General features: G+C 63.0%; 50 protein-coding genes and 1 tRNA gene (2 of these 51 only partly in view). 30 read left to right on the top strand and 21 right to left on the bottom strand.

Annotated elements, in window-relative coordinates:
• The 4 genes from denD to A9K65_RS09950 all read right to left on the bottom strand — a co-directional run.
• On the bottom strand, window positions 1–140 hold the 5' end (the start) of the coding sequence (denD, locus tag A9K65_RS09965; protein ID WP_064995627.1) for a D-erythronate dehydrogenase. Its footprint begins 838 nt before the window's first position; only the first 140 of its 978 coding nucleotides appear in the window; the start codon lies at window positions 138–140; the stop codon falls past the left edge of the window.
• Window positions 141–156: 16 nt separating this feature from the next.
• Window positions 157–369 carry a hypothetical protein gene (locus A9K65_RS09960; RefSeq protein ID WP_084016299.1) on the bottom strand — a complete coding sequence of 71 codons (213 nt, stop codon included), beginning with the start codon at window positions 367–369 and terminating at the stop codon, window positions 157–159.
• An 89-nt stretch (window positions 370–458) separates the two neighbouring features.
• Window positions 459–1,427, bottom strand: coding sequence for a cation diffusion facilitator family transporter (locus A9K65_RS09955; RefSeq protein ID WP_024502717.1), 969 nt, complete (start codon window positions 1,425–1,427; stop codon window positions 459–461).
• Window positions 1,428–1,437: 10 nt separating this feature from the next.
• A complete protein-coding gene (locus A9K65_RS09950; protein ID WP_064995668.1) occupies window positions 1,438–2,124 on the bottom strand; it encodes a GNAT family protein in 687 nt (228 codons plus the stop codon).
• A gap of 83 nt (window positions 2,125–2,207) precedes the next feature.
• On the opposite strand from A9K65_RS09950, the gene A9K65_RS09945 reads away from it, so the two are divergent.
• Together A9K65_RS09945 and A9K65_RS09940 are read left to right on the top strand one after the other, a co-directional pair.
• Window positions 2,208–3,392 carry a pyridoxal phosphate-dependent aminotransferase gene (locus tag A9K65_RS09945; RefSeq protein WP_027161410.1) on the top strand — a complete coding sequence of 395 codons (1,185 nt, stop codon included), beginning with the start codon at window positions 2,208–2,210 and terminating at the stop codon, window positions 3,390–3,392.
• Window positions 3,393–3,544: 152 nt separating this feature from the next.
• Window positions 3,545–3,919, top strand: coding sequence for a YciI family protein (locus A9K65_RS09940; protein WP_013529744.1), 375 nt, complete (start codon window positions 3,545–3,547; stop codon window positions 3,917–3,919).
• Here A9K65_RS09940 and A9K65_RS09935 read toward each other — a convergent pair whose 3' ends face one another.
• The 3 genes from A9K65_RS09935 to A9K65_RS09925 all read right to left on the bottom strand — a co-directional run bounded on the left by A9K65_RS09935 (window position 3,920) and on the right by A9K65_RS09925 (window position 6,706).
• Window positions 3,920–4,675, bottom strand: a complete 756-nt coding sequence (locus A9K65_RS09935; RefSeq protein WP_064995626.1) for an SDR family oxidoreductase — start codon at window positions 4,673–4,675, stop codon at window positions 3,920–3,922. It lies immediately after the preceding gene.
• A gap of 257 nt (window positions 4,676–4,932) precedes the next feature.
• Complete coding sequence (locus A9K65_RS09930) at window positions 4,933–5,670, bottom strand: tellurite resistance TerB family protein (protein ID WP_013529742.1); 738 nt, start codon at window positions 5,668–5,670, stop codon at window positions 4,933–4,935.
• Window positions 5,671–5,785: 115 nt separating this feature from the next.
• Entirely contained in the window at window positions 5,786–6,706 is a 921-nt protein-coding gene (locus A9K65_RS09925) for a rhodanese-related sulfurtransferase (protein ID WP_013529741.1), read from the bottom strand.
• 311 nt (window positions 6,707–7,017) lie between these two features.
• On the opposite strand from A9K65_RS09925, the gene A9K65_RS09920 reads away from it, so the two are divergent.
• Window positions 7,018–7,656, top strand: coding sequence for a 2-dehydro-3-deoxy-phosphogluconate aldolase (locus tag A9K65_RS09920; protein ID WP_063173036.1), 639 nt, complete (start codon window positions 7,018–7,020; stop codon window positions 7,654–7,656).
• 87 nt (window positions 7,657–7,743) lie between these two features.
• Here the strand turns inward: A9K65_RS09920 and A9K65_RS09915 are convergent, their stop codons facing one another.
• The 3 genes from A9K65_RS09915 to A9K65_RS09905 form a co-directional block, all read right to left on the bottom strand.
• On the bottom strand, window positions 7,744–7,935 hold the full coding sequence (locus A9K65_RS09915; RefSeq protein WP_013529739.1) for a hypothetical protein: 192 nt from the start codon (window positions 7,933–7,935) through the stop codon (window positions 7,744–7,746).
• 176 nt (window positions 7,936–8,111) lie between these two features.
• Complete coding sequence (locus tag A9K65_RS09910) at window positions 8,112–9,938, bottom strand: DUF882 domain-containing protein (RefSeq protein ID WP_024502725.1); 1,827 nt, start codon at window positions 9,936–9,938, stop codon at window positions 8,112–8,114.
• 409 nt (window positions 9,939–10,347) lie between these two features.
• On the bottom strand, window positions 10,348–11,883 hold the full coding sequence (locus tag A9K65_RS09905) for a sigma-54 dependent transcriptional regulator (RefSeq protein ID WP_013529737.1): 1,536 nt from the start codon (window positions 11,881–11,883) through the stop codon (window positions 10,348–10,350).
• A 175-nt stretch (window positions 11,884–12,058) separates the two neighbouring features.
• On the opposite strand from A9K65_RS09905, the gene A9K65_RS09900 reads away from it, so the two are divergent.
• The 12 genes from A9K65_RS09900 to A9K65_RS09845 all read left to right on the top strand — a co-directional run bounded on the left by A9K65_RS09900 (window position 12,059) and on the right by A9K65_RS09845 (window position 26,469).
• Window positions 12,059–13,891 (top strand): M3 family oligoendopeptidase, encoded by a 1,833-nt coding sequence (locus tag A9K65_RS09900; RefSeq protein WP_064995625.1) that lies wholly within the window; start codon window positions 12,059–12,061, stop codon window positions 13,889–13,891.
• A gap of 361 nt (window positions 13,892–14,252) precedes the next feature.
• The gene (locus A9K65_RS09895; RefSeq protein ID WP_064995624.1) at window positions 14,253–15,008 is read left to right on the top strand and encodes an NADH dehydrogenase; all 756 of its coding nucleotides are present in this window, start codon (window positions 14,253–14,255) and stop codon (window positions 15,006–15,008) included.
• Between the two features lie 182 nt (window positions 15,009–15,190).
• Entirely contained in the window at window positions 15,191–16,336 is a 1,146-nt protein-coding gene (locus A9K65_RS09890) for an aminodeoxychorismate synthase component I (RefSeq protein WP_064995623.1), read from the top strand.
• The gene (locus A9K65_RS09885; RefSeq protein ID WP_013529733.1) at window positions 16,285–16,947 is read left to right on the top strand and encodes an aminotransferase class IV family protein; all 663 of its coding nucleotides are present in this window, start codon (window positions 16,285–16,287) and stop codon (window positions 16,945–16,947) included. The genes A9K65_RS09890 and A9K65_RS09885 overlap by 52 nt, the downstream gene beginning before the upstream one ends.
• A gap of 3 nt (window positions 16,948–16,950) precedes the next feature.
• Window positions 16,951–17,904 carry a DUF3445 domain-containing protein gene (locus tag A9K65_RS09880; RefSeq protein WP_064995622.1) on the top strand — a complete coding sequence of 318 codons (954 nt, stop codon included), beginning with the start codon at window positions 16,951–16,953 and terminating at the stop codon, window positions 17,902–17,904.
• A 130-nt stretch (window positions 17,905–18,034) separates the two neighbouring features.
• On the top strand, window positions 18,035–19,480 hold the full coding sequence (locus A9K65_RS09875; protein ID WP_013529731.1) for a homospermidine synthase: 1,446 nt from the start codon (window positions 18,035–18,037) through the stop codon (window positions 19,478–19,480).
• Window positions 19,481–19,664: 184 nt separating this feature from the next.
• On the top strand, window positions 19,665–20,042 hold the full coding sequence (locus A9K65_RS09870; protein WP_013529730.1) for a hypothetical protein: 378 nt from the start codon (window positions 19,665–19,667) through the stop codon (window positions 20,040–20,042).
• A 185-nt stretch (window positions 20,043–20,227) separates the two neighbouring features.
• Window positions 20,228–22,258 (top strand): bifunctional UDP-sugar hydrolase/5'-nucleotidase, encoded by a 2,031-nt coding sequence (locus A9K65_RS09865; protein WP_064995621.1) that lies wholly within the window; start codon window positions 20,228–20,230, stop codon window positions 22,256–22,258.
• A gap of 234 nt (window positions 22,259–22,492) precedes the next feature.
• Complete coding sequence (gene hemH / locus A9K65_RS09860; RefSeq protein ID WP_013529728.1) at window positions 22,493–23,557, top strand: ferrochelatase; 1,065 nt, start codon at window positions 22,493–22,495, stop codon at window positions 23,555–23,557.
• Between the two features lie 155 nt (window positions 23,558–23,712).
• Complete coding sequence (locus A9K65_RS09855; protein WP_064995620.1) at window positions 23,713–24,924, top strand: FAD-binding oxidoreductase; 1,212 nt, start codon at window positions 23,713–23,715, stop codon at window positions 24,922–24,924.
• A 118-nt stretch (window positions 24,925–25,042) separates the two neighbouring features.
• Complete coding sequence (locus A9K65_RS09850) at window positions 25,043–25,993, top strand: SPFH domain-containing protein (RefSeq protein WP_013529726.1); 951 nt, start codon at window positions 25,043–25,045, stop codon at window positions 25,991–25,993.
• An 11-nt stretch (window positions 25,994–26,004) separates the two neighbouring features.
• Window positions 26,005–26,469, top strand: a complete 465-nt coding sequence (locus A9K65_RS09845; RefSeq protein ID WP_013529725.1) for an NfeD family protein — start codon at window positions 26,005–26,007, stop codon at window positions 26,467–26,469.
• A 166-nt stretch (window positions 26,470–26,635) separates the two neighbouring features.
• On the opposite strand, the gene A9K65_RS09840 is transcribed toward A9K65_RS09845, so the two are convergent.
• Window positions 26,636–27,637 carry a KpsF/GutQ family sugar-phosphate isomerase gene (locus tag A9K65_RS09840; protein WP_064995619.1) on the bottom strand — a complete coding sequence of 334 codons (1,002 nt, stop codon included), beginning with the start codon at window positions 27,635–27,637 and terminating at the stop codon, window positions 26,636–26,638.
• A gap of 237 nt (window positions 27,638–27,874) precedes the next feature.
• Here A9K65_RS09840 and A9K65_RS09835 point away from each other — a divergent pair, with 237 nt between their 5' ends.
• Window positions 27,875–29,665, top strand: a complete 1,791-nt coding sequence (locus A9K65_RS09835) for an outer membrane beta-barrel protein (RefSeq protein WP_064995618.1) — start codon at window positions 27,875–27,877, stop codon at window positions 29,663–29,665.
• Between the two features lie 40 nt (window positions 29,666–29,705).
• Here A9K65_RS09835 and galU read toward each other — a convergent pair whose 3' ends face one another.
• Entirely contained in the window at window positions 29,706–30,611 is a 906-nt protein-coding gene (gene galU, locus A9K65_RS09830) for a UTP--glucose-1-phosphate uridylyltransferase GalU (protein WP_013529722.1), read from the bottom strand.
• 209 nt (window positions 30,612–30,820) lie between these two features.
• Between galU and A9K65_RS09825 the strand changes: the two genes are divergently transcribed.
• Complete coding sequence (locus A9K65_RS09825; protein WP_013529721.1) at window positions 30,821–32,041, top strand: lytic murein transglycosylase; 1,221 nt, start codon at window positions 30,821–30,823, stop codon at window positions 32,039–32,041.
• A 98-nt stretch (window positions 32,042–32,139) separates the two neighbouring features.
• The gene (locus tag A9K65_RS09820; protein WP_064995617.1) at window positions 32,140–33,354 is read left to right on the top strand and encodes a DUF459 domain-containing protein; all 1,215 of its coding nucleotides are present in this window, start codon (window positions 32,140–32,142) and stop codon (window positions 33,352–33,354) included.
• 27 nt (window positions 33,355–33,381) lie between these two features.
• Here the strand turns inward: A9K65_RS09820 and A9K65_RS09815 are convergent, their stop codons facing one another.
• Together A9K65_RS09815 and gltB are read right to left on the bottom strand one after the other, a co-directional pair.
• Window positions 33,382–34,836 (bottom strand): glutamate synthase subunit beta, encoded by a 1,455-nt coding sequence (locus A9K65_RS09815; protein WP_013529719.1) that lies wholly within the window; start codon window positions 34,834–34,836, stop codon window positions 33,382–33,384.
• A 141-nt stretch (window positions 34,837–34,977) separates the two neighbouring features.
• Window positions 34,978–39,714, bottom strand: coding sequence for a glutamate synthase large subunit (gene gltB / locus A9K65_RS09810; RefSeq protein ID WP_064995667.1), 4,737 nt, complete (start codon window positions 39,712–39,714; stop codon window positions 34,978–34,980).
• A 491-nt stretch (window positions 39,715–40,205) separates the two neighbouring features.
• Between gltB and A9K65_RS09805 the strand changes: the two genes are divergently transcribed.
• Window positions 40,206–41,255 carry a low specificity L-threonine aldolase gene (locus A9K65_RS09805; RefSeq protein ID WP_064995616.1) on the top strand — a complete coding sequence of 350 codons (1,050 nt, stop codon included), beginning with the start codon at window positions 40,206–40,208 and terminating at the stop codon, window positions 41,253–41,255.
• 71 nt (window positions 41,256–41,326) lie between these two features.
• On the opposite strand, the gene A9K65_RS09800 is transcribed toward A9K65_RS09805, so the two are convergent.
• Window positions 41,327–41,794: an Hsp20 family protein gene (locus tag A9K65_RS09800; protein WP_013529716.1), complete on the bottom strand. Its 468-nt coding sequence runs from the start codon at window positions 41,792–41,794 to the stop codon at window positions 41,327–41,329.
• A gap of 481 nt (window positions 41,795–42,275) precedes the next feature.
• Between A9K65_RS09800 and A9K65_RS09795 the strand changes: the two genes are divergently transcribed.
• A complete protein-coding gene (locus tag A9K65_RS09795; RefSeq protein ID WP_064995666.1) occupies window positions 42,276–43,253 on the top strand; it encodes an alpha/beta hydrolase in 978 nt (325 codons plus the stop codon).
• Between the two features lie 17 nt (window positions 43,254–43,270).
• On the opposite strand, the gene hisN is transcribed toward A9K65_RS09795, so the two are convergent.
• Both hisN and A9K65_RS09785 read right to left on the bottom strand, forming a co-directional pair.
• The gene (hisN, locus tag A9K65_RS09790; RefSeq protein WP_024502739.1) at window positions 43,271–44,044 is read right to left on the bottom strand and encodes a histidinol-phosphatase; all 774 of its coding nucleotides are present in this window, start codon (window positions 44,042–44,044) and stop codon (window positions 43,271–43,273) included.
• A gap of 301 nt (window positions 44,045–44,345) precedes the next feature.
• Complete coding sequence (locus tag A9K65_RS09785) at window positions 44,346–45,287, bottom strand: N-formylglutamate amidohydrolase (RefSeq protein ID WP_013529713.1); 942 nt, start codon at window positions 45,285–45,287, stop codon at window positions 44,346–44,348.
• 163 nt (window positions 45,288–45,450) lie between these two features.
• Here A9K65_RS09785 and A9K65_RS09780 point away from each other — a divergent pair, with 163 nt between their 5' ends.
• Both A9K65_RS09780 and A9K65_RS09775 read left to right on the top strand, forming a co-directional pair.
• Complete coding sequence (locus A9K65_RS09780; protein WP_006199474.1) at window positions 45,451–45,813, top strand: response regulator; 363 nt, start codon at window positions 45,451–45,453, stop codon at window positions 45,811–45,813.
• 116 nt (window positions 45,814–45,929) lie between these two features.
• Window positions 45,930–46,004, top strand: a tRNA-Val gene (locus A9K65_RS09775).
• A gap of 274 nt (window positions 46,005–46,278) precedes the next feature.
• Here A9K65_RS09775 and A9K65_RS09770 read toward each other — a convergent pair.
• Entirely contained in the window at window positions 46,279–46,485 is a 207-nt protein-coding gene (locus A9K65_RS09770) for a hypothetical protein (protein ID WP_013529712.1), read from the bottom strand.
• A 403-nt stretch (window positions 46,486–46,888) separates the two neighbouring features.
• Between A9K65_RS09770 and A9K65_RS09765 the strand changes: the two genes are divergently transcribed.
• A complete protein-coding gene (locus tag A9K65_RS09765) occupies window positions 46,889–47,656 on the top strand; it encodes a Stf0 family sulfotransferase (RefSeq protein WP_064995615.1) in 768 nt (255 codons plus the stop codon).
• Between the two features lie 470 nt (window positions 47,657–48,126).
• Here A9K65_RS09765 and A9K65_RS09755 read toward each other — a convergent pair whose 3' ends face one another.
• On the bottom strand, window positions 48,127–48,522 hold the full coding sequence (locus tag A9K65_RS09755) for a hypothetical protein (RefSeq protein ID WP_064995613.1): 396 nt from the start codon (window positions 48,520–48,522) through the stop codon (window positions 48,127–48,129).
• A 14-nt stretch (window positions 48,523–48,536) separates the two neighbouring features.
• Entirely contained in the window at window positions 48,537–48,896 is a 360-nt protein-coding gene (locus A9K65_RS09750; RefSeq protein WP_024502741.1) for a lysozyme inhibitor LprI family protein, read from the bottom strand.
• A 175-nt stretch (window positions 48,897–49,071) separates the two neighbouring features.
• On the opposite strand from A9K65_RS09750, the gene A9K65_RS35120 reads away from it, so the two are divergent.
• Window positions 49,072–49,362 carry a hypothetical protein gene (locus A9K65_RS35120; protein WP_127219021.1) on the top strand — a complete coding sequence of 97 codons (291 nt, stop codon included), beginning with the start codon at window positions 49,072–49,074 and terminating at the stop codon, window positions 49,360–49,362.
• A 228-nt stretch (window positions 49,363–49,590) separates the two neighbouring features.
• Window positions 49,591–51,759, top strand: coding sequence for an alginate lyase family protein (locus tag A9K65_RS09740; RefSeq protein ID WP_245322016.1), 2,169 nt, complete (start codon window positions 49,591–49,593; stop codon window positions 51,757–51,759).
• A gap of 55 nt (window positions 51,760–51,814) precedes the next feature.
• Here the strand turns inward: A9K65_RS09740 and A9K65_RS09735 are convergent, their stop codons facing one another.
• Window positions 51,815–52,969, bottom strand: coding sequence for a dihydrodipicolinate synthase family protein (locus A9K65_RS09735; RefSeq protein ID WP_064995611.1), 1,155 nt, complete (start codon window positions 52,967–52,969; stop codon window positions 51,815–51,817).
• A gap of 238 nt (window positions 52,970–53,207) precedes the next feature.
• On the opposite strand from A9K65_RS09735, the gene A9K65_RS09730 reads away from it, so the two are divergent.
• The 5 genes in view from A9K65_RS09730 to A9K65_RS09710 are tightly spaced (at most 9 nt apart) and all read left to right on the top strand, a layout consistent with a single transcriptional unit that may run on beyond the window.
• Window positions 53,208–54,266, top strand: coding sequence for a LacI family DNA-binding transcriptional regulator (locus A9K65_RS09730; protein WP_013529706.1), 1,059 nt, complete (start codon window positions 53,208–53,210; stop codon window positions 54,264–54,266).
• On the top strand, window positions 54,263–54,442 hold the full coding sequence (locus A9K65_RS09725) for a hypothetical protein (RefSeq protein WP_064995610.1): 180 nt from the start codon (window positions 54,263–54,265) through the stop codon (window positions 54,440–54,442). The genes A9K65_RS09730 and A9K65_RS09725 overlap by 4 nt, the downstream gene beginning before the upstream one ends.
• Window positions 54,439–56,040: an acyl CoA:acetate/3-ketoacid CoA transferase gene (locus A9K65_RS09720; RefSeq protein ID WP_064995609.1), complete on the top strand. Its 1,602-nt coding sequence runs from the start codon at window positions 54,439–54,441 to the stop codon at window positions 56,038–56,040. Before A9K65_RS09725 ends, A9K65_RS09720 begins: the two co-directional genes overlap by 4 nt.
• Window positions 56,033–56,809 (top strand): enoyl-CoA hydratase/isomerase family protein, encoded by a 777-nt coding sequence (locus tag A9K65_RS09715; RefSeq protein ID WP_064995665.1) that lies wholly within the window; start codon window positions 56,033–56,035, stop codon window positions 56,807–56,809. Before A9K65_RS09720 ends, A9K65_RS09715 begins: the two co-directional genes overlap by 8 nt.
• 9 nt (window positions 56,810–56,818) lie before the next feature.
• On the top strand, window positions 56,819–57,469 hold the 5' portion of the coding sequence (locus A9K65_RS09710) for an aldehyde dehydrogenase family protein (protein ID WP_064995608.1). 861 nt of this gene lie beyond the right edge of the window; only the first 651 of its 1,512 coding nucleotides appear in the window; the start codon lies at window positions 56,819–56,821; its stop codon lies off the right edge, out of view.

The raw sequence follows: 57,469 nt of genomic DNA, 5'->3' as shown, positions 1-57,469 counted from the left end.
AGGCTCGGCGCCTGTGGCGGCACGATATCGTGGAGATCGAGCGCGGTGATCTTGCCCCCGCGCAGCGTACCGTCCTTGGCCAGCCGGGCGATGAGCTTGCGGCCGACCATACCCGCGGCGCCAGTGATCAGAATGCGCATGTCGAAGATCCCTTGCCTATTTACCCTGGTTTTTGCGCTGGTTGCGGGCGCGCAGCCAGAACACCGAGAAGAACGCCAGCACGAAGACGATGCCAAAGGCGCCGGCCAGCACGGTGGAAAGGCTGCCGAGTGCCAGCATTGCCGTCGGCAGATAGTAGGCGCCTATACCGAACAGCAGCATGATCCACGCGGCGGCGATGACCGCGTTCCTGGTGTCGCGGTCCATCATGCCGCGTCCGGAGGATGGGCGTTCGTCAAGCTGGTTTTCAAGGTTTTGCAACTCCTGAGGCAGGACGATCGACATCGATCGATCCGGTCCTAGTGATGGTGGTCGTGGTATGCAGCCGCTTCATGCTCGTGCCCGTGGTCGTGCTCGTCGCCATCGTCGGCGCATTGGCCGAATTCCGGTTCCACGGTGGCATGGCTGATGCCGTGCTCGCTGGCAAGCCGCTTCTTGACGGCACTCACCGCCTGATGCGCATCGACGCCCTCGTCGAGACAGGCATGCAGCGTCGCCATGTTGCTGGTCCCGTCGAGCGACCAGACATGCATGTGGTGCACTTCGCGCACGCCCTGGATGGTCGCCTCGATATCGCTGGCGATCAGATCTCGGTCGAGGCTTGGCGGCACGCCCTCGAGCAGGACATGGGCGGCTTCTCGCATCAGCGACCACGCCGTGTAGAGGATCAGCAGCGAAACCAGGACCGACAGGATCGGGTCGATCGGCGTCCAGCCGGTCGCCAGGATGACCAGCGCCGCCGCGATGGCCGCCGCCGAGCCGAGCAGGTCGCCAAGCACATGCAGAATGGCGCCGCGCATGTTCAGGCTCTCGCGGTCGCCGCCATGTAGCACGAAGAACGAGCCGAGGTTCACCAGCAGGCCGAGGATCGCCACCACCAGCATCGGCCCGCCAAGCACCGGCGCCGGCGCCTGCAGGCGTCCCCAGGCCTCATAGACGATCCACAGCGCGATGACGAAGATGGCGATGCCGTTGGTATAGGCCACCAGTGTCTTGACCCGGCCGAAGCCGTAGGTGAGGCGAACGGTCGCCGGCCGGCCGCCAAGATGAAACGCATACCAGGCAAGGCCGAGCGCGATCGAATCGGCGAGCATGTGGCCGGCATCGGCCAGCAGCGCCAGCGAGCCCGTGAGGATGCCGCCAAGCGCCTCGGCGACCATGAAGCCGCCGGTCAGGCAGGCTGCGATCAGAACGCGTTTCTTGTCGGTCGAGCCGTGCACATGACCAGGGCCGTGACCGTGCCCGGTGTGATCGTGGGTATGTGCCAATAGTGAACTCCTAAGCGCCGAATTCCGCGCGAAAATCCTCGAGCCGTCGCTTCTGCCGGCCGTCGCCATCGAAATTGGCCGGATCGAGCCACGCCTCATAGGCACTGCGCAGCGCCGGCCATTCCTTGTCGATGATCGAATACCACGCAGTGTCGCGGTTTTCACCCTTGACGATGAGATGCTGGCGGAAAATGCCTTCGAACTTGAAGCCGAACCGCTCGGCGGCCCGCTTCGATGGCTCGTTGCGGTTGTTGCACTTCCATTCGTAGCGGCGATAGCCGAGCCCGTCGAAGATGTATTTCATGAACAGGAACTGCGCTTCGGTTGCTCCCGGCTTGCGCGAGATGAGCGGTCCCCAATAGATGTTGCCGATCTCGATGACGCCGAAGGCCGGATCGATGCGCATCAGCGTCTGGCGTCCGGCGACCTTGCCGCTGGCCTTGTCGATGACGGTGAAGAACAGCGGATCCTCGCTGGCCTCGACTTTGTCCAGCCATGGCTGGAAGGCGGCGCGGGTCTCCGGCGGATAATCGGGCAACCAGGCGAAGCGGTCGTCGATATCGGACACGGAGGAGGCTTCATAGAGGCCGTCGCCGTGTTTTGCAGCGCTCAGCGGTTCAAGCCGGACGTATCGACCGTCGATGGTCTTGCGTTCAGGCCGCGGACGCGGTTGCCAATCCTTCAGATTTTCCGACACCGAATGCTCCAATCCGTTTGACTTTTGCGTGCTGAGGCTCACAAAAACGCGACCCAACAGCAAGAACCACACGGACGGGAAAAATGCTCCACACGATTTCGGCCTTCGACCGCCTTGGCGAGGAAAACGCCTTTGCCGTGCTTGCGAGGGCCACAGCACTTGCCCAACAAGGCCGCGACATCGTCAATCTCGGCATCGGCCAGCCCGACTTCAAGACGCCGCAGCACATCGTCGAGGCGGCGATCAAGGCGCTGCGCGACGGCCATCACGGCTACACGCCGGCCAATGGCCTGCTGGCGACGCGCGAGGCGGTGGTGCGCCGCACGCTGACCACCACCGGTGTCGAGATATCGCCCGAAACGGTGATGATCCTGCCCGGCGGCAAGCCGACCATGTTCGCCGCGATCCTGATGTTCGGCGAGCCCGGCGCCGAGATCCTCTACCCGGACCCCGGCTTCCCCATCTACCGCTCGATGATCGAGTTCACGGGTGCGGCACCCATTCCCGTGCCGATGCGCGAAGAAAACGGCTTTGCCTTCTCGGCCGAGGAGACGCTGGCGCTGATCACCTCGAAGACCAGGCTGCTGATCCTCAACTCGCCCGCCAATCCGACCGGCGGCGTCACGCCTCGCGCCGAGATCGAGAAACTGGTCAAGGGGCTGGAGGCGCATCCGCAGGTCGCCATCCTCTCCGACGAGATCTACGACGTCATGACCTATGATGGCGAGACGCATTGCTCGCTGCTCGGCTTTCCCGAAATCCGCGACCGGCTGATCGTGCTCAATGGCTGGTCGAAGACCTGGGCGATGACCGGCTGGCGCATGGGCTGGTCGATCTGGCCGAATGGCGACAAGGGCGCCCATCTCTACGACAAGGTGCGCAAGCTGGCGGTCAATTGCTGGTCCTGCGTCAACGCGCCGAGCCAGTTTGCCGGCATCGCGGCCATCGACGGCCCGCAGGACGACGTCGACAAGATGATGCGCGCCTTCGACCGCCGCCGGAAGATCGTCGTCGAGGGACTGAATGCCCTGCCCAATATTTCCTGCATCACGCCCAAGGGCGCGTTCTACGCCTTCCCCAACGTCTCGAAGACCGGCTGGAAGGCCAAGAAGCTCGCCTCGGCACTGCTCGACGAGGCCGGCGTGGCGCTGATCGGCGGCCCCGATTTCGGCATTCTCGGCGAAGGCTATATCAGGCTCTCCTACGCCAATTCCGAGGAGAACATCTTGCGCGCGCTGGAGCGGATCGGAGCATTCCTGGCGAAGTAGGTTTGAAAGCGGGCCGGTGGCCTCTTTCCGGATGGTTGCGGCTGGCGACCATGATGGTGTCATGATCTGTCCGGACACGCACGGCCAAGGCTGGGCGGGCGTGTCGGGAACCGCTACGCTCCCTGGATCAGGATCGAAGCAGGTGACATAAAATGTTCTACGCAATCCTTGCCTATCACGTGGAAGATGCGATCAAGGCGCTGACGCCGCAGGAAGATGCAGCACTTATGGCCGACCTGCTGAAGATCAACACCCGGCTTCATGAGGAAGGCACGCTGGGGCCGTCCGCGCGTCTGGGCGCAACACAGGATGCCATCACCCTGCGCGGCCCGGGCGACGGTGTGATCATCGACGGTCCTTTCGCCGAAACCAAGGAACAGTTGCTCGGGCTCTATGTCGTCGACTGCGCCACGCGAGACGAGGCCATCGCGATCGCCCGCGACCTTCGCCGCGTCAATCCCACCGCCGTTTACGAGATCAGGCCCATTCTGCTGTTCAAGCCCGGCGTGCCGCTGGCCGGGAAATAACTACCCACGCCCGACAAACGGCATCTTGGTCGCCATCACGGTCATGAACAGCACGTTGGCGTCGAGCGGCAGGCTGGCCATGTGGACGACGGCGTTGGCGACATGCTGAACATCCATCACCGCTTCGGCTGCGATCGAGCCATTGGCCTGCGGCACACCGACCGTCATCGGCTGTGCCATATCGGTCAGCGCATTGCCGATGTCGATCTGGCCGCAGGCGATGTCATAGGGCCGGCCGTCGAGCGCCAGCGTCTTGGTCAGTCCGGTGATGGCATGCTTGGTCGCCGTGTAGGGCACCGAGCCTGGGCGCGGCGCATAGGCCGACACCGAACCGTTGTTGATGATGCGGCCACCCATCGGCTTCTGCTTGCGCATGGCGCCAAAGGCGGCACGGGCGCACAGGAACGAACCGGTGAGGTTGACGCCGACGATATCGTTCCACACTTCGACCGGTATCTCGTCGATCGGCGTCGATTTGTAGCCCATGCCGGCATTGTTGAAGAGCAGGTCGACACGGCCGAAGGCCGCCGCCACGGTCTCGAACAGATCGTCGACCTCGCCTGCCTTGCTGATATCGCAGGCAACCGCCAGGGCCTTGGCGCCGGTGGACCCGGCCTCAGCCACGGCTGCATCCAGCACGGATTTGCGGCGTCCGCAGAACACCGTGTTCCAGCCGGCCTTGAGCAGCGCCGTGGCAACGCTCTTGCCGATGCCCGTGCCGGCCCCGGTGACGATGGCGGTTCTTTGCTCGGTCATGGGCTATTGTCCTCCGGCAGCGCTGCGCTTGCTCGACTGATTTTGGGGGGTTGGCTCGAAAAGGAAGGCATCGCAAATGACGGCGGCGATGGCAAGCGCGTCCATCCGGCGGACCGACAAAAAGGGCGGCCATTGGCGACCGCCCCTGATCTGAACCGGGCTTGGGAGGAGGAAAAGCCGATCCGACTGGATAGAATGATGCGCTTGCTGGGTTAATGAGCGGTTAACCCGGAAAGTGCGCCTTGTGCCGTTTTGGCCTACCAGCGCGGATTGGGTGACGTCCCGGCCTTGGCCGGTACCTTGGCCGCCGAAACCGTCGCCTCGACATGGTCGACCAGCGCGTCCGGCAGGCCGAGCCGGCCGGCGAGCAGATCGAGATAACCGCGCTCGGCGCGTGTGTCGGGATCGATGGTCAGGCGCGACGCCGTGTAGAGTTCGAGCTTCTGCGCATCGGTCTTGGCGCCGGCCACCAGCGTGTCGAGGTCGAGCGGGCTTGCCAGCTCCGCCATCAGGAACTTTTCGGCATCGGAGCCTATGCCGGCCAGGCTGAGCTTGCCGGCGATCTTCTGGCGCTCTTCATCGTCGATATGGCCATCGGCCTTCGCCGCCGAGATCATCGCCCGCACCAGGGTCAGCGTGAATTCGTCCTCGCCTTGCGGCGCCTGCGACGGGTGGAAGGGGGTATCCTTGGGCGGCGGCAGCAATTCCGGTTGGCCGGCCGCCGGTGCTTCCGCGGGCGCGTTGCCGGCCTTGTAATTCTGGTAGGCCTTGTAGGCGAGGCCGCCGATCGCGGCCAGTCCGCCAAGCTTCACCGCGGCGCCCGTCACGTTGCGGCCAGTACCGGTTCCGAGCAGCACCGCGGCCAGCGCACCGGCGGCCAGCGGATTGTCCTTGGCCATCTGCACGGCCTGCCCCGCCTTGTCGCGAACGGTGCCGCTGGTGCCGGGGATTTGCGAGCCGAGCAGATCGTCGAGAAGCTTCTTGGGATCGAACATTCAGTGCCTCCAGGATTTGCCCGGCCAACGGGCGGGTTTCGAACGTCGAAGACGTAGGTCCCGAAACTTGAGATTGCAATGACAGGCAGCCGCTTTGCAGCAGCACGATGCTGGATCAGGAGCCGATATGCGGCCCCCTGCCCCGCGCCTGCGCAAGCTCGACCTGGCGCTGGCGCTCGGCATAACGCTGGCGGTCCTCGTCCGAACGCGCATCGAAGCAATGCGGGCACGAAATACCGGCAGCGAATTTGGGCGACGTCAGCTCGCCCGGCGTCAGCGGGTGGCGGCAGGCGCGGCACAGTTCCGCGTCGCCCTCGGCAAGGCCGTGCGACACCGAAACCCGCTCATCGAAGACGAAGCACTCGCCTTGCCAGAGGCTCTGTTCGGCCGGAACCTCTTCGAGGTATTTGAGGATACCGCCCTTGAGATGGAAGACATCCTCGAAGCCGAGCGATTTGACATAGGCGGTCGCCTTTTCGCAGCGTATGCCGCCGGTGCAGAACATCGCAACCTTGCGGCCTTCGAGCTCCGCCCGGTGCGTTTCCACCCAGGCCGGGAACTCGCGAAAGCTTGCGGTGGCCGGGTCGATCGCACCCTTGAACGTGCCGATCGACACCTCATAGGCGTTGCGCGTGTCGATGATGACAGTGCCGGGCTGCGAAATCAGAGCGTTCCAGTCGGCCGGCGCAACGTAGGTGCCGGCACTTTTCGAAGGATCGATGTCATCGACACCCATGGTGACGATCTCGCGCTTCAGCCGCACCTTCATGCGATGGAACGGCATGTCCGCGGCCGCGCTGTACTTGACCTCGAGTCCGGCAAGCCCTTCGATGGCTTCGAGATACGCGATCAGTTCGGCAATTGCCGTCTCGCTGCCGGCGACGGTGCCGTTGATGCCTTCATGCGCCAGCAGCAGCGTGCCCTTTATGCCGCGCCCGCAGCAGAATGCGGCGAGCGGCGCGCGCAGTTCTTCGAAAGCGTCGAGCCGGGCAAACCGGTAGAGCGCGGCGACGCGAAGGAGTGGAAGTGATGTCATCGCCGAAGCCACTAGACGCTCGAGCAAGCCGATTCAAGGCAAAGCAGGCATCCTGTTCGGCGGGTCACTGGCGCAAATCTGCACCATGGGTGAATTTGTACCATAGCTGAGATCAGGGAGTCAAGAAAAAATTCCTATCCTGAAAAGCCACCCGGACAAAAGCTGTCGGCACCATCGAGCCGGCAGCCACCCTTGTCAACTTGGGCTTGGCGAGTATGGGCGACGCGTGACATCGCGACACGGCCGGTTTCGTGGACAGGAAAACGGCCTTCTGCTAATCGGTTGAATTGTCCCACGCCACGGAGAGACACATGCCCAGCAAGACCGAAAAACTTCTGTCGCTCCTCAACGGCCAGCCCGTCATCCCGGTGCTGAAGATCTCCGATGTCGCCAATGCCGTGCCGCTGGCCCGCGCTCTGGCGCGCGGCGGCCTGCCTGCGATCGAGATCACGCTGAGGACCGCCGACGCGCTGGAAGCGATCCGGCGGGTCGCTGGTGAAGTCGAGGAAGCCATCGTCGGCGCCGGCACCATTCTCGATGCCAGGCAGTTCGAAGAGGCTGCCGCCGCGGGCTCGCGCTTCATCGTCAGCCCCGGCATCACCCGCGAGCTTCTGTCGGCAGCCGCCGCCAGCGATGTTCCGCTGCTGCCCGGTGCGATCACCCCCGGCGAGATCATGGCCGCGCGCGAAGCCGGCTTGCGCTTCCTGAAATTCTTCCCGGCCGAGCAGTCGGGCGGCATCGCTTCGCTGAAGGCCTTCGCCTCGCCGCTCGCCGATGTGAAATTCTGCCCGACCGGCGGCATCTCGGCCAAGAACGCAGCTGACTATCTCAGCCTGCCCAACGTGGTCTGCGTCGGCGGCTCCTGGGTGGCGCCCGACGACCTCGTCAAGGCCGGCAAATGGGACGAGATCGAAGCCTTGGCGCGCGCGGCGAGCAAGCTCACAAAATAAGGCTTTCATGGCGGCATGGAAAAACCCGGCCGACTTGCGTCGACCGGGTTTCCGCCGGATGTTTTTTCCAGGGCTGCCTTGGCTGGATCAGTTGCAGACCCTGACTTCCCTGACCACCCTATGATGATGCTTCCAGGTCGTGACAACCTTGGTCCGGCAGTGCTTCTTCATGTGCATGTGATCGTGGGTCTTGACGACAATGGTTTCGGCCTGCGTAGGGGCGATGGCCGCCGAAGCGGTTGCCAACGCGATGACCGATGCCAGTAGAATCTTCTTCATGGGTATCCCCGGGTTTGAACGAACGAGGGAGAAACCGTTGACGGCCCGAGGCGTTCCACGATCACGGCAATGTCAGGCCGGTGTGATCGGAAGCCGGCGGGCCGCGCGACCGGATCCGGCCACGCAGCAAAAAGCCGCGCTGGTTGCCCGGCGCGGCTTTGTCGATTGGTTTGCCGTCATTTGGTCTGGAAGCGGGCTACCGACATGAACTTGACGGCGTTGCCGGTGAAGCGATTGGCATCGGCCACCTGGCTGCTCGGCTGGAAGCCAGCGGTGTAGACCTCGCTCGGCGGCGTGTGCACGATGCTGTAGGCGTAACCCGGCGCCGTCGTCGCGCTTGAAACGGTGGCGACCTGCTCGCCGCTGGTCAAGGCCCAACGGGCGGCCTGCGGTGCGGCTGCAACCACCATGGCCTTGGGGCCTGGCTTCAGGTCGCGGGCGGTGGCTCTCGATTCCTTGCGCGTCGTCTTGACGCCGGCGCCGATCGCGGCGGCCGGATCGGAACCGACTGGGCGGGCCACGACAGCATCGCGCGGCGATGCGGTGTTGGTGCCCGGATCGTTGAACGCCGAACGCGGCTCGGACCCGGACAAGGAAGCAAGCTGGTAATCGGCCGCACCGACCTGGGCATTGGCCTCGTCGAGCACGGCCTTGACCGCGTCCGGCCTGGCCATCTCGGGCCGCGCCGTCGGCAGCACCGAGAACGCATCGGTCGCGGTCTTGCCTTGGTCGGCCGTCTCGGCCAGCGCCATCAGCACATCCTTGCTGGGCGGCGCAGCCAGAGCGGCCGGCAGCGAATTGTCGGGACGCCATGTCGGCAACGGTATGTTGTTGACCGCGACCTGGGTCGCATCAGCCGAAGCCGTTGCATCGGCCATGCCGAAAGGAACGCTCGCCGGCGCATGCGCGGTCGCCACGGCCTGCTCGGTGGTGGCTGTCGCCTCCGCCATCGCGAAGGGAACATTCTCAGGCTGCTGCGCGCCGACATCGGCTTTCGGCCGCGGTGCGAAATCCGGCAGCGGAATGCTTCGGGCCGGCAATGCCGCGATGATCGTCTCCGGCGTGTCCTGTTCAGGCTCCGGAGCCTGCTGTTCGGTCACCTGCGGAATCTCGGCGCGCCGCGCATTCTCCGGCGCCACGATGGCGATGCCCGGGAGGTTGCTGGTCTTGGCCGCCGCTGCCGGCTTCAGGTTTCTCGCCTTGGGCGGGGGGGCGGCCGAAGCGGTCTCGACATCGGCGCTGTCGTCGGCCTCGTCGTCGCCGCCGCCACCGAAGAAAGCCGACAGGAATCCACCCGATTTCTTGCTGCTGCCGCCGGCACTGGCCATCTCGATGGCCGGCGAGCCCGATCCCTTGCGCGCCTTGTAGGAGGCGAGCGCCTGCTCAAAGCCGGGCAGCGGCCTGCCGTCGCTCGGCACATGCAGCGTCTTGCCATTGGGGAACAGGGAGACCAGTTCCTGCCGGCTGATACCGGGCCAATGGCGCACATTGCCGACATCCATGTGGACGAACGGCGAACCCGATGACGGATAGTAGCCGACGCCGCCGCCCTGCATCTTGAGGCCGATGTTGCGCAGCTTCTTCAGCGGCACGCCGGGAATATAGAAATCCATCGCCTTGCCGAGCATGTGCTGGCTCTTCTCGGCCACGCCCCTGCTGCGGCTGCGCAGCATCGAGTTCGTCGACGGCGAGCGATAGCCGCAGACGACCTGGATGTAGTCCGTGGCACCTGCTTCCCGATACGCCTCCCAGACGAGATCCAGCAGGCGCGGATCCATCTTGGTTGGCTCGTTGCGACGCCAGTCGCGCAAAATGATGTTGATCTTGCGGAGACCCTCGGGAACGTAGCGGCCGTTGCGCTTGTAGACGATCTCGGCCTTCTCATGGGTGTGGAGATGATAAAGCTTCAGCGACCGTGTTTCGGCGCTGGCTCCGCTCGCAGCCGCGGCAACAAAACCAAAAGCGACAACCAACACTGCCAGCCACTTCGGCCAGACGCTCAAATGATGGTGCCGCCTGTTTGTGTGTCGTTCGATTCTGTTCAAATCAAAAGGCCTTGCAGGCTGCCGTTTGTCCCCGGATTTGTCCAAACGGATGTGGCATTAGCACACCCGAATATCGATCCTAATGGTTAATCATCGCTTATTGAAGCCGAAATGCGGTAACACCGTGGCGATATCCCGTCAAAAATTGTTCACAAGGTTTCTTGGTAAACCGCTGGTTTAGATCGGATTTTCGCCTTCGCCCCAAACACGATCTGTTACCGTTAGCCTTAATGCGTGAACAGAGCTGTCCACGAGACAGCCACAATGCCGCCGAAACGGCGATACAAGGCCCGTTGTGGCATTGCAAGCTGGCGCCGGCCTTGTGGCAAAGCCGGAAGCCGGGCCAAAGCTCAGCCCGGCATCGCCCTTAGGAGGCTAGTCGATCGACGCGGCCTGTCTCCGGATCGATGCCGTGTTCCTTGAGCTTGCGATAGAGCGTCGAGCGGCCGATGCCGAGTCGGCGGGCGACTTCGCTCATCTGTCCGTTGTAGTGATCGATGGCAAGCTTGATCATCTCGAGTTCGACATCGGCAAGTGCCCGCACATTGCCGCGCTCGTCGAGCGCCCGCAACGTGCCGAAGCGAGGCTGCAGCCTTGCCGGCGGATCGAACGCGATTGCCGGGCCGCCCTCGCCGGGCAAGGCTTCGTCATCGCGCGCCTGCAAAGGCAAGGACGGCGACGGCGCGTCGCCATCCATATCGAGGTTGACGGTGCCTTCCACTTGCGCCCGGATCTGCGGGAAGTCCTCCGCGGTTAACATATCGCCTTCGCAAAGCACCGAGGCGCGAAAGACGGCGTTTTCGAGCTGCCGGATGTTTCCGGGCCAGTCATAGGCCTGCAGCACCGCGAGCGCTGCCGCCGAAATACCTTGCAGGCGACGGTGCGGGTCGGCCGGCGCGACCTTCTCCATGAAATGGGTGACCAGATATGGGATGTCGTCGCGGCGGTCGCGCAGCGGCGGCACGAAGATCGGATAGACGTTCAGCCGGTAGAACAGATCCTCGCGGAACTTGCCGTCCTTGACCTGCTGCAGGAGGTTGCGGTGCGTCGCCGAAATCAGCCTGATGTCGACCCTGACGGTCGAGCGCCCACCGACCGGGTCGACCTCGCCGTCCTGGACCGCACGCAACAGCTTGACCTGCACGTCGAGCGGCAGGTCGCCGATCTCGTCGAGAAACAGCGTGCCCGAATGCGCTTCGACGAACTTGCCGGTGTGCTTGTCGGTGGCCCCGGTGAACGAGCCCTTCTCGTGACCGAACAGGATCGATTCGACCAGATTGTCTGGAATGGCGCCGCAATTGACGGTGACGAAGGGCTTCGTGCGGCGGTCGCCACTGCCCTGGATGGCGCGCGCCACCAGTTCCTTGCCGACGCCGGACTCGCCCTCGATCAGGATCGGAATGTTGGATGCCGCCGCTTTCTGGCCAAGACGGATCACCCTGTCCATGGCCGGGCTGTGCGTGATCATGTCCTTGAAGGTCAGGAGGCCGCCGCGCCGGCGCGATGTGCGCTTGACCTCGCCCTCGACGGCCTCGACCTTGAGCGCATTGCCGATCGATGCCTGCAGCCTGTCGGGAGACGCCGGCTTGACGACGAAATCGAAGGCGCCATGACGCATCGCCGAAACCACGGTCTCGATTCCGCCCTGCGCGGTTTGCACGATCGCCGGCACGTTGATGTCGCGCTCGCGCATCGCCTTCAGCACGCCGATACCGTCGAGACCGGGCATGACCAGATCGAGGATGACCACCGACACCTCGCGGGCGCCGGGTCCATCGAGGATGTCGAGAGCGGCCGCGCCGCCGTCGACCACGATTGCGCTGTAGCCGAACCGCGTCACCGCCGCTTCGAGCAGCCGGCGTTGCACCGGATCGTCATCGACTATGAGTATGGAACCTGTCATGACTGGTGTGACTGCCCGCCCGAGGAATTCTGCCCTGTGGACCATCTTGGCACAGGGTTCTAAATAAGGTTTCAAAAAACCCGGTGAATGAATTCCTTAGGATTTGACCGGCTTCTCGTTTCTCCTTGAACCTTGGCCACGGAAGGTGTCGGCAATGCATAGGGATTCTGGGCACATGGTTTCCGCACGGCGGCTGGCGGCGCCGGCGTCGGGTCAAGGCGCGGCCGAGCTGGGCGACCTGCCGGAATGGAACCTTGCCGACCTCTATGCCGGCATGGACGCGCCGGAGCTGAAGCGCGACATCGCCAAGGCCGCCACCGATGCCACCAGTTTCGAGAGCCGCTGGAAGGGTACGCTGGCCGCCGAAGCCGAGCGCGGCGGCGCCGGCAGGCTGGGCGAGGCGCTTGTCGCCTACGAGGCGCTGGAGGAACTGATCGGCCGCATCGTCTCCTATGCGGGACTGGTTTATGCCGGAAACACCGCCGATCCCCAGCGCGCCAAGCTCTATGGCGACATCCAGGAGAAGATGACCGACGCCAGCGCGCACCTTCTGTTCTTCGCGCTCGAACTCAACCTGATCGACGATGCGTCGATCGAAGGCGCGCTCGCCGGCGATCCCGCCTTCGGCCACTATCGGCCATGGGTGCTCGATCTGCGCAAGGACAAGCCTTACCAGCTCGAGGACCGCGTCGAGCAGCTCTTCCACGAAAAGTCGATCACCGGACGCGGCGCCTGGAACCGCCTGTTCGACGAAACGATGACCGACCTTCGCTTCCACATCGACGGCGAGGAACTGACGTTGGAGCCGGCGCTGAACCGTCTGCAGGACGCCGACGGCGAGGTGCGCCGCCGGGCGTCCGAGGCGCTGGCCACGACCTTCCGCAAGAACTTGCGCACCTTCACGCTGATCACCAACACGCTGGCCAAGGACAAGGAGATATCCGACCGCTGGCGTGGCTTCGAGGACATCGCCGATTCACGCCATCTGGCCAACCGCGTCGAGCGCAGTGTGGTGGACGCCTTGGCCTCCGCCGTTCGCGATGCCTATCCGCGCCTCTCGCACCGCTACTACGCGATGAAGGCACGCTGGCTGGGCATGGAGGTGATGAACCATTGGGACCGCAACGCGCCGTTGCCGGATACGCCCCAGGCGATCATCGGCTGGGACGAGGCCAGGAACACCGTGCTGTCCGCCTATCAGCGCTTTTCGCCCGACATGGCCGAGATCGCGCGAACCTTCTTCGACCGGAACTGGATCGACGCGCCGGTGCGGCCCGGCAAGTCGCCTGGCGCCTTCGCGCATCCGACCGTACCGTCGGCGCATCCCTATGTCCTGCTCAACTACATGGGCAAGCCGCGCGATGTGATGACGCTGGCGCACGAGCTTGGCCATGGCGTGCATCAGGTGCTGGCCGGCGGCCAGGGTGCGCTGATGGCCTCGACGCCGCTGACGCTGGCCGAGACGGCATCGGTCTTCGGCGAGATGCTGACCTTCCGCTCGCTGCTCGACCAGACCACCGACCGGCGCGAGCGCAAGGCCATGCTCGCCCAGAAGGTCGAGGACATGATCAACACGGTCGTGCGCCAGATCGCCTTCTATGAATTCGAGCGCAAGGTGCATGCCGAACGCAAGAACGGCGAACTGACCTCCGACAGGCTCGGTCAGTTCTGGCTCGAAGTGCAGGCCGAAAGTCTGGGTCCCGCCATCAAGCTGCGCGAAGGCTACGAGGTGTTCTGGACCTACATCCCGCACTTCATCCATTCGCCCTTTTATGTCTATGCCTATGCTTTCGGCGACTGCCTGGTGAACTCGCTCTACGCGGTCTACCAGAACGCCGAGCGCGGCTTTCAGGACAAGTATTTCGAAATGCTGCGCGCCGGCGGCACCAAACATCATTCCGAGCTTCTGGCGCCCTTCGGGCTCGACGCCACCGATCCCGCCTTCTGGCAGATCGGACTTGGCGTCATCAGTGGCCTGATCGACGAGCTGGAAGCGCTCGACACTTGAAATGCGCGCCCAGGCGTCGCTCTAACAGTTTAGCCGGAATGCATGTTGGGACAGCTCTACTATCGCCCTAAATATCTGTTCTTGAAGTACTCTCCACCGAAGTTTTCCGATAGCTTTCCACAAGCTCTATGATAGCCTTCGCTCCAAGCTCAGCCGGAGCGCATGCGGATCGGCGAGGAGAAATCTCAGCCGGCCGTGGCGCTCAGGCGAACGCGACAACGGCCGTTGGCCATGGGCAAGCAAAGCCGATCGCCGACAGCTCGAACCGAAGCCGGCTGTTCTGCTTACCGCGGAACCACCAAGAGTAGTCCTTCGCCGAAGATCATGACCCACGGCAGACGGATCTGACTGGAGAGAGACAATGGGCACTTTTTTCTACGTGGTCCTGGCGTTCCTGATAGGCGTATTGGTCGGCTGGTTCCTTTGGGGGCGCCTGCGCGGTGAACTCGACAGCTTGCGCGGCGATCTCGACCGTACACGCAGCGAACGCGACAGGCTGCGCACCGACAGCGACCGCCTGACCGGCGAACTCGATGCATGCGGCAAGACCCGCGCCGACCTTGAGCGCCGGCTGCGCGAAGCGTCGGCCGCACCTGCCGCCGGAAGCAGCGCGGCAAAACCGGCAAGCCAGGCGCCGGCGGCCCTGATGTCGACCCCCGCGACGGCCAAATCCGCCACCACAAAGCCCGCGACGGCCAAACCGGCCGCTGCGAAAGCGGTCTCTGCCAAGGCGGTCCCTGCCAAGCCGGCGGCGAAACCCGCCGCCACCAAAACCTCGGCTCCAGCCAAATCCGCAACGAGCAAGCCTGCAACAGTCAAGCCTGCAACAGTCAAGCCTGCAACAGCCAAGCCAGCATCCGGAAAGCCCGACAATCTGCGTCGGCTGATCGGTATCGGTCCGGTCAATGAGAAACTGCTCAAGGCACAAGGCGTCACCAGCTTCGCCCAGATCGCGTCCTGGACAGCGGCCGATATCAAACGGATCGAAGACGTCATGAATTTCGATGGCCGCATCGCGCGCGAACGCTGGATCGAGCAGGCCAAGCTGCTCGCCGCCGGCAACGAGAAGGAATTCGCCAAGCAGTTTCCAACAGCCGGAACCTCCAGCAACAGCTGATCGCCAGGCACGACCTGAAGATTGCAAGCGGCGGCGCCATATCGGCGTCGCCGTTTGCTCTTGGTTCCTGAGTTGGCCCAAAGGTCGGCTTTAAGAGGCAGCGTGCCGTTCCCTCGATTGCGCGCGGGCGGCACCCCATATAGAGCGGTTGATGGCTTCATTGACCGCAGCATTCGGTGCCCATGTCCCTGCCCGCCGCAATTTTTCGCAATGACAAAAGCGCGCGCCAGCTCGTTTTCGACCGGCCGGCCGATATCATCGTGGCGCACGACGCAGGCGATTTCGGGCCGGCTCTGGAAGCAGCACAAGCCGCGCATGATGCAGGCAAATGGCTTGCCGGCTATTTCTCGTATGAGGCGGGCTACCTGCTCGAACCCAAGCTCGTTCCCCTGCTGCCGAATGGACGCCGCGCTCCACTCGTGTGCCTCGGGGTTTTCGATGCCCCGGTCGAAGAGGCGGTGCCGCCGCGCAATACGGCGGCGACCAATGGCCCGATCTTCGACGCCCGTGCGACGTGGTCGCCCGAGGATTATGAAAAACGCTTCTCGCGGCTGCACCAGCACATCCGGCAAGGTGATTGCTACCAGGGCAATTTGACCTTTCCCGTGCATGCGCAATGGTCAGGCGAGCCTCTGGCCGCGTTCGATGCGTTGACTGAACGTCAGCCGGTGAAATATGGCGCGCTGATCGCGCTCGGTGAACCCATCGTGCTGTCGCGCTCGCCTGAACTGTTCTTCGAGATCGACGCCGAGGGCATGATCGAGACGCATCCGATGAAGGGAACGGCGCCGCGCGGCGCCACCAAAGCCGAAGACGAACGGCAGAAGATCTTCCTGCGCAATGACGAGAAAAACCAGGCCGAAAACCGGATGATCGTCGATCTCCTGCGCAACGATATCTCGCTGATCAGCGAGGTGGGCACGCTGGACGTGCCGGCGCTGTTCCGCATCGAGACTTACCCGACCGTGCATCAGATGGTGAGCGACGTCAGGGCCAAATTGCTGCCGGGTCTCTCTATCCGCCAGATCTTTGCGGCGCTGTTTCCTTGCGGTTCGATCACCGGCGCGCCTAAGATCCGTGCCATGGAGATCCTGCGCGACCTGGAAGGCACGCCCCGCGATGCCTATTGCGGCGCCATAGGCTGGATCGCGCCCGGCGGCCCGATGCGCTTTTCCGTGGCGATCCGCACCATCTCGCTCTTTTCGGGCGGCGAGGCCGTCTACAATGTCGGAGGCGGCGTCGTCTTCGATTCGACGGCGCAGGAGGAGTATCAGGAGTGTCTGCTGAAAGCGCGCTTCGCGACGGGAACACCGCCGACTTTCAGTTGATCGAGACCATGCGCTGGGAACCCGGCTCGGGCTTCCTGCGCTTCGATCGTCATCTTGCGCGCCTCTATGGCTCGGCGGCGGAACTCGGCTTCCGCTGTGATCCAGGCACGGTCGGCGAGGCGCTGAGCAGCGCGGTCGGCGGTTCCGGCGTTGCCACGCGCACGCGCCTCGTCCTGTCGCACGATGGCGAGGTGACGGCCTCTGCGCAGCCTTATGAACCGCTCGCCGCCGACAAGGTCTGGATGCTGCGGCTGGCGCGGACGAGGCTCGATTCGAACGACACGCTGCTGCGCCACAAGACCAGCCGGCGACAGCTTTACACGCGTGCCCGTGCCGAACACCTCATCACGCAGGCCGACGAGGTGCTTATGGCCAACGAGCGTGGCGAGATCTGTGAAGGCACGATCACCAATGTCTTTGCCGATCTCGGCGACGGCGTGCTGGCGACGCCCCGGCTCGATTGCGGCCTGCTGCCTGGCGTATTGCGCGCGCAGCTTCTGGATGAAGGCCGCGCCCGCGAAGCGATCTACAGCTTGGACGATCTGAAATCCGCCAAGTCCCTGTTCGTCGGCAATTCGCTGCGCGGACTGATCCCCGCAAGACTGACCTGAGACATGACGTCCGTGCCCACTCACACACCCCCAAAACATACGCTGCCCACCCACACGCCCTATGACGGCTCGTCGAAACTGTTCAGCATCGGGCTGAAGCCGCTCGACCCGGCGGCCTGGATCGAGGTCGACGGCCATCTGCTGCCGTATCTCGCCGAAAAGCACCGGCTCTATGCCGAAATCCCAGAGCGCGTTTTCGTCGAGGAGGACGGCACGCGCGACGCCCAGCAGGAAGTGCTCGACTTGCTCGCTGCGCATCTCCTGGAGAGGTTCCCCGAAACCCATCGGCTCGGCGGATCAGGCGTCGAGGTGGCGGGCGCGGCGAACCGTCTGCCTGCTTCCCTCGCCGATGCGCCGCTGGCCAAAGCCTCACTGCTCGTCCAGGAAGACCTGATCCTGATGCGCAGCAGTGACAGCGGCTGGCGGCTGGTCGCCGGCTCGCTCTGCTTTCCCTCCTCCTGGTCGCTCCTGGAAAAGTTCGGCAAGCCGCTGCAGGACATCCACGCGCCGGTGCCGGGTTTCGGCCCGGGCACGCGTCCGGCGGGACTCATCAACCGGATGTTCGATGGCCTCCAGGGGCAGGCCGTCGAGCGCTACAACTGGTCGATCCAGTCCGACAACGCGCTCTACCATCCGCTCTCCGACCTGCAGCGCATCGACCGCGCCACCAACCGGCCGTCGCGCTTTCCCGATGGCGACATCGACGCCCATGCCTTCATTCGCGTCGAGCGGCAAACCCTACGCAAACTGCCTGTTTCACGCGATATCCTGTTCACCATCCGCATCCATCTCGATCCGCTCGCCGTGCTGGCCAGGCACCCTGATCGGGCGAAGCTCGCGGTGTCTTTCGCCGCCCAGCTCGAAGCACTCGATCTCGCCCAGCTCGACTACAAGGGCCTGACATCGGACCGTGATCGGCTGATGACGGTCCTTAACCACATGGCCAATGACGACTGATCGCTGGTTGGCGCTTTTCGCTGGTTTGTGACAATGATCTGTGATGTAGCGCATGGCCGCCGGGCAAAGATGCCCGGTTTTGTGTGTGCGTTTTCCCAGTTTCCTGGGCTTTGAAGGAGTGCTCGATAAAATGGCGAATGAAAACTGGCCCGTTTACGGTGAGATCAGCGGCCCTGTCGTGATGATCGGCTTCGGCTCGATCGGCCGGGGAACGCTGCCGCTGATCGAACGCCATTTCAAGTTCGACAAGTCGCGCATGACGGTTATCGATCCGCGCGACACCGACCGCAAGCTGCTCGACGAGCGCGGCATCACCTTCGTCCAGGAAGCGGTGACCGAGAAGAACTACAAGAAGCTCCTGACCCCGCTTCTGACCAATGGCGGCGGCCAGGGCTTTTGCATCAACCTGTCGGTCGATACCGGCTCGGTGGACCTGATGCGGCTCTGCCGCAAGCTCGGCGTGCTCTACATCGACACCGTCGTCGAACCGTGGCTCGGCTTCTATTTCGACGCCAAGGCCGATAACGCCAGCCGCACCAATTACGCGCTGCGCGAGTCGCTGCTCAAGGAAAAGCACGACAAGCCCGGCGGCGCCACGGCGGTCTCCACCTGCGGCGCCAATCCAGGCATGGTCTCGTGGTTCGTCAAGCAGGCGTTGGTCAATCTCGCCACCGATCTTGGCCTGGAGTTCTCGGAGCCCGCGCAGGACGACCGCGAGGGGTGGGCCAAGCTGATGAAGAAGGCCGGCGTCAAGGGCATCCACATCGCCGAACGCGACACCCAGCGCACCAAGAAGCCGAAACCGATGGATGTGTTCTGGAACACATGGTCGGTCGAAGGCTTCATCTCCGAGGGCCTGCAGCCCGCGGAACTTGGCTGGGGCACACACGAGACATGGATGCCGAAGAACGCCAAGAAGCACAAGCACGGCTCGAAGGCAGCCATCTACCTGGAGCAGCCGGGCGCCAACACGCGCGTGCGCTCGTGGTGCCCGACGCCCGGCGCGCAATACGGCCTGCTGGTGACGCATAACGAGGCGATCTCTATCGCCGATTTCTTCACCGTGCGTTCGAAGAAGGGCAAGGTGCATTACCGCCCGACCTGCCACTATGCCTATCATCCCTGCAACGACGCGATGCTGTCGCTTGACGAGATGTTCGGCGCCGCCGGCAAGCCTCAGCCGGTGCATCATGTGCTCGACGAGAACGAGTTGATCGACGGCGTCGACGAACTCGGCGTGCTGCTCTACGGCCACGACAAGAATGCCTACTGGTACGGCTCGCAGCTGTCGCTCGCCGAGGCGCGCAAGCTGGCCCCCTACCAGAACGCCACCGGCATGCAGGTCACCTCGGCGGTGCTCTCGGGCATGGTCTGGGCGCTGGAGAATCCCGAGGCCGGCATCGTCGAAGCCGACGAGATGGACTACAGGCGGTGCCTGGAAGTGCAGTCCCAGTATCTCGGACCGGTCAAGGGCTACTACACCGACTGGACGCCGCTCGATAACCGTCCCGGCCTGTTCCCGGAAGACCTCGACCGGAACGACCCGTGGCAGTTCCGCAACATCCTTGTGCGATAGCAGCACCGCCCACCTGCCTCACTGCCTTGCAATCGCCCGGAAATCGGGCGATTGAAGGGATGCGGACCATAGCGATACGTATTCATCTGGACGCACGTCGCTCTGGAAACTTGGATGCACGCCTCGTGCTTGTCGAAAATCGATTTCCGATTTTTGGGCCGATGCGAGAGGAGAGGATTTTCACATGATCATTGCGCGCAAAATTCTTTCGATGAGCGTGGCGGGTGCCATTGCGGCGATGCTCGCCGCCTGTGCGACCAGCGGCCCCGATCAACCGCCGATGGCAGCGGCGCCGAAAGGCGTCGAGGGCTCGTGGATCGACGCCAAGGGTACCGGCCTGTCGACCTTCACCGGCGGCACCTTCACGACGGTAGCCACCGACACCGGCCAGAAGCTTGCCGACGGCAGCTACACGATGACCGGCGCCACATCGGTGCAGATCAACGGCACCTCGCTGATCCGCCAGACCGCGGTCAGCTTCAACTGCCTGATGGTGTCGACAAGCCAGCTCAACTGCACGAGCTCCAGCGGGCAGAATTTCGTGCTGACAAGGCGCGTCTGAACCCACGACCATTCGTATTCCAAGGACGGCGGCTGGTTGGCCGCCGTCTTTTTTGTGCCGGCAAAGGGTCCCGGATTCCGCTTGCGTCATCCGGAACGCGATGGGAACATGGCCAAGCGCCGGCTGTTATGTTCCAGTCAAGCAAGAGCGCTAATGGCCTCTGATCAGCTTTCCGGGAGACGAAGATGAAGAAGCTTGCCGCCATTGCAGCCCTGTCAGCCTCAGCCCTCGGTCTGTCGGCCGGCGCGTCCTTTGCCGACTACACGCTGAACATCCTGCATATCAACGACTGGCACAGCCGCATCGAAGGCAACAACAAATATGAATCGACCTGCTCGGCGGACGAGGAGACCAAGGGCGAGTGCATCGGCGGCGCGGGCCGGCTGATCACCGCGATTGCCCAGGAACGCAAGAAGCTGGAAGGCCAGAACGTGCTGCTGCTCAGCGCCGGCGACAATTTCCAGGGCTCGCTGTTCTACACGACCTATAAGGGCAAGGTCGAAGGCGAATTCCTCAACGACATGAAGTTCGATGCCATGGCCCTCGGCAACCATGAATTCGACGACGGCGAGGCCGCCTTGGCGCCGTTCCTCGACATGATCAAGTTCCCCGTGCTCGGCGCCAATGTGAAGGCCAACGCGCAATCCAAGCTCGGCGACCGCGTCAAGCCATCTGTTGTCGTCGAGGTCGGCGGCCAGAAGATCGGCATCATCGGCGCGATCACCAACGACACGCCGGATCTCGCTTCGCCGGGTCCCAACGTCGCCATCGAGGACGACGTCAAGTCGATCACTGCCGAAGTCGAGAAGCTCAAGGGCGAAGGCGTCAACAAGATCATCGCCGTGACCCATATCGGCTACAGGCGCGAACGTGACGTCATCGCCAAGATCCCGGGCATCGATGTCGTCGTCGGCGGCCACAGCCATTCCCTGCTGTCGAACACCGACCCGAAGGCGGAAGGCCCCTACCCGACGATGGTCGACAATCCGGACGGCTACAAGGTGCCGGTGGTGCAGGCGGCCTCCTATTCGAAATATCTCGGCGAGTTCAAGGTGGTGTTCGACGACAATGGCGTCGTCAAATCGGCCAGCGGCGACCCGATCTATCTCGACAAGTCGATCACCCCCGACCCGGCCGTGCTCGCCCGCATCAAGGAGCTTGGGGCGCCGATCGAGGCGTTGAAGAACAAGGAAGTGGCCGAAACCACCGACGTCATCGACGGCAGTCGCGAGAGCTGCCGCACCCGCGAATGCGCGATGGGCAATCTCGTCTCCGACGCCATCCTCGACCGCGTCAAGGGACAGGGCGTCGAGATCGTCATCTCCAATGGCGGCGGCCTGCGCGCCTCGATCGACAAGGGCACCGTCACCATGGGCGAGGTGCTGACCGTGCTGCCCTTCCAGAACACGCTGGCGACCTTCCAGATTTCGGGCAAGGATCTGGTGGCCGGCCTCGAGGGCGGTCTCAGTCAGGTCGAGGACGGCGCCGGGCGCTTCCCCCAGGTCGCCGGCCTGAAATATTCCTTCGACAAATCCGTTGCGCCCAATGCCGGCCGGGTCAAATCGGTGGAGGTCATGGAAGGCGGTGCCTGGACGCCGATCAAGCCGGACAAGGACTATCTGGTCGCCACCAACAACTATGTTCGCCAGGGCGGCGACGGCTACAAGGTCTTTGCCGACAAGGCCAGGAATGCCTACGACTACGGCCCCGGCCTCGAACAGGTGGTTGCCGACTATCTCGGCGCCCACCGGCCCTACACGCCGAAGCTCGACGGCCGCATCACCGAAATAGCCGCGACCGTCGCCGCGGCGCCTGCGGCCCCGGCAACCGATCCGGCCAAGCCAGCCGAAGCGGCACCGGCCACCCCGGCGCCCGCACCGGCTGAAGCCGCTAAGCCTGCCGAAGCGGCACCGGCAATGCCTGAATTGCCGGCCAACTCGGGCGATATCGCCAACACACCACCGGCCATATCGACGGAAGGAGCACCTCCCCCGCCAGCGCCACCAGCCGCGCCGGCACCGGCCGAGCCGGCAAAGCCTGCTGAGGCCGCGCCAGCGGAAGCCAGCCATGTCATCGTTGCCGGCGACACCTATTGGGATCTGGCCAAGAAAGCCTATGGCGACGGCGCCAGGTGGAAGGTCATTTCGGGCGCCAACAAGGGCTACGAACCCCGCCGGCTTCCTGTCGGCGCAACGCTGACCATCCCGCCGAAATAGCTCGCTTATATGCCTGAATGACACCGCCCGTCCGAAAACCGGACGGGCGTCCTGTTTTCGGGCTAATGCATGTCGCCCAAAAGTGACCTCGGTTTTGGGAGAACGACATGCATAAAACAAAGACTTAAAGCGGGTCGTCTGAATCCATTCGGACAATCCGCTTTAAGGTGCGGCCAGACGCTGCATTGAATGCGCGCGCAAGATGGTTAGGTTCGCGTCTCCCGGAGAACCCTTATGACGCTTCCCACCCCTGCCGATCCCAAGGTCGCAAAAGCGCTCGGCCCGTTGCCCGCTGGGCATCCGCCGGTCAAGGCGGGCAAGATCGGCGTCATGCTGGTCAATCTGGGCACGCCCGATGGCACCGATTTCAAGCCGATGTGGCGGTATCTGCGTGAATTCCTGTCCGATCCGCGCGTCATCGAGCTCAACAGGGCGATCTGGTATCCGATCCTCTATGGACTTGTGCTCACCACGCGCCCCAAGAAGTCGGGCGCCAATTACGCCCGGATCTGGAACCGGGAAAAGAACGAGTCGCCGCTGCGCACCTACACCCGTGCCCAGGCCGAAAAGCTGGCCGAAGCGCTGCGCGACCTGCCTGATGTCGTCGTCGACTGGGCGATGCGCTACGGCAACCCTTCGACCGCCAGCATTGCCCAGCGTCTGGCCGACCAGGGCTGCGACCGCATTCTTTCGTTTCCGCTCTATCCGCAATATTCGGCGACGACCACGGCAACAGCCAACGACCAGCTGTTTCGCGCGCTGATGAAGATGCGCCGCGCGCCGGCCGTCCGCAGCGTGCCGCCCTACTATGACGAGCCGGTCTATATCGAGGCGCTGGCGCGTTCGATCGAACGGCATCTGGCGACGCTGGATTTCGAGCCGGAGGTGGTCATCACCTCCTATCACGGCATTCCAAAACCCTATTTTGAGAAGGGCGATCCCTATCATTGCCACTGCCAGAAGACGACGCGGCTGTTGCGCGAACGGCTCGGCTGGGATGACAGGAAACTGATCATCACCTTCCAGTCGCGCTTCGGCGCGCAGGAATGGCTGCAACCCTATACCGACAAGACGGTGGAGAAACTCGCACAGGACGGCGTCAAGTCGATCGCCGTCGTCAATCCCGGCTTTTCCGTCGACTGCATCGAGACGCTGGATGAGATCGGCCGCGAGGCGGCCGAAACCTTCCACCATGCCGGCGGCAAGAATTTCGCCCATATCCCTTGCCTCAACGACAGCGCGGAGGGGATGGCGGTGATCGAGGCGATGGTGCGGCGCGAACTGTCTGGCTGGGTCTAGGAGAAATTCCAGGAAAAGTGTGAAACGGTTTTCCCGGGAAAAGCGAATAGCGCTTTCCCTTGGGAATTTCGTCAACCGGAGTTAGAGCGGCTCGCCGCTCTAACTCCGGAACAACACAAGCTCCGGGGCGTTAAGGCGCGCCGCCGGAGAATGCGATGTCCCGCAAACTCGACCTCAGAACTGGCCAGCCCGTCTGGTCAGCCTATCGCGCGCCTGCGGTGCCGACGGACGGCCTGATCCGGGACGTCAAGGCAGATGTGCTGGTCGTCGGCATGGGCATCAGCGGCGCCATGATGGCCGAGGCGCTGACGGCCGATGGCCATCGGGTGATCTGTATCGACCGGCGCGGTCCGCTGAAGGGCTCGACGGCCGCAACCACCGCACTGGTGGCATTCGAAATAGACCAGCCTCTCTCCACGCTTTCGAAGATGATCGGCAGAGCCTCGGCGCAGCAGGCCTGGCGGCGCTCGCGGCTCGCCGTCTCCAATCTCGCCGGACGCATCGCCGAACTCGGCATCAACTGTGGCCTGAGCCGGGCGCCGTCGCTCTATCTGTCTGGCACGATACTTGGTCCGTCGGAACTGCGCGACGAGGCCAAGGCACGGCGGCTAGCCGGCATCGCCGCGACCTATCTGACGCCGGCGCCGCTGGCGGAGACATTCGGCATCGACCGCGAAGGCGCCATTCTCAGCCACGGCAACATCGCGCTCGACCCGCGTAAGCTGACGGCTGGGCTGCTGCTGAAATCCCTTCAGCGCAAGGCTCGCTTCTACGCCCCCGTCGAAGCGACAGTGATTGAGGATAGCGCCGAAGCTGTTGTCGTCGCGACCAGGGATGGCCCGACCATAACCGCGCGACATGTTGTTCTGGCCACCGGCTACGAACTTGTGGAGATCGTGCCGGCCGCGGCCCACCGGATCATCTCGACATGGGCGATCGCAACATGCCCGCAACCGCGAAAGCTCTGGCCGGACGCAGCGTTCATCTGGGAAGCGTCGGAGCCGTATCTGTATATGCGCACGACGATCGACGGCCGGGTCATTTGCGGCGGCGAGGACGAGGATTTTGTCGACGAAGCGCGGCGCGACGAGCTGATCGCCGACAAGAGCACACGCATCGCCGAGAAGCTCGGCCTGGTATTTCCGCATCTCGACACCAGGCCCGATTTTGCCTGGACCGGTTCGTTCGGCACCACAACCACCGGCCTGCCCTATATCGGCGCCATTCCCCGCCACCCGCGCATCCATGCGGTGATGGGCTACGGCGGCAACGGCATCACCTTCTCGCAGATCGCTTCCGAGATTGTCCCGGCTTCGATCAACGGGGTGGAGGACACGGATGCAAGACTGTTTGCCTTCAACCGCTGATCGCACCGCAAACAATCCGTCATCACCTGATTGTAACGCATCTGAAACACACTTAAGTCTTTGGTGAAGTCGGCCGCGCGAGAATGGCTTGTGCGGCCTTCGTCTGAGGGAGAGCCAAATGGATTTCAGTGGTTTCGATATTGCGGTTGGTGCACTTGCCCTTCTGGTATTGGTGCTGCTGATCAAAGGCATTAGGACAATCCCGCAAGGCTACAACTATACGGTGGAGCGCTTTGGCCGTTACACCAAGACACTGAGCCCGGGTCTCAATTTCATTTACCCGTTCATCGACCGCATCGGTGCCAAGATGAACATGATGGAGCAGGTGCTCGACGTTCCAAGCCAGGAAATCATCACCCGCGACAACGCCATTGTCGGTGTCGACGGCATCGCCTTTTTCCAGATCCTCAACGCCGCTCAGGCCGCCTACCAGGTTTCCGGCCTGCAGAACGCCATCCTCAATTTGACGATGACCAACATCCGTACCGTCATGGGTTCGATGGATCTCGATGAACTCCTGTCGAACCGCGACGCCATCAACGAGCGCCTGCTGCGCGTCGTCGATGAAGCGGCCCACCCGTGGGGCATCAAGATCACCCGCGTCGAAATCAAGGACATCAACCCGCCGGCCAACCTTATCGAATCGATGGGCCGGCAGATGACCGCGGAACGCAACAAGCGCGCCCAGATCCTTGCCGCCGAAGGCCTCAAGCAGTCGCAGATCCTCGAGGCCGAAGGCCGCAAGGAAGCCGCCTTCCGCGATGCCGAGGCGCGCGAGCGTTCGGCCGAGGCGGAGGCCCGCGCCACCCAGGTGGTGTCGGAAGCGATCTCCAAAGGCGATGTGCAGGCGCTGAACTACTTCGTCGCCCAGAAATACACCGAAGCGTTGGGCAAGATCGGCACCGCGACCAACAGCAAGATCGTGCTGATGCCCTTCGAGGCATCGTCGCTGATCGGTTCGCTCGGCGGCATTGGCGAGATCGCCAAGGAAGTCTTCCGCAGCGAAGGCACGACCGGCTCGCAGAGGCAGGCCGCGCGCCCGCCGGTCGTTCGCCCAACCGACAACTGAGGTCGAAACCAATGATCGACCGCATCGTTTCCGAACTCGGCCCGTGGAACTGGATGGTTCTCGGTTTCGTCCTGCTGGTGATGGAAATCATCGCGCCGGGTATCTTCATGCTGTGGATCGGCATCGCCGCGCTGATCATCGGCGCTGTGTCGCTGCTGATCTGGGACACCGGCTTCTGGACATGGCAGGTCCAGGTCCTCGCCTTCCTGGCGCTGTCGCTGGTCTCGGCCTATGTCGGCAAGAAGCTGGTCGGCAGCCGCAACGACCCGACCGATCAGCCGCTGCTCAACCGGCGCGGCGCGCAGATGGTCGGCAGGATGGCGACACTTGCCGAACCGATCCGTGACGGGCGCGGCCGCATCAAGCTGGGCGACACACTGTGGCGTGTCTCCGGCCCTGACCTGCCGGCCGGCACGCAAGTGCGCGTGACGGGTGCGGCCGATACGGATCTGGAACTGACCGTCGAGGCGGTCTGAACTCTGGAAACCCGCCGCTTGGACAAGGTGTGTTGAGATTCAGGTCAGGCCGAGTCGAAAACGGTGGGTTCCGAGAACCGGAGCGGAGCGTACTTTTCGTACGTGAGCACCGGAAGCGCAGGAAACCGTCGTTTGCAGGCCGGCATCACCTGAACATCGACGCGCCTTAGGCCGCGCCGATACGCAGCAGATCGTGCAGGTGGATGAGGCCGACTGGTTTCCGGCCCTCCACCACCATCAGGCTGGTGATGGCTGAATTGTTGATCGTCTGCAGCGCCGTTGCCACCAGCGTGTCCGGCGTCGCGGTCTTCGGACCTCTTGTCATCACCTGATCCACCGTCATCGCCAGCAGATTGCTGCCGATGTGACGGCGGATGTCGCCATCGGTGATGATGCCGACCAGCGCACCGTCGACATCGGTGATCGCGACGCAGCCAAACCCTTTGCGCGACAGTTCCAGGATCGCGTCCTGCATGCCGGTGCCCGCAACCACCAGCGGCAGCCTGTCGCCGACATGCATGATCTCGCGGATCTGCGTCAGGTTGGCGCCGAGCTGGCCGCCCGGGTGAAAGGTGCGGAAATGGTCCGGCGTGAAGCCGCGTGCTTCGAGCAGCGCGATCGCCAGCGCGTCGCCCATCACCAGTTGCAGCAGCGTCGATGTCGTTGGCGCCAGGCCGTGCGGACAGGCCTCCGGAGCGCGCGGCAAAAGCAGCACCACGTCCGCCGCCCGCGCCAGCGCCGATGTCTCTCCGGCGGTGATGGCGATCAGCGGAATGGAAAAGCGCCTGGAATAGGCGACGATGCCCATCAGTTCCTTGCTTTCGCCCGACCACGACATGGCGATGATGGCGTCGTCCCTGGCGATCATGCCGAGATCGCCGTGGTTGGCTTCGGCGGGATGGACAAAGAAAGCCGGCGTGCCGGTCGAGGCCAGCGTCGCGGCGATCTTCGAACCGATATGGCCGCTTTTGCCGACGCCGGTGAGGATGAGCCGGCCTTCAATCCCCGAGATCATCTCGACCGCCTGGGCGAAAGGCGCGGCCAGCCCATTCTCCAGCGCCTCGGCGAGGGCTGCAACCCCAGCCTGTTCTGTCGCCACCGTCCTCAGCGCCGAAGCGATCGAGGCTTGCCTGTCCAAAGGCTTCTTATCCAGGGATCCCGCATGCATGGCTGATGCGATTAGCGCTTTGCCGGCGCGCTGTCCAACGGAAATGGCCCCAGGCATATCGCCCGAACGTGTGCGGTGGTTCAGACGACGGCAGGCGAGAAAACGCACGCGGTATGAATCCCTTTGGAAATCAGCGCTTCAGGGAGCTGACGGGCCGCTGCCTCAACCCTCCGTTAACCATCCCCATTTACGGTTCGGTAAGTATGGCGCGCGTGCGCCGCGCAAGCAGTGGTGGCGATGTCCGGGGTCCAGCCAGAAAATTCGATGGGACGTGGGGGCAAGGCGGTCTGCGCCTTGCTGCTGGCAACCAGCATGTTTGCCTTGCTGCGCCCAACGGCGCTCCATGCCCAGGAAACCGAACTGCGCGGCGAAGTTTCGGAATCGGCGATCCTGTCCGACCAGCAGCGCAAGGCGAGACAGCTGGCCTTGGCAGCGCAGGGTCAACAGCCGGCCAACGCCGCGCAGGACAACGCGCCGGCCCGCACCTATCTGCCGGCCAGCGCCGGTGCCGTGCCTGACGACGCTGACACTGGCGACGCCACCGCGACCGGCAGCCTCTTTGACCCGCCGGCAGCCACTGACGACACGTCCGCCGACACTGCGGCGCCGCCCAAGCCTCGCCGCCGCTCATCGAGCGCCAGGCAGAATGCGGCTGACCAGGCCAAGGACAGGGCTGCCGACAAGTCGAAAAAGAAGAAGAAATCGACGGCCGACACCTCCGACATCACCGCTTCCACGACCGCCTCCACGACGGACGCCACCGATGCTGCAGAGACCGATGCGGACACGGCCAACCGCCGCGCACTCACCATCGACAGCGCCGACAGGCAGAAGCTCGACCCAGGAGCGGAGCGTACGGACGCCATCGAAGGCCAGAAGAAGAAGCTGGAGGATGATCCGTTTGCCGCCACCGGCATCAAATGGGGCTCCTTCGTCATCCGGCCGACGATCGAACAGGGCCTGACCGCCACCTCGAACGGCGATTCGAGCAGTGCAGGCAAGTCGGCGCTGCTGTCCGAGACGGCGCTGCGCTTTTCCGCCGCCTCCGACTGGCGCGAGAACTCCGCTACGATCGACGGCTATGGCCTTTTTCGCGAGACCGTCTCGGGTTACCCGGTTCACGACGAGCAAGGCCGCATCGAAGGCCAGCTCAATGTCGATCTCGACAATGAATTGCGCGCCATCGCCAAGCTCGGCTACGAGGCCGTGCCGGAATCGGCATCATCGCCTGATGCCATTGCAGGCGTCAGCAAGCAGCCGCTGCGGCAGACCATTGATGGCAGCCTGGCCGTCGAAAAGCATCTCGGCAAGATGCAGTACACGTTGACCGGCGCGGTCTCGCACGACTTCTACGGCGACGCCAAGCTCTCGGACGGCACCTCGCTGTCGCAGAAGGATCAGGACTCGACGCTCTACACGGCGACGTTGCGCACCGGCTACGAGATCTCCCCTGCCCTGACCCCCTTCACCGAAATCGAGGTCGGCCGCCGGACCTATGATCAACGCATCGACAATGAAGGCTTCGAGCGCTCGTCGACGCGGCTCGGCGCCCGCGCCGGCCTTGCACTCGACATGGGTGAGAAGCTGTCGGGCGAATTCTCGGCCGGCTGGCTCAGGGAAGCGATCGACGACAAAAACCTTGATGCGATCTCGGGTGCCACCGTCAACGCCGACCTCAAATGGTCACCCGAGCGCGGCACCATAATCGGCCTGACCGGGCGGACCACCGTCGAGCCCACGACCACATCGGGCGAGAGCGGCGACATCCTCTATTCCGGTCGCCTGACCGGCGAACGCCAGATTCGCGCCAACCTCACCGCCAACGCGGCTCTGGGTCTCGACTGGCGTGATTACATCGGCATCGACGGCCATGACAGGGTGTTGAGCGCCGAGGCCGGCCTGACCTGGTGGCTGAACCGCTACGCCGGCCTGACCACAAGAGTGAGGACCGAGAAACTGACCAGCAACCTGCCGGGCCGAGACTACACCGCCAACAGCATCTTCCTCGGCGTCAAGGTGCAGCGCTGAACGGCCGCACCAACGACATCCGGCCGCTCGCTAGGATGTTTTAAAACGCAGCGCCACGGCGCTCTGACGGCTTCAGCTCGTCGAGAAGCGTGCGGATGACGCCCGCCATGTTCTCGTTCATGTCGCTGCGCCACAGCGCGAAGGCGACATTGGCCTCGACAAAACCCTCCGGCGATCCGCAGTCGAACGTGCGGCCTCGATAGTGGTAGCCGTAGAAAGGCTGCTGCTTTTCCAGCTTCAGCATGGCGTCGGTGAGCTGGATCTCGTTGCCGGCGCCTTTTTCCTGACCTTCTAGGATCTTGAAGATCTCCGGCTGCAGGATGTAGCGGCCGTTGATGTAGAGGTTGGACGGCGCGGTGCCGGCCTTCGGCTTTTCCACCATCTCGGTGATACGGAAGCCGTGATGCGTGTCCTCGCCGCGGCCGACGATGCCGTATTTGTGGGTTTCGGCGGGATCGCATTCCTGCACCGCGATGATGTTGTTGCCCGTCTCCTCGTAGAGCTCGACCATTGCCTTCGTGCAGCTCTTCTCCGACTGCATGATCATGTCGGGCAACAAAAGCGCGAAGGGCTCGTCGCCGACGAGCTCGCGGGCGCACCAGACGGCGTGGCCAAGTCCCATCGGCACCTGCTGGCGTGTGAAACTGGTCTGCCCCGGCGCCGGCTGCAGCCGCTGCAGGCGGGCGAGCTGGTCGTCCTTGCCGCGCTGGGCCAGCGTGTCATAGAGTTCGAACTGGATGTCGAAATGGTCCTCGATGACAGCCTTGTTGCGACCGGTGACGAAGATGAAATGCTCGATGCCGGCCTCGCGCGCCTCATCCACCACATACTGGATCACCGGCCGGTCGACGACGGTCAGCATTTCCTTGGGGACAGCCTTGGTGGCCGGAAGAAACCGTGTGCCGAGGCCGGCGACCGGGAAGACTGCCTTGCGAACTCTCTTCATGCTTTCAATTATCCGTTTGAGGGCCAGCTCCGCAATCCCCGTTTCAAGACATTTTCACGCCGGAATCGGGGATTACTGGGAAACTGAGGGGAACGTCCACCGGTAAAGCTTCGAAGCGTCTTTTCGTTCCCGGTGGCACCTATGGTAAACTAATTCCTAACCTGGTTCGGCGATGAATGGTCTTTCCTGAGACAGAGAAGGAGGAAAAGATGTCCGTTCGCAATGCCGCAAAAATTTTTACCAGCGTCATGGCGGCAGCCAGCCTATCGCTCGCTCTGCTGATGCCTGGCCCCGCTTTCGCCGATGCCGGTTTCCGGCAATGGGTCGCCGGCTTCCGCGCCACCGCCGTGCAGAGCGGCGTTTCCGGCGCCCTCTACGACCAGGCCTTCAGGAACATCAGGGATATCGATCCCGTGGTGCTGGAAAAGGCGCGCACGCAGCCTGAATTCACGGCCCCTGCCTGGGACTATTTCGACAACCGCGTCCATGATCAGTCCGTCGCCGTCGGCCAGCAGATGGCCAGGAAATGGAAGCCGTGGCTGGATCGGATCGAGGCCAGGTTCGGCGTCGACCGTTACATCCTGCTGGCCATCTGGTCGATGGAATCGAATTATGGCGAGATCCTCAAGCGCGACGACATCATGCGCAACGTCGTGCGCTCGCTGGCGACCTTGGCCTACGCCGATCCGAAGCGGGCGAAATTCGCCCGCACACAGCTGATCGCCGCGCTGAAGATCCTGCAGACCGGCGACATCGACGAAAGCCATCTGAGCGGATCCTGGGCCGGCGCCATGGGCCACACCCAGTTCATCCCGACCAGCTATCTGCACTATGCCGTGGACATGGACGGCAATGGCAAGCGAGACATCTGGAATTCGATCCCCGATGCGCTGGCGACATCAGCCAATTTGTTGAAGAAGAATGGCTGGCAGGCCGGCAAGACCTGGGGCTATGAGGTCGCCTTGCCAGCCGGAAAACTTCCCGGCGGTTCCAAGACGCTGTCGCAGTGGCAGGCGCTCGGCGTCGCCAGGGCCAACGGCAAGCCGTTCAAGAACGGCTCCGACAAGGCGACGCTGAAGGTGCCGGACGGCCGCAGCGGGCCGGCCTTCCTGATGATCAAGAATTTCACGGTCATCAAGGCCTACAACAACGCCGACAAATATGCGCTGGCCGTCGGCCTTCTTGCCGACGAAATCGCCGGCTCGAGCGGTCTGGTGCAGGACTGGAAGCGGCCTTTCACCAAGCTTACTTTCGAGGAAAGGCAGGAGCTGCAGAAGCGGCTTTCCCAGCATGGCCTTTACGACGGCAAGTTCGACGGCAAGATCGGCGACGGCTCGAAGACTGCCATCATGGCCTTCCAGGCCAAGGCCGGCTTGACCCAGGACGGCTATCCGAGCATGGAAGTGCTGAAGTGGCTCCGGCAGAAATAGAGCCGCCTGCGGTGCCGCGCGGCCTTCCAGGCGCGCAAAAGACACTGTAGCAATCTGGTTGGCGCGGGCCTTGCCGCGCCAAGGGACGGAGGAAACGATTGGCTTCGGCTGCGCGCATCGCAGGGCTTGTTCGTCGCATGCCGGTGCTCGTCCTGGCCGTGGTCGTGCTTGCCGTCGGCGTGGCTGGCGCCTTTCATGCGCCGGCCATGGCGCAGGAGCAGCAAAACCGCGGCTGGTCGTTGCGCGACCTTTTGTTTCCGCGCCGCAGCGAGCGCATTGAGCCGCCCCTGGATATCCAGAAGCCGAGGCCGAGGCCCAAGGCGAAAAAACCCCGCGCCCCGCGCCCGCCCGCGGAACCGGAAATCCCGGTGGTCGACAAGGCGCCGGACGCGCGCACCGTCCTGGTGGTCGGCGACTTCATGGCGGCCGGCCTCGCCGAAGGCCTCGACACCGCTTTCGCAGAGAATGCCGGCGTCAGGATCGTCGTTCGCAGCAATGGCTCGTCCGGCTTCGTGCGCAATGATTTCTACAACTGGCCCGAACAGATCAAATCGCTGATCGAGACCGAAAAACCCGCCGCCGTGATCGTCATGCTGGGCTCCAACGACCGCCAGTCGATGAAGGTGGGCGACGTGCGCGAACAGCCACGCTCCGAGAACTGGACCAAGGAATATGAACGCAGAACCGACGCGCTGGGCAAAGCCATCGCCGCGGCCAAGGTCCCCTTCCTTTGGGTCGGCATGCCGGCGTTCCGGGTGCCGAAGATGACCTCGGATATGCTTGCCTTCAACGACATCTACCATCAGGCCGCAGAAAGCCATGGCGGCGAATTCGTCGATATCTGGGACGGCTTTGTCGACGAGAACGGCGCCTTCGTCACCAGCGGCCCCGACATCAACGGCCAGCCGGTGCGGCTGCGCGCCGATGACGGCATCAATATCTCGAAGGCGGGCAAGCGCAAGCTCGCCTTCTACACCGAAAAACCGCTGCTGAAGATCCTCGGCCTGACCGCGCCGGGAAGCATGATTACACCGTCCGCTCCGGCGGGCGCCCCTGTCGAGACGCCGGCGCCGGCCGCGCCCCCCATCGTCATCGACCGCACCGCGCCGATGCTGCTCAGCGATCCGGCACTCGACGGCGGCTCGGAGCTGCTTGGCGCGGCACCGCCGGCAAAGGCCAATCCGGACCTGCCCGGTGAAAAGCTGGTGGTCGAGGGCAAGGCACCGATTGCATCGCCCGGCCGCGCCGACGATTTCTCCTGGCCGCCGAAGGCCGCAGCCGCGACCGACACCACGACCGCGATCAATCGTTAGTGTCGCAGCGCGGCTCTGAGGCCGGGCTCAGCGCGGGAGAACGCTCGACCCCATCAACGCCTCGTCGATCGCGCGCGCAGCCTGGCGGCCCTCGCGGATCGCCCAGACGACCAGCGACTGGCCACGACGCACGTCGCCGGCCGCATAGAGCCTGTCGACGCTGGTCTTGTAGTCGCGGTCATTGGCCTCGACATTGCGCGAGCGGCGGCTGTCGGTGGCGATCTTCATCTCACCCTCCAATTCCCTCGCCACACCGGCCGCGGCCGGCCCGGCAAAGCCGATGGCGATGAAAGCGAGATCGGCACGAATGACGAATTCGGTACCGGCGATCGGCTTGCGCTTGTCGTCGACCTCGCAGCACTTGACGCCGGTCAGCTGGCCTTCCTCGCCGATGAATTCGAGCGTCGCCACTTGGAATTCGCGCTCGGCGCCTTCGGCCTGCGAGGACGAGGTGCGCATCTTCGTCGCCCAGTAGGGCCAGACCGAAAGCTTGTCTTCCTTCTCCGGCGGCTGTGGGCGGATGTCGAGCTGTGTGACGCGCACCGCGCCCTGGCGGAAGGCCGTGCCGACGCAGTCGGACGCGGTATCGCCGCCGCCGACGACGACGACATGCTGGCCGCCGGCGATGATGGGATGCGACGGCCACGCCACCGACTGGATCGGTTCGCCGCCGACCCGCCTGTTCTGCTGCACCAGATAGGGCATCGCGTCATGCACGCCGCCGAGATCGTCGCCGGGAATACCGGCCGCGCGCGGCGTTTCGGAACCGCCGCAATAGAGCACGGCATCATGTTCGGCGAGCAGTTCGGCGACCGGCTTGTCGACCCCGACATTGACGCCGCAATGGAAGGTCACGCCCTCGCCCTGCATCTGCTCGATGCGCCGGTCGATATAGTGCTTCTCGATCTTGAAGTCGGGAATACCGTAGCGCATCAGCCCGCCGGGCCGGCTTTCGCGCTCGTAGACATGGACGTCGTGACCGGCGCGGCCAAGCTGCTGGGCAGCCGCCATGCCGGCCGGGCCGGAGCCGATGACGGCGACCCGCTTGCCGGTCTTCTTCTCCGGCGGATAGGGCCTGATATGGCCGGTTTCATAGGCCTTGTCGGCAATCGCCTGCTCGACCGTCTTGATGGCGACGGGAATGTCCTCGAGGTTCAGCGTGCAGGCTTCCTCGCAAGGCGCCGGGCAGATGCGGCCGGTGAACTCCGGGAAATTGTTGGTCGAATGCAGGTTGCGGATCGCATTGTCCCAGTCGCCATTGTAGACGAGGTCGTTCCAGTCTGGAATCTGGTTGTGGATCGGGCAGCCGGTCGGCCCGTGGCAGAACGGAATGCCGCAATCCATGCAGCGCGCGGCCTGTTTCTCGACCTCCTTGTCAGACATCGGCAGCGTGAACTCGCGGAAATGCCGGATGCGGTCGGAGGCCGGCTGGTACTTGTGCACCTGCCGGTCGATTTCGAGAAAGCCTGTTACCTTGCCCATAGTCCAGTTCCTGCTGTCCAGATGGTGCGGTTTTCGCCGCACCCGTTAACCCCTTGAGGCAGCCATGGCAACCTTGCGCCGGAGGTCAAACTGTCGGTGAAGATGGGCCGGGAAGCCTTGGCTCCCCGGCCATTGCAAAGCCTATTCCGCCGCGACGCCCATGCGCATGCGTTCCATCTCGATCAGGGCGCGGCGGTATTCGACCGGCATGATCTTGCGGAACTTCGGCCGGAACGTCGCCCAGTCGTCGAGAATCTCGCGGCCACGCACCGACCCGGTGTAATGCACATGGTTCGAGATCAGCTGGTAGAGCCGCTCCTCGTCATGGCTGGTCATGTCGCCGGAGACGTCGACGCGGCCCTTGTGGTCGAGGTCGCCGCCATGGTGCAGCAGCCTTTCCATCAGATCGTCTTCTTCCGGAACCGGCTCCAGCTCGACCATCGCCATGTTGCAGCGCTCGGCGAAATCGCCCGCCTCGTCGAGCACGTAGGCGACGCCGCCAGACATGCCGGCGGCGAAGTTGCGGCCGGTCTTGCCGATGACGACGACGATGCCGCCAGTCATGTACTCGCAGCCATGATCGCCGACGCCTTCGACGACGGCGGCGACGCCCGAATTGCGCACGGCGAAACGCTCGCCGGCGACGCCGGCGAAATAGGCTTCGCCCTCGGTTGCGCCATAGAGCACCGTGTTGCCGACGATGATGGATTCAGCCGCGACGATCTTGGCCTCTTCCGGCGGCCGAATGACGATACGTCCGCCCGACAGGCCCTTGCCGACATAGTCGTTGCCGGCGCCGACAAGCTCGAACGAGATGCCGCGCGCCAGGAAGGCGCCAAAGGACTGGCCGGCAGTGCCGGTCAGCTTCACCTGGATCGTATCCTCGCGCAGGCCCTTGTGCTTGAAGCGCTTGGCCACTTCGCCCGACAGCATGGCGCCCGCGGAGCGGTCGACATTGCGGATATCGACCTCGATCTTGACCGGCAGCTTGCTCTCGAGCGCCGGCTTGGCCAGTTCGATCAGCTTGCGGTCGAGCACGTCGTCGATCGGGTGCTTCTGCCGCTCGGTCCAGTGCACCGCTTCATGCGGCGCATCCGGCTTGAAGAACATCTTCGAGAAATCGAGCCCGCGCGCCTTCCAGTGCACGATCAGGTCGCGCTTTTCCAGAAGATCGGTGTCGCCGATGATCTCGCCGAGATGGGTGTAGCCCATCTCGGCGAGCAGCTCCCTCACCTCTTCCGCGACGTAGAAGAAGAAGTTGATGACATGCTCGGGCGTGCCCTTGAAGCGCTTGCGCAGCACCGGATCCTGCGTCGCGACGCCGACCGGACAGGTGTTGAGATGGCATTTGCGCATCATGATGCAGCCGGCCGCGATCAGCGGTGCGGTCGAGAAGCCGAACTCGTCGGCGCCGAGCAGCGCGCCGATGATGACGTCGCGCCCTGTGCGCAAGCCACCATCGACCTGCAGCGCAACGCGCGACCGCAAGCCGTTCAGCACCAGCGTCTGGTGTGTCTCGGCAAGGCCCATTTCCCACGGGCTGCCGGCATGCTTGAGCGACGTCAGCGGCGAGGCACCGGTGCCGCCGTCATAGCCAGAGATGGTGATGTGGTCGGCGCGTGCCTTGGCGACGCCCGCCGCAACCGTGCCGACGCCGACTTCCGACACCAGCTTGACCGACACGTCGGCTGCCGGATTGACGTTCTTCAGGTCGTAGATCAGCTGTGCCAGATCCTCGATCGAATAGATGTCGTGATGCGGCGGCGGCGAGATCAGGCCGACGCCCGGCGTCGAATGCCGGACCTTGGCGATGGTGGCGTCGACCTTGTGGCCGGGCAGCTGACCGCCCTCGCCGGGCTTGGCACCCTGCGCCACCTTGATCTGCATCATGTCGGAGTTGACGAGGTATTCGGCCGTGACGCCGAAACGTCCCGAGGCGATCTGCTTGATCGCCGACCGTTCCGGGTTCTTGCCGCCGCCCGGCAGCGGCAGATAGCGGTCGGCCTCTTCGCCGCCCTCGCCGGTGTTCGACTTGCCGCCGATCTGGTTCATCGCGCGCGCCAGCGTCGTGTGCGCTTCGCGCGAGATCGAGCCGAACGACATCGCTCCGGTCGAGAACCGCTTGACGATGTCGGCCGCCGGCATGACGTCGTCGAGCGCCACCTTCTTGCGGCCGGTTTCCCCGGCCAGCTTGAGCTTGAACAGGCCGCGAATGGTCTGGGCGCGGGCCGTCTCGCTGTCGATCTGGGCGGAATAGTCCTTGAAGGTTTCCCACGATCCCTGGCGCACGGCGTGCTGCAAGGTGGCGACAGCATCGGGTGACCAGATATGCGCCTCGCCGCGCATGCGGAACATGTATTCGCCGCCGACCTCGAGGCTGTTGCGCAGCACGGGGTCGTTGCCGAAACCGTCATTGTGGCGGCTGAGCGTCTCGGCCGCGATCTCGTCCAGGCCGACGCCTTCGATCAGCGTCGCGGTGCCGGTGAAGTATTGCTGCACGAAATCGGTCTTCAGGCCGATGGCGTCGAAAATCTGCGCGCCGCAATAGGACTGGTAGGTCGAGATGCCCATCTTGGACATCACCTTGAGGATGCCCTTGCCGATCGACTTGATGTAGCGCGAGACGACTTCGTAGGCGTCCACTTCCTTCGGCAGTTCGCCGCGCTTGTGCATGTCGAGCAGCGTGTCGAAGGCGAGGTAGGGATTGATCGCCTCGGCGCCATAGCCGGCGAGGCAGCAGAAATGATGCACTTCGCGCGGCTCGCCGGATTCGACGACGAGGCCGACCGAGGTGCGCAGCCCCTTGCGGATCAGGTGATGATGGACCGCCGCCGTCGCCAGCAGCGCCGGGATGGCGATGCGGTCGGGCCCGACCTGGCGGTCGGACAGGATGATGATGTTGTAGCCGCCGGCAACCGCCGCCTCCGCCCGCTCGCACAACCGATCGATGGCGCCCTGCATGCCCGCGGCGCCTTCGGCGGAGCCATAGGTGATGTCGATCGTCTTGGTGTCGAAACGGTCCTCGGTGTGGCCGATGGAGCGGATCTTTTCGAGATCGCCATTGGTCAGGATCGGCTGGCGCACTTCGAGCCGCTTGCGGCGCGAATTGCCGACAAGGTCGAAGATGTTGGGCCGCGGCCCGATGAAGGACACCAGGCTCATCACCAGCTCCTCGCGGATCGGGTCGATCGGCGGGTTGGTGACCTGGGCGAAGTTCTGCTTGAAATAGGTGTAGAGCAGCTTCGACTTGTCCGACATCGCCGAGATCGGCGTGTCGGTGCCCATCGAGCCCACCGCTTCCTGGCCTGTCGTCGCCATAGGCGACATCAACAGCTTGGTGTCCTCCTGGCTGTAGCCGAATGCCTGCTGACGATCGAGCAGGCTGACATCCTTGCGCAACGCGCGCGGTTCGACCGGCTTCAGATCTTCGAGGATCAGCTGCGTGTTGGCGAGCCAGGTCTTGTAGGGATGCTTGGTCGCGATCTCCGACTTGAGCTCCTCGTCGGAGACGATGCGCCCCTTCTCCAGGTCGATCAGCAGCATGCGGCCAGGCTGCAGCCGCCACTTCTTGACGATCTTCTCCTCCGGCACCGGCAGCACGCCGGCTTCCGAGGCCATGATGACGCGGTCATCGTCGGTGACGATGTAGCGTGCCGGGCGCAAGCCATTGCGGTCGAGCGTGGCGCCGATCTGGCGGCCATCGGTGAAGACCACCGCCGCCGGTCCGTCCCACGGCTCCATCAATGCCGCATGGTATTCGTAGAAGGCCTTGCGATCGGCATCCATGAGCTTGTTGCCGGCCCAGGCTTCCGGGATCAGCATCATCATGGCATGGCTGAGCCTGTAGCCGCCCTGGAACAGGAACTCGAGCGCATTGTCGAAGCAGGCGGTGTCGGATTGGCCGTCATAGGAAATCGGCCACAGCTTCGAGATGTTGTTGCCGAACAGTTCGGAATCGACCGACGCCTGGCGCGCAGCCATCCAGTTGTTGTTGCCGCGCACGGTGTTGATCTCGCCATTGTGGGCGACCATGCGGTAGGGATGCGCCAGCTTCCATGACGGGAACGTGTTGGTCGAGAAGCGCTGGTGGACGAGGATCAGCGCGGTTTCGAAGCGCGGGTCCTTGAGGTCCTTGTAGTAGGCCCCGACCTGATAAGCCAGGAACATGCCCTTGTAGACGATGGTGCGCGCCGACAGCGACACGCAATAGGCGCCAACGTCCATGTTGTCGTTCTCGGCATAGATGCGGCCCGAGATGACCTTGCGCAGCAGATAGAGCCTGGCCTCGTATTCCTCGTCATCGGTAATGTCTGGCGTGCGGCCGATGAAGATCTGCCGATGGAACGGCTCGGATGCCACGATGTCGGGCGCCTTCGACAGCGACGAATTGTCGACGGGCACGTCACGGAAACCGATGAGCGGAAGTCCCTCGGATTGCGCCGATTCGGCAATGATGTCCTCGATATGGGCGCGAAGGGCCGCGTCCTGCGGCATGAACCAGTGTCCGACGCCGTACTGGCCCGCCGGCGGCAGCTCGATGCCCTGGGCTGCCATCTCCTCACGGAAGAACTGGTCGGGAAGCTGCACCAGTACGCCGGCGCCATCGCCGACCAGCGGATCGGCGCCGACGGCGCCGCGATGCGTCAGGTTTTCGAGCACAGCCAGCCCGTCCTCGACGATCTGATGCGACTTCACGCCCTTCATGTTGACGATGAAGCCGACGCCGCAGGCGTCATGCTCGTTGCGCGGATCGTAGAGGCCCTGGGCGGAAAATCCGTTGGCGCTTCGGCCAATATTGGATCGCAAGGTGGTTTTGACGGTTGCCGCTTTCGTCTGCGCGGCCTGGCCGTTCGTCGCAGAGTGCGTCATGTCCGTCATCTCCTGTCCTCCTTCCCAGCCATTCAGGCGCTGGTTTGCCTCGGCAAGCGCTTGGCTCACCCTGATCCTTGTGGCACGTCTTGCGAAATCCTGTCGAACCAGGCGGCTTTCCGCATGGATCGCATCTGGTAATCGTACAGGCCAGAGTCTGGCTGTCCACCTGTCGCTCGCGGCAACAGCCGGAGAGGCCCAAATGATACGCCAATCCAGCTCGTTTTGTGCGACAAAATAAGACAGCACTACTGTCCTAAATTTTTATGGCAGAAATCCCGGACGCACACAAGACCGATTTGCAAAAAAATTGGGGCATTCGCGACAGAAAATGTCGTGAAGTTGGGGAAAAACGTAAGCTTCAGTCGTCGGTCTGCGCTTGCCGGTTGGCTGGCTTTACTGTTTTTCCGGCGGCTGGCCCCTTGCGGTCCGCTCGCGAAACCGGTCAACTTCAGGCTGATTTCCCCACCCCCCCGTTCTCCCAAGACATAGGCAGATGCATGTTCTTCGCTTCCGACAATTGGGCAGGCGCCCACCCCAACATTGCCGCCGGCCTGTCGGCCAATGCCGGCGGCTTTTCCACCGCCTACGGCGACGGAGCGCTCGACCAGGCAGTCTACCAGCGCTTCAGCGAGATTTTCGAACGCGAGGTCGCGGTGTTCTTCGTCGCCACCGGCACGGCCGCCAACTCGCTGGCGCTGACCGCTTACAACAAGCCGGGCGGCATTTCCTTTGCTCATCGCGAATCGCATGTCATCGAGGACGAATGCGGCGCGCCGGTGTATTTTTCCGGCGGCTCACGCCTGCATGAGATCGATGGCGCGCTGGGCAAGATCGATCCGCACAATCTGGAAAGGACCATCGGCCGTTTCACACCGGAAATCGTCCATTGGGGACGGCCGATGGCCGTTTCGATCACCCAGTCGACCGAGGTCGGCACCATCTACGGCCTGGATGAGATCGAGACGATCGCGGCGATCGCCAAACGATATTCGGTGCCCTTGCACATGGACGGCGCCCGCTTTGCCAATGCGCTGGTCGCGCTCGACACGTCGCCAGCCGAAATGACCTGGAAACGCGGCGTCGACATCCTGTCCTTCGGCGGCACCAAGAATGGCTGCTGGTGCGCCGAAGCGATCGTGCTGTTCGATCTTGATCGTGCCAGGGAATTGGCGTTCCTGCGCAAGCGCGCCGCCCAGCTGTTTTCGAAATCGCGCTTCGTCGCGGCGCAGTTCGAGGCCTATTTCAAAGACGGATTGTGGCTGGACACCGCCCGCCACGCCAACGCCATGGCCGCACGCCTTGCCGCCGCGATCGAGGATTCGGCCACGGCAAAGCTGGCATGGCTGCCGCAGGCAAACGAGGTTTTCGCAGTAATCAAGAAAGCCGAAGCTGAAAAGCTGCAGGCAGCGGGTGCGGCGTTCTATGATTGGCACAAGCCGCACGGCTTTGACGGCCACATCAGCGAGGACGAGTTGCTGTATCGCTTCGTCACCAGCTTCGCGACGACGGCCGATGAGGTCGACCGTTTTGGCCAGCTGATCGCCTGATACCGAAATCCCCGACAACAAAAAAGCGGCGCCTTTCGGCGCCGCTTCCGTCTCGGGAGGAGACTTGTACTTTAGGCAGCGGTCTTGGCCTCGATCTGCTTGGCCTTGGCCGAAGATGCCGTAATCGCGATCTTGCGCGGCTTCAGCTCCTCGGGGATGTTGCGCTTGAGGTCGACGAACAGCAGGCCGTTCTTCAGCGAAGCACCGACAACTTCGACGTGGTCGGCAAGCTGGAAGCGGCGTTCGAAGGCTCTCGAGGCAATGCCGCGATAGAGCAGTTCAGAGCCTTCGCCGGTGCCCTCGTCCTTGCGCTCACCCTTCACGGTCAGCACGTTGCGATGGGCTTCGATCGAGATTTCCTCGTCAGAGAAGCCGGCAACCGCCATCGAGATCCGGTAGGAATCCTCACCGGTACGCTCGATGTTGTAGGGCGGGTAGGTCTGCGCGCCATCCGGCTGCGCAAGCGAATCGAGCATCGTGAACAGACGATCGAAGCCGACGGTCGAGCGATAGAGCGGGGAAAAATCAACGTGACGCATGAGGTGTTCTCCTGTTGAGCAACATGGTTTGCGTATGGCCGGTGCGAAACCCTTGAGCGGCGTTTCGGGTGGGCCAGCGGCCCCGACATTGGCGACCGCACGAGACATTTGGGGAGCGCTGGAAAGCATTTCAAGATTTCACCTGGCGGCAAAAGCCACGGCGGCCGGACCCTTGATGAACGGCAGATGAACCGGCACTTCGGCGCGCGTTCAGGCAGCCGGCGCTAAAGTCCATTCCAGGATCAAGGACTGGCGGCGCCGATTGCACAACAGGCACCGCAACGAGGCCGACCGGGTGTAACGTCCCTTCCTCCCGGATCGACAGAGGCCGGAAGCACGCTTTCAAGCGGCTTCCGGCCTTCCCTGTTGCAGCCCAGTCAGTCACCGGGAATTCCTTGGCTTTTGGCGCATGGGCGTCTATCACCATAGCGGAGCCGGCCAGCGCAGGCGGGCATGCGAGACGCCGAGCACGAAGCGCCGAATGACGGATCTTTTCACCGAAAACTCCCTTTTTCACGAAATCGAGGGCAATCCGCGGCCGGAAAACGCCGCCGGCGGCTTCTTCACCACGCGTGACCGCAAGAATATCCGCTACGGCCTGTTCGGCGCGGTCGCTCGCCCGATGAAGGGCACCGTGGTCCTGCTCACCGGCCGCAACGAGTGCATCGAGAAATATTTCGAAACCATCCGCAACCTTGCCGATCGTGGCTTTGGCGTCGCCACGCTCGACTGGCGCGGCCAGGGCGATTCAGACCGGCTGATCCGCGATCGCCAGCGCGGCTACGTCAGCAGCTTCCGCGACTACACCGCCGACCTCGAACAGTTCTTCGAGGAGATCGTGCTGCCCGATTGCCGCGGACCCTACTACATCCTGGCCCATTCGGCAGGCGCATTGATCACCCTGCTGGCCGCGCCGTCGATGGTGAACCGCGTCCGGCGCATGGTGCTGATCGCGCCTTTCCTGACGCTGCCCGACCTGCCGGTCTCGATCTCGACGGTTCGCCGCGTCTGTTCCCTGTTCTGCGCTCTCGGCCTCGGCCGGCTCTATGCCGCCTGGGGTCCGCGGCCGAGGGTAACGGCCCCTTTCGAGACCAACAAGCTGACATCGGACCCGGAACGCTATCGGCGCAACACACGGATCTATGAAGAATACCCGCAACTGGCGCTTGGCGGGCCGACGATCCGTTGGCTGCGGGCAGCCGCAAAAGCTTCGGAAGCCGTCAGCGACCCCGACTTCATGGCCCGGATCCAAGTCCCGCTGCTGATCATCGCCGCCGGCGGCGACCAGGTCGTCTCGACCAGGGCTGTCGAAGCGTACGCCAGGCGTCTGCGGCTCGGTTCATTGCTGATGATAGACGGCTCCCGCCACGAAATCCTGCAGGAAGCAGATCTGTACCGCGAGCAGTTGCTCGCCGCCTTCGACGCTTTCATTCCCGGCAGCGACGACCCCACGGCCTGACGGCCGCCGGTCGCTGGTCAGCCGCGCAAGGCAGCCATGGCAGCTGCGTGGAGTTCCGGCGTTGCAGCCGCCAGGACATCGCCGCCCTTCTCCGCCGGCCCGCCATCGAATGTGGTGACCACACCGCCTGCCTTCTCGATGATCGGGATCAGCGCCACGATGTCGTATGGCTTCAGACCGGGATCGGCGACGATATCGACGCTTCCCGAAGCGATCATGGCGAAGGCATAGCAATCGGCGCCATAGCGGGCGAGTTGGATCTGTCTTTCGAATGCATCGTAACGGTTGCGCGCTTCGCCCTTGAATAGCGCCGGCGTGGTAGTGAACAGCGTCGCCTGGTCCAACTTCGTCGTCTTGCGGGTCGTCAGTTTTCGCGGCCCGCCCGGCCCCTCATAGTGCGAACCTGAGGCGTTGGCGTAGAACAGCTCGCCGGTGAAGGGTTGCGCCATCATGCCGGCAACGGCGTCACCGTCGACCGTCAGCCCGACCAGCGTGCCCCACACCGGCAGGCCGGAAATAAAGGCGCGCGTGCCGTCGATCGGGTCGATCACCCAGACATGCCGGCTCGAAATGTTCTCGCTGCCATGCTCCTCGCCAAGAATGCCATGGTCGGGATACTCGGCAGAGATCAACGCCCGGATAGCGCGCTCGGCCTCGCGATCGGCCTCGGTGACCGGATCGAAACTGCCCTGTTCCTTGTTGGCGACCGCGCCTTGGGCACGAAAGCGCGGCAAGGTCTCCGCCGCTGCCACCTGCGCGATGCGGCGCATGAAATCGACACTGATGTCCAACTGATTCTCCCGCACTGCAGCATGTCCGAGCCGTGCTCTGCCGCCAATTTCGTACCAAAACAAGTGTGTTCGACGACTTCTCCGCGACGGCATCTGTTGCCCGGATGTCACATAAGCGTCGTCGAAACGCAATTTCCACATCAGAGTGAATTAAAAAAGCCTGAAGGTCGCTTGACATTTGTGCAACGCACAATACCCTTGACCTCGGACAGGGTTTCCTGTCCATGCCCTCCTTGGGCGTTTCCTCCCTAGACTTCGACCGTATCGTGCAAACGATGCGGTCTTTTTTTACGCCGCGATTTCACTCCGCGGCCAGCGGCAGGTCGATGAAATGATGGTCGGGCATCGACATCAGGTCGGCTGAGAACCGCGTCAGATCGTCGGCCAGCGCATCGAAGCCGGCGGCCTTCTCGAATGTCCGTTCGTTCATGTAGAGCCCGCGATTGACCTCGATCTGCAGCGCATGCAGATGGCGCGCCGGGCGGCCGTAATGCTCGGTGATGAAGCCGCCGGCATAGGGTTTGTTGTGGGCAACCGAATAGCCCATGGCGCTGAGCAGGCCGATCGCGGTCTCGGTCAGGGCGGCGGTTGCCGAGATGCCGAAACGGTCGCCGATGATGAAGTCGGGCCGCAGCCCGCTGTCGCCGACACGGATGCTCGCCGGCATCGAATGACAGTCGATCAGCACGGCAAAACCGAACCGCGCATGGGTCCGGGTCAAAAGCCGCTTCAGCGTCTCGTGATAGGGCTTGTAGACGGTTTCGATCCGGGCAACGGCTTCCGACAGCGGCAGGCGGCCGGAATAGATGTCGAGCCCCTCGCCGACCAGCTTCGGCACCGTGCCAAGCCCACCCGCCACCCGCGCCGAGCGGATGTTGCAGAAGGACGGCACTGGCTCGGCGAACATGCGAGGATCGAGCTCCCACGGCTCGCGATTGACGTCGAGATAGGCCCTCGGAAAATTCGCCGCCAGCAGCGGCGCGCCGAGCGCCACGGCACCGCCGAACAGCTCATCGACGTAACAGTCTTCCGACCGGCGGATGGCGTTGCGGTCCAGCCTTGCCATGGCCAGGAACCGTTCGGGATAGTAGCGGCCGCTATGCGGCGAATTGAAGAGGAAGGGGACGCGCTGCTCGGCGCCCGACCGGATTTCGAAGGGTGGAAAGACCGAAAAATCCTCGGCTGCCGTCTTCAATTTGAACGAACCCGAAAACACCAGTGCATCATGATGTGAAAGTGCCACCTTGCAGGCCGCGTGTCCAGCATTTCAGCGGCGGCACACCCCCGGCAAATATGGATCATCGCCGTCCGCGTTCACTTGATGTTTACCCTCACCTCCTCATATACAGGATGGTTAACGGGTTTGCCCAACGGCAATCTCGGGCGGGTGATTCGGACAGGATATCATGGCACGCATTCTTCTGGCGGAAGACGACGACGATATGCGTCGGTTCCTCGTCAAGGCGCTGGAGCGCGCCGGTTACCAGGTCAGCGATTTCGACAATGGCGCCAGCGCCTATGAGCGGCTGCGCGAAGAACCGTTCTCGCTGCTGCTGACCGACATCGTCATGCCGGAGATGGACGGCATCGAGCTGGCGCGCCGCGCCACCGAGATCGATCCCGATCTGAAAGTCATGTTCATCACCGGTTTCGCCGCTGTTGCGTTGAACCCGGATTCCAAGGCGCCGAAAGACGCCAAGGTGCTGTCGAAGCCATTCCATCTGCGCGACCTCGTCAACGAGGTGGAGAAGATGCTGCAGGCGGCCTGAGCCGTTTTCTAGGCGAGGCGCCGCACCTCTTCGCCACTGCGGCGAGACGACGCCTTCTTTCCTTTTTCCTGCTATTGACGCGCTGGATCAAAAATGGTGTATGCGCGGCTTCGGATGGGCGTGTAGCTCAGCGGGAGAGCACTGCATTGACATTGCAGGGGTCACAGGTTCAATCCCTGTCACGCCCACCATCCAACCAGACAAATCAGACTTGGATCGACATGCTGGCCGGCTCGCCAGACAAGGCGCGTGGGCATGACGCGCGGGATGAGCAGCGTCGAGGTGGTGGCGGAAGAACGCCTCACTTTGGATAAGCAGGGCACAGCGTGGCACAGGGCCGTCCAGGGCGCGCGTTACACAGAGGTGGACGGTTTCGGTGCCTCAAGGGGAGGCTGGACGTTGGCGAGCTTTCGAGCGCAACGCGCCCGTCCCAGCGCTGACCGGAACGGGCGACACGCAATCAGATCATTGCGGCGCTGGATCAGGCGTATTTCCCGGCCTGTCGCCGCCGCCCTTGCCTTCGCGGCAAGGCTCGCCGATGCCGCAGCATTTGCCGTTATAGGTGACGCCAGGCTTCAGCTTGTCGCATTCCCTGGGAGCGGTTGTCTTGCAGCCGGCCAGCACCGAAACGGCGATGGCGGCCAAAAAGACGTTTCTCGAGACAGTAAACATAAGACGTTCTCCTTGATGAACCATGTTTGGACACATCACTTGGTCGCGCCTCGGGTGAATTGGTTCACAAAAATAGTGATGGCGGCGAAAACAACCCTCACGGTTGTTCGACAGAGGACACTCCTGGGCAGGCGCAGCAATCGCGTGGCGACGTGTCGGCGACGGCGAACACGCCCACGATGACGATGGCGGCCGATGCGGCGTCCTAGATGAATTGCGTGGTCATCTGGTCTAGAATCCAGCCAAAGCCCTGGTGATGCCGACAAGATGGCAACGAAGATCACGGCGGCAATAAGCTGAGCACGGTGTTCCTGGACCTGGGGCGGGAACGCAGCACTGATTTGGGTTGAAGGTAAGCGGGCCTTGCGGCATGCGTTGCGGGACAAGGTGAAGTGAGGATTTTATGCGGGGCGTCGCGATTCTTACAGAGGGAAGAAGCGGTTCGAACTGGCTGGGAAGCCTGACGAACGCAACTGGCCTGATGGGACGGTCGGAGGAATGGCTTGATCCGGCCTATCTACGCTTCGATCCCCGCACCTATGATGATCTTGAAAAAGCGGCCATCGAGAAAGCGGCGACCGACAACGGGCGGTTTGCGATCAAGTTGTTTCCGCGCCATCTGGCCTGGTGTAAGGAGAAATTCGGAAAGGATTTTCTATTCGAGATACGAAGAAAACACGGCTTGGAATTCATTTTGTTGGAACGTCGCGACCGAATTCAGCAAGCTATTTCGTTCTACCGAGCTAGGATGTCTGGGGTGTGGACGAGCCGGCACGAAGGGAAAGTCAATCCGCGCTCTGTTCCTTATAGCTTCGCCGACATCAGCCAAGCGTATTTCCAGATTGATCGAAGCTATGCGTTCTGGAGGTCCTACCTACAACTTGCGGGGCTGGATTGTCGTCAATTCGTCTACGAAGATTTGCAGCAAGACCCACGGCCCTATCTGGAAGCTGTGGCGGATTATATGGGCGTCCAGGTCCCGGAAGACACCGCCAATTCGAGATTCACTATTCAACGGGACAGCCTCACGGAAGAATGGATAGTGCGCTTTCGTGAGGACGCAGCGGCCAAGGGCGCCATTGAGGGCATCGGGGAGATGGCGGTGCCAAGAACGCTCGACAATATCGCCCGCTTTGCCCTGAAACGGCCCCTGATCCGAAAGCGCTTCTAGAGGCAGGTACTTTCTTCGGGGAAATTCGATGATCGTTGCAGCTGGCTCGGTTCCAGCGCTCAATGCCCCGGCTCTTCCTCCAGAACACCTGGAGTAAATCGCGCTGGTCAACCTTCTGCCTGCGGTATGAGCATGGATAGAAATGCTCTCTTCCGGGATATCCTGGCCGCCGTGCAGCTTGCTGGGAACGGCGGGCCAGGGGTCAGATAGTTTCGTCATGTCGCTCGAACCTGCCATTGCGGCAAAAAGTTCCGGAACCATCCTTCAAGCTGATGGAATCGCGGATCGCGTGTGCAGGATCGGCATTTCCCGGCTGTTCGCCGAGGTAGAGCGGTTCACATTTAGATTGACTTCTAGCCTGCACCTGGCGCAACGCCGCATGTAGTGCTTGAAGTTGGCGAAGGGTGGTTTCTCGATTGGGTTGAGGTCCGAACTATAGGGGGCAGGAAGGAGAGCCTCGCGGAGCCAGCCTACTGGTCATCGTCATCGTTATTGTCTGGATTGTCGACCAAACATCCCGCGCCGTGACACCCTTGGTAATTGCCTTGAGTGTCGAAATTCGGATTGCCGTCCTTGTCGTAACTCGGCCTTGGATCGATGTAGCTGTCGTCCTTTCGACGCGCTTCCTTGCGATCCTTGTCTCTCTGTTCTTGCGCGGCCATGCGATCCAATGAGCGCTGCTCATCTTCTGAACGTTGTGAGGTCTGTTGCATCATGCAGTCGGCAAACCTGTTGGTTCCTGGCCTGTAGCCGTAAGACGCGCACTGTTGCTGATCCATTGCGCGCTGATCCTCAGCGCTGACGCAACCGGCAACCGCCAACGGCACAAGCGCGATCAGCACATATCTCATCTTGAATTTCGGCATTTTGTCACTCCAGATTATTCTGATGGCACCGGGCAAGAGAGGTCACCCTCCTGGCAGTTCAGGTAGGCCTTCAACTGCCTGGTGCGGGCCTTGGTCAGGTCAGCCTGACAAGCAGCGGCAACCATCGGCGCCGCGGAGCCACCATCGTCACCGCTGGATTGAAACGTGCATTCGGCGTTGCGGAACGCAATCCACGCTCTCTGCGCTTTCACGAACCGTGCCTTGCCGTCGGAATCATCCGTAAGCCGCTTCTGGATTTGCTTGAAGGTCTGGTTCAATGCCTGATCGGCTCTTTTGAAGTCCGAAGCTGGATCGGCCAGAGCCGCGGTGGCGGCGAACGACAGCATGGCGACCGCAGCAAGTAGAAAACGCATGATTGTATCCCCCTCATGAAAACAACCACAAGTAAGCACGCATAGGAGCAGCCGGCAAGGCCTGGAAAACCGTATAGTAAGCAAAGGGTTGTCGGGTTCAACAATGCAGGACGGGCGAGGCTAGGGCCGTGAGGTGATATGCGGGGAGTGGCAGATAACTCATGCATTCGATGCAATGGCGGTCGAATGCGGCCGCCACAAGCTGACCATGTTTGGACACATCGCTTGGTCGCGCGCCGGGAGGATTGGTTCCAAGAAAATTGCGATCACCGGCGCATCTTTTGCGAGCTTGCCTTTGCGTGAAGGCGAATCGCCGATGCCGGGGCATTTGCCATGCTATGTGGTTTTCGGATTTGATTTATCGCATTGTCCTGTCGGCGTTGCCTGGCAACCTGCCGTCACTTATGCAGCAGAACGTAACAGGACATTCGCAACGTTACATGCGAGAGACGTTTTCCATGATTGATCGTGTCGCACAATTCAGGGCTTGGTCGCCTCACGCTCAGAAATGGTCCAGAGTCGAAGTCGGAATGATTGGCGAAACCGCGCGCATCCCCGAGGCGGTGATCGGGATCCGGTCTCCCTGCGTGCCGTCATGAGTTCACAGTCCGGTAGGACAAAACTATCGTCCTGGCCGAAGATATATCGCGAACTGAACCGTGTGCGCACGCAATTGCGGTCGCCGTGGTCGACATTGGGCAACGCGCTCATTTCCGCAAAGCAGAATGCTGAATACCGGCGCGGACTCGGCAAGCGGATCGAGGCCGCCCGCGAGACTTACACGGCGTCGCCGATCTCGCAGATTGCCGACAGCTTCATGCTCGTCCGGATCATCGGCAATGATCTGGAACCGCGACACCGCAAGGGCCAGTCATTCGACAACGTGCTGTTCATTCTGGACAACGAACCGGTCTTCGACGCCTGCGAAAAATTCTGGATCGTCAATCGAATAGTCGACACCGACGAGGAAGCCCGGATCATCGGCCTGCTCGAAAGCCGCCGCCAGAATTTTCATACAATCCCCTTCGAACTCGATCAGTACCGGAAGATATCCTGGGACGTCGACCAGCTTGTTGCCGGCGACCTCCGATTCTCAGAGAAGGGCCGGGCGAGCGGACAGTCCGCGCGTTACGAAACGCACATCCGCCGCAGCAAGAACCTCTATGTGATGAACAACAATGGGGCTCGCAACGCCGCGCTCGCGATTGCCCGCGACAGGGCAAAATGGCTGATGCCCTGGGACGGGAACTGCTACCTGACAGACTCTGCGTTCCAGCGGATACGGTCCGCGATCGAGAAAAACCCGCACCTTCCCTACGCTGTGGTGCCCATGGCGCGCATTGTCGACAATGCGCTTCTGCTGGACCAGAGCTTCCAGCCGCCGGCCGAGGAGGAGCCGCAGATCATATTTCGAGCCGATACCACGCAACTGTTCGACGAAAACTATGGTTACGGAAGGCGGCCAAAAATCGAGATGCTGTGGCGGTTGGCAGTTCCTGGCCCCTGGGACCGCTACCGCGACGACGCCTGGGATTTTCCACGCCCGGTCCGGGCGGCGGATGCCGGGCTGCTCCAGAAAGCGGGCTGGGTGGCGCGCCTGGATTCAGGGCGTTCGCATCTGGAGATCGGCAAGGCCGGCTTCGTCGCGCGTCTGGTCAGCCGCGATCAGGCGATCGTCGATATGGTCGATCAATGTGACGCCAAGGCAGTCGCCGCTCGGCTTGATACCTCCCGCCTGGCCTTTTATGACGAAGACGCCCTGGCCCACGCGGTGAAGGACGGGCCCATCCTGCACCATCTCGAAACCGCGGCCGGACAGGCACTCGCCCGCGGTCCGTTCAGCGTGCTCGACAAGACTGGCCTAGCCCCCAGCGGGGATCCCCAGGACTATTTTCACCCCGCGCCTTACTGGTGGCCCGCCCCCGACAGACCCGACGGCCTGCCCTATATCCGGCGCGATGGCGAACGCGTGCCCGGCACGGCATTGTATGCAGCAGGAAGCGAAACCTACGATCGCACACGCTTACAGCGCGTCTTCGACGACACAACCGTGCTTGCGCTCGCCGCAACCGTGCTTGATGGGCATCATTATGCCGTCCACGCCGCCAGGCTCATTCGCGCATGGTTTATCGATCCCAGGACAAGAATGAACCCGCATTTGCGCTATGCGCAGGTGCGGTCGGGCCACGACAACAATGAAGGGTCCGGCCACGGCATCATCGAGCTGAAGGATTTCTATTTCTTCCTGGATGCCGTACGCCTGCTCGAGCGAACAGGAGTACTGGGCGACGAGGATCGCGAGGCGTTCAGAGCCTGGCTCGGTTCCTACTGCGAATGGCTGGACACCGCGCCGGCAGCCGCGACGGCCTTCTGCAGCAGCAGCAACCAAGGAACATATTACGATTTGCAGCGGGCATCGATCGCCACGTTTCTTGGCGATAGCGCCACCCTGGCCAAGATCAGCCTCTATGCTCGGGAGAGACTAGCAACCCAGATCGCAGCCGATGGCTCCTTGCCCAGGGAACTGTCCCGCACGCGCCCCAGGCACTACGCCATGTTTACCTTGCAAGGCTGGACGTCGCTGGCCCGTGTCCTGTCTTCGGTCGGTGACAATCTCTGGCAACACAAGACAGCCGAGGGACTGGGACTGGTCCAGGCGCTGCACTGGCTTGTTGCGCACGAGAACAAGCCACACACCATGTCGGCCGAAACTGTCGATCCGGATCGGCTTGGGCCGCTGCTTCTCGACCTGACGCACCATGATCCCGCAGGAATGCCACCTGCCGATCTGGGAAGGGCGACCAAGCCCATTTTTCATCCAGACGAGGCAATCGCGCCTTTTTGGCTGTGGCGGAGACGTTAGCGACGCCCGGCATTCCTGGCCTGTCACGTCGATGATGAGAACCACTTTCCGCGCTTCAAACGCCCGCGACGGTGCAAAGGCTCTTCATCCTGGTGACCGCCAGTTCCGGATCGGCCAGCAATCCGGCCTGGTCGGCAAGGCGGAACACGTCGGCATAGTGACGGATGCCGCGCGCCGACTGCATGCCGCCGACCATCGCAAAATGATCCTGATGGCCATTCAGCCAGGCCATGAAGACGATGCCGGCCTTGTAATACTCGGTCGGCGCCTCGAAGATCTTTCGCGACAGCGGCACGGTTGGTGCCATCAACGCGTCAAAGCCGGCGCGGTCGCCTTCCGCCAGTTTCGCCAGCGCCGCGTTGGCGACCGGCGCGATGGCGTCGAAAATACCGAGCAATGCGTGCGAGTGCCTTTTCTCGTCGCCGGCGATCAGTTCGGGATAATTGAAATCGTCGCCGGTGAACATGACGACGCCGTCCGGCAGACGGTTCCTCAGCGCGACCTCCTTGCCGGCATCGAGCAGTGAGATTTTTATCCCCTCCACCTTGCCGACGTGGCGTTCGATGATGGCAACGACTGTATCGAGAGCGACCTCGAAATTCTCGCTGCCCCAATAGCCCCTGAGCGCCGGATCGAACATGTCGCCCAGCCAGTGCAGGATGACCTTGCCGGAGGACTGCGACAGGATGCGGTCATAGACGCTGACATAGTCGTCCGACCCTTTGGCAACTGCCGCCAACGCCCGGCTGGCCATCATAATCGCCTTGCCGCCGAGCCCTTCGATAAAAGCGAACTGCTCTTCATAGGCCTTGATGACGTCATCGATTGTTTTGGCGGCGGCGGGCGCCAGATGGTCGGTGCCGGCGCCCGAGGCGAGATCGGCGCCATCGACCGTGCGCGCCTCGGCGATCGAGCGGCGGATCAATTCCTGCGCGTTTGCCCAGTCGAAACCCATGCCGCGCTGCGACGTGTCCATCGCTTCGGCGATGCGGAAGCCCAGCCGCCACAGATGGTGACGGAACGCCATCGTCCTCTCCCAGTCGACCACCGGTCTGGACCACGGATCGGTCATGGCGAGCGGATCGGCAACGACGTGCGCGGCGGCATAGGCGATACGCGAAAATCGCGCGCCGATGTCAGGCTGCACGGGCTCGCCGACCAGCGTGTACCGGGTGCTGCCGACACCCTCACCAGGCAAGGAAATGTCCATCCATCGCTCCCTTCGCAACGTACTAAATGGAACGTTCCAATAAATCAAGGGCCTTTAAAATTCGAACTCCCTGCAGGATGAAATGCTGCATTGCAACAAGAAAGCCTTATGGAGCATGCCATTTGAGTACACACAATCGACGTTCGAGGCGCGGGAAAAATCCCGATTGACTCACGAGCGGAGCAGAGATTAGAACGTTCCAATAGTTTTGGGCCTGCAGTCGGGAGGATGCATCTGGATGGCCAACCGGGCCAAGGCGACGATATTCGACATCGCCCGCGAAGCGGGCGTGTCCAAATCGACGGTATCGCTCGTGCTCCAGGGCAGCGGACTGATCCGGCCCGAAACAGCGAGCAAGGTGCGCAAGGCGATCGAGGATGTCGGTTACGTCTACAACCGCGGCGCCGCCAATCTGCGCAAGGCGCACTCCAACGTCATCGGCATGGTCATCAACGATCTCACCAATCCTTTCTTCGCGGAGCTGGCGGTTGGCATGGAGCGGGTCTTCCAGTCGGCCGGCATCGTGCCGTTCATCGCCAACACGGCGGAAAATCCGGTGCGCCAGGAAGAAGTGCTGAAGTCGCTGATGGAGCAAGGCGTCGCCGGCCTCATCGTGTCGCCGGCTCGCGGCACGACGCCGGGCGCCTTCAGGCGGATCGAGACGGCAGGTCTGCCGGTGGTCTTCGCCATGCGCCGGCTTCCCGAGAGCCGCATTCCGGTCATCGCGCCCGACAATCATCGCGGCGCCTATCTCGCCACCGCTCATCTGATCGGCAAGGGACATCGCCGGCTGGTCTTCTTCGGCGGCTCGTCCGATCTCGTCGTCTATCACGAGCGGCTTGGCGGATTTCGCGAAGCCTGCGAGACGCAGGGCATCTCCGACCGCGACACTCTGGTCGTCGAGGGAGAGACCAGCCGCAGAGGTGGTATCGCATGCCTCGAAACTGCTCTCGCAATGGCTGAACCGCCGACCGCGGCACTCTGCTTCAACGACGCCGTCGCCTTTGGCGCCATGCTGGCGCTGCGCAAGCGCGGGCTTGAGCCGGGAGTTGATTTCGCCATCGTCGGCTTCGACGATGTGGCCGAGGCCGAGCATTACATGCCGGCTCTGACCAGCGTCGCGGTGGACTCGGCGGGCCTCGGCGAACGCGCCGCCCATGTCATGTTGAAAATGATCCAGTCGCGCACCACACGGGCCGAAGACCATATCGGCGCGGTCAATCTGGTGGTCAGGGAAAGCTGCGGCCCGGATCGCCGCATTCGAAACAGGGCGGCCGGTTCGGGAGGCGCTGCATGAGCGTCAAATGGAGCTTGATCGGCGCCAGCACGATCGTCAGGCAGTTCATGATCAACGCCATCCGCGCGCAAGGCGAGGACAGCATCTGGTCATCGGCGTCAGTCGAAGCAGCATTGCAAACCGCGAAATCAGGCAAGGCGGTCGCAACCGACCCTGAATTCGGGAGTATGAATTGAGCAAGGTGGTCTCCGCGGCGCAGGCAGCCGGCCTGGTCAAGGACGGCATGGTCGTGTCGGTGTCCTCGTCGAGCGGCCTCGGCTGCCCCGATGCGGTGCTCGCCGCGATCGGCGAACGCTTCGACGCAGAAGGCCATCCGAAGAACATCACCACGCTGCACCCGATCGCAGCCGGCGACATGTATGGCATCAAAGGCATCGACCATCTGGCCAAGCCGGGACTGCTGAAGCGTACCTTGTGCGGCTCCTACCCGTCCGGCCCCTCCTCTTCCGAACCGCCGCAGATCTGGAAGATGATCGGCGACAATTCGGTCGCCGCCTACAACGTGCCGTCCGGCATCCTGTTCGATATGCACCGCGAAGCCGCGGCCAAGCGGCCGGGCGTGCTGACCAAAGTCGGTCTCGACACCTTCGCCGACCCGCGCCACCAGGGCTGCGCCATGAACGCCGCCGCCAGCGAGCCGATCGTTTCGGTGCAGCAGTTCGACGGCGAGGAATGGCTCTATTTCCGCTCTATCGTGCCGCAGGTGTCGATCATCCGCGCCACGTCGGCCGACGAGCGCGGCAACCTCACCTATGAGCATGAGGGCGCCTATCTCGGCGGACTGGAACAGGCGCTCGCCGCCCGCAACAATGGCGGCATCGTCATCGCGCAGGTCAAGCGCGTCGTCGAGAACGGCACGCTGAAACCGCATGACGTGCGCGTGCCCGGCGTTCTGGTCGACCATATCGTCGTCGCGCCCGACCAATTGCAGACGACGCTGACACCCTACGACCCGGCGATCTCCGGAGAGATCTTCCGGCCGCTGTCGAGCTTCCGCACGCCGGAGATGAACGTGCAGAAGGTGATCGCGCGCCGCGTCGCCATGGAGTTGCGCGACGGCATGGCCGTCAACATCGGGTTCGGCATTTCCGCCAATGTGCCGCGCATCCTTCTCGAGGAAGGCCAGCACGGCAAAATTACCTGGGTGATCGAACAGGGCGCGGTCGGCGGCGTGCCGCTGCTCGACTTCAAATTCGGCTGCTCATCGAACGCCGACGCCTTCATGCCCTCGCCGCACCAGTTCATCTATTTCCAGGCCGGCGGCTTCGACGCCTCGCTGCTGTCCTTCCTGCAGATCGATCGACACGGCTCTGTGAATGTTTCGAAGCTTTCGGCGCGGCCGCATGTCACCGCCGGCGCCGGCGGCTTTGTCGACATCACCGCACGGGCGAAGAAGATCGTCTTCTCCGGCTTCTTCAATGCCGGCGCCAAGCTGTCTTTGGCCGATGGCGGCATCCGCATCGACCACGAGGGCAAGGTCAAGAAGGTGGTCAACGAAGTCGAGCACATCTCGTTTTCGGGCAAGCGCGCGGTGGCGCGGGGACAGGACATCACCTATGTCACCGAACGCTGCGTGATGAAGCTGACGCCGGAGGGCTTGGTCGTTACAGAACTCGCACCCGGCATCGATCTGCAGCGGGATGTGCTGGCCCAGTCGGAAATTCCGTTGGCCGTTGCCAAGGACCTCAAGACGACACCGGCAGCCCTCTATCAGGAGCAACCGATAGGCCTGTCGCTGAATGGCGGCGCCTCGCTCGGAGGCGCGCGTGGCTGAGCCTCTCGTCACCTTCGAGCAGGATGGCGCCATCGGTACCATCACGCTGCGCCGGCCGGAGAAATTCAACGCACTGGACATTCCGATGCTGCGGGCGCTAGAGACGGCGCTCGACGAGGCCGAGATGGCCGAGGGCGTCCGCGTCGTGCTGCTGCGCGGCGAAGGCAAGGGCTTTTGCGCCGGTGGCGATGTCGAAGCCTGGGCGCAGATGAGTGCCGCCGATTTCCAGGTGCAGTGGGTGCGCTACGGCCACCGCGTCTTCGACCGCTTGGCGCGGCTGCGGCAGCCGACAATCGCCGTCCTGTCCGGCCATGCGCTGGGCGGCGGCCTGGAACTGGCTGCGGCTTGCGACTTGCGCGTGGCGGAAACACAAGTGAAATTAGGCTTCCCGGAAACCTCGATTGGCGTCGTGCCCGGCTGGTCCGGTACGCAGCGCGCCGTGCGCCGCTTCGGCGCGCAGACGGTGCGCCGCATGGCGCTGGGCGGCGAGATCTTTCTCGCCCCCGAGGCACTCGCCCTGGGCATCGTCGACCGGGTGGTCGCAACTGGCAACGCACACGAAGAAGCAAAGGCGTGGGCGGAAAAGATCGCCGAGCGCGGCCCGCTGGCGACGGAAGCCGCCAAGCTGATGATCGCGGTCGCCGAAGGCGAGGAAAGTGCCGCCGCCACCGAAGCGCTGGCCAGCGGCTTCATCGCCCTGACCGGCGATCTGAAGGCCGGCGTCGATGCCTTCAAGGCCAAGCAGAAGCCGGCCTTTTCGAGATCCTAGAGCAAACATATGAACGCACCCCTGAAGATCGCCATGCCGGCCGAGGCGGCCGAAGCCCCGAAAGGCTACAAGCTGCTGATCGACGGCAAGCATGTCGATGCCCGCGACGGCCGCACGATTGCTCGAAACAGCCCCGGCCACGGCTTCACCGTCTCGCACTATGCGCAGGCCGGTGAGGCCGAAGTGGAAGCCGCTGTGCTTGCCGCCCACAGGGCTTTCGAAACGGGTCCATGGCCGCGCATGAAGGCGGCCGAACGTGCCGCGATCCTGCTCAAGGCAGCTGATCTGATCGGGGGCCGGCTGGAAGAGATCGCCCGGCTCGACGCACTGGAATCGGGCAAACCGATCGCCCAGGCACGCGGCGAGATCGGCGGCGCCGTCGACATCTGGCGCTATGCCGCCTCGCTTGCCCGCACGCTGCATGGTGAAACCTACGCCAATCTCGGCGACGCCATGCTGGGTGTCGTCCTGCGCGAACCGATCGGCGTCGTCTCGATCATCACCCCGTGGAATTTCCCGTTCCTGATCGTCAGCCAGAAACTGCCCTTCGCGCTCGCCGCCGGTTGCACGGCGGTGGTCAAGCCGAGCGAAATGACCTCGGCCTCGACCTTCGTGCTCGGCGACATCCTGATGCAGGCCGGCCTGCCCGCCGGCGTCGTC

The organism is Mesorhizobium sp. WSM1497 (assembly GCF_001672455.2).
Classification (GTDB): domain Bacteria; phylum Pseudomonadota; class Alphaproteobacteria; order Rhizobiales; family Rhizobiaceae; genus Mesorhizobium; species Mesorhizobium ciceri.
This window is presented reverse-complemented; position numbering and strand designations above follow the sequence as displayed.

Excerpts from the sequence above, each read along its gene's own strand:
- A9K65_RS09960 (WP_084016299.1), bottom strand. The coding sequence starts at position 369 with ATGATGGACCGCGACACCAGGAACGCGGTCATCGCCGCCGCGTGGATC.
- A9K65_RS09945 (WP_027161410.1), top strand. The coding sequence starts at position 2,208 with ATGCTCCACACGATTTCGGCCTTCGACCGCCTTGGCGAGGAAAACGCC.
- A9K65_RS09940 (WP_013529744.1), top strand. The coding sequence starts at position 3,545 with ATGTTCTACGCAATCCTTGCCTATCACGTGGAAGATGCGATCAAGGCG.
- A9K65_RS09935 (WP_064995626.1), bottom strand. The coding sequence starts at position 4,675 with ATGACCGAGCAAAGAACCGCCATCGTCACCGGGGCCGGCACGGGCATC.
- A9K65_RS09930 (WP_013529742.1), bottom strand. The coding sequence starts at position 5,670 with ATGTTCGATCCCAAGAAGCTTCTCGACGATCTGCTCGGCTCGCAAATC.
- A9K65_RS09925 (WP_013529741.1), bottom strand. The coding sequence starts at position 6,706 with ATGACATCACTTCCACTCCTTCGCGTCGCCGCGCTCTACCGGTTTGCC.
- A9K65_RS09920 (WP_063173036.1), top strand. The coding sequence starts at position 7,018 with ATGCCCAGCAAGACCGAAAAACTTCTGTCGCTCCTCAACGGCCAGCCC.
- A9K65_RS09915 (WP_013529739.1), bottom strand. The coding sequence starts at position 7,935 with ATGAAGAAGATTCTACTGGCATCGGTCATCGCGTTGGCAACCGCTTCG.
- A9K65_RS09905 (WP_013529737.1), bottom strand. The coding sequence starts at position 11,883 with ATGACAGGTTCCATACTCATAGTCGATGACGATCCGGTGCAACGCCGG.
- A9K65_RS09900 (WP_064995625.1), top strand. The coding sequence starts at position 12,059 with ATGGTTTCCGCACGGCGGCTGGCGGCGCCGGCGTCGGGTCAAGGCGCG.
- A9K65_RS09895 (WP_064995624.1), top strand. The coding sequence starts at position 14,253 with ATGGGCACTTTTTTCTACGTGGTCCTGGCGTTCCTGATAGGCGTATTG.
- A9K65_RS09890 (WP_064995623.1), top strand. The coding sequence starts at position 15,191 with ATGTCCCTGCCCGCCGCAATTTTTCGCAATGACAAAAGCGCGCGCCAG.
- A9K65_RS09880 (WP_064995622.1), top strand. The coding sequence starts at position 16,951 with ATGACGTCCGTGCCCACTCACACACCCCCAAAACATACGCTGCCCACC.
- A9K65_RS09875 (WP_013529731.1), top strand. The coding sequence starts at position 18,035 with ATGGCGAATGAAAACTGGCCCGTTTACGGTGAGATCAGCGGCCCTGTC.
- A9K65_RS09870 (WP_013529730.1), top strand. The coding sequence starts at position 19,665 with ATGATCATTGCGCGCAAAATTCTTTCGATGAGCGTGGCGGGTGCCATT.
- A9K65_RS09865 (WP_064995621.1), top strand. The coding sequence starts at position 20,228 with ATGAAGAAGCTTGCCGCCATTGCAGCCCTGTCAGCCTCAGCCCTCGGT.
- hemH (WP_013529728.1), top strand. The coding sequence starts at position 22,493 with ATGACGCTTCCCACCCCTGCCGATCCCAAGGTCGCAAAAGCGCTCGGC.
- A9K65_RS09855 (WP_064995620.1), top strand. The coding sequence starts at position 23,713 with ATGTCCCGCAAACTCGACCTCAGAACTGGCCAGCCCGTCTGGTCAGCC.
- A9K65_RS09850 (WP_013529726.1), top strand. The coding sequence starts at position 25,043 with ATGGATTTCAGTGGTTTCGATATTGCGGTTGGTGCACTTGCCCTTCTG.
- A9K65_RS09845 (WP_013529725.1), top strand. The coding sequence starts at position 26,005 with ATGATCGACCGCATCGTTTCCGAACTCGGCCCGTGGAACTGGATGGTT.
- A9K65_RS09840 (WP_064995619.1), bottom strand. The coding sequence starts at position 27,637 with ATGCATGCGGGATCCCTGGATAAGAAGCCTTTGGACAGGCAAGCCTCG.
- A9K65_RS09835 (WP_064995618.1), top strand. The coding sequence starts at position 27,875 with ATGTCCGGGGTCCAGCCAGAAAATTCGATGGGACGTGGGGGCAAGGCG.
- galU (WP_013529722.1), bottom strand. The coding sequence starts at position 30,611 with ATGAAGAGAGTTCGCAAGGCAGTCTTCCCGGTCGCCGGCCTCGGCACA.
- A9K65_RS09825 (WP_013529721.1), top strand. The coding sequence starts at position 30,821 with ATGTCCGTTCGCAATGCCGCAAAAATTTTTACCAGCGTCATGGCGGCA.
- A9K65_RS09815 (WP_013529719.1), bottom strand. The coding sequence starts at position 34,836 with ATGGGCAAGGTAACAGGCTTTCTCGAAATCGACCGGCAGGTGCACAAG.
- gltB (WP_064995667.1), bottom strand. The coding sequence starts at position 39,714 with ATGACGGACATGACGCACTCTGCGACGAACGGCCAGGCCGCGCAGACG.
- A9K65_RS09805 (WP_064995616.1), top strand. The coding sequence starts at position 40,206 with ATGTTCTTCGCTTCCGACAATTGGGCAGGCGCCCACCCCAACATTGCC.
- A9K65_RS09800 (WP_013529716.1), bottom strand. The coding sequence starts at position 41,794 with ATGCGTCACGTTGATTTTTCCCCGCTCTATCGCTCGACCGTCGGCTTC.
- A9K65_RS09795 (WP_064995666.1), top strand. The coding sequence starts at position 42,276 with ATGACGGATCTTTTCACCGAAAACTCCCTTTTTCACGAAATCGAGGGC.
- A9K65_RS09780 (WP_006199474.1), top strand. The coding sequence starts at position 45,451 with ATGGCACGCATTCTTCTGGCGGAAGACGACGACGATATGCGTCGGTTC.
- A9K65_RS09770 (WP_013529712.1), bottom strand. The coding sequence starts at position 46,485 with ATGTTTACTGTCTCGAGAAACGTCTTTTTGGCCGCCATCGCCGTTTCG.
- A9K65_RS09765 (WP_064995615.1), top strand. The coding sequence starts at position 46,889 with ATGCGGGGCGTCGCGATTCTTACAGAGGGAAGAAGCGGTTCGAACTGG.
- A9K65_RS09755 (WP_064995613.1), bottom strand. The coding sequence starts at position 48,522 with ATGCCGAAATTCAAGATGAGATATGTGCTGATCGCGCTTGTGCCGTTG.
- A9K65_RS09750 (WP_024502741.1), bottom strand. The coding sequence starts at position 48,896 with ATGCGTTTTCTACTTGCTGCGGTCGCCATGCTGTCGTTCGCCGCCACC.
- A9K65_RS35120 (WP_127219021.1), top strand. The coding sequence starts at position 49,072 with ATGGCGGTCGAATGCGGCCGCCACAAGCTGACCATGTTTGGACACATC.
- A9K65_RS09735 (WP_064995611.1), bottom strand. The coding sequence starts at position 52,969 with ATGGACATTTCCTTGCCTGGTGAGGGTGTCGGCAGCACCCGGTACACG.
- A9K65_RS09730 (WP_013529706.1), top strand. The coding sequence starts at position 53,208 with ATGGCCAACCGGGCCAAGGCGACGATATTCGACATCGCCCGCGAAGCG.
- A9K65_RS09725 (WP_064995610.1), top strand. The coding sequence starts at position 54,263 with ATGAGCGTCAAATGGAGCTTGATCGGCGCCAGCACGATCGTCAGGCAG.